This window comes from Pediococcus damnosus (genome assembly GCF_001437255.1).
Classification (GTDB): domain Bacteria; phylum Bacillota; class Bacilli; order Lactobacillales; family Lactobacillaceae; genus Pediococcus; species Pediococcus damnosus.
This window is the reverse complement of record NZ_JQBD01000005.1, coordinates 1-53,412: the sequence shown is the minus strand read 5'-3', so window position 1 is coordinate 53,412 and position 53,412 is coordinate 1. Positions and strand designations below refer to the sequence as shown.

At 37.1% G+C, this 53,412-nt stretch carries 50 protein-coding genes; 2 read left to right on the top strand and 48 right to left on the bottom strand.

Features of this window, described 5'->3' with window-relative positions; translation table 11 throughout:
- Positions 1 to 5: 5 nt before the first annotated feature.
- The 14 genes from dprA to IV84_RS01290 all read right to left on the bottom strand — a co-directional run bounded on the left by dprA (position 6) and on the right by IV84_RS01290 (position 15,991).
- Positions 6 to 884, bottom strand: coding sequence for a DNA-processing protein DprA (dprA, locus tag IV84_RS01360; protein ID WP_056986003.1), 879 nt, complete (start codon positions 882 to 884; stop codon positions 6 to 8).
- A 39-nt stretch (positions 885 to 923) separates the two neighbouring features.
- Positions 924 to 1,694 (bottom strand): ribonuclease HII, encoded by a 771-nt coding sequence (locus tag IV84_RS01355; protein WP_046871124.1) that lies wholly within the window; start codon positions 1,692 to 1,694, stop codon positions 924 to 926.
- Positions 1,672 to 2,541: a ribosome biogenesis GTPase YlqF gene (ylqF, locus tag IV84_RS01350; RefSeq protein WP_046871123.1), complete on the bottom strand. Its 870-nt coding sequence runs from the start codon at positions 2,539 to 2,541 to the stop codon at positions 1,672 to 1,674. Before ylqF ends, IV84_RS01355 begins: the two co-directional genes overlap by 23 nt.
- 415 nt (positions 2,542 to 2,956) lie before the next feature.
- Positions 2,957 to 3,598, bottom strand: coding sequence for an FMN-dependent NADH-azoreductase (locus tag IV84_RS01345; RefSeq protein ID WP_056986002.1), 642 nt, complete (start codon positions 3,596 to 3,598; stop codon positions 2,957 to 2,959).
- A 741-nt stretch (positions 3,599 to 4,339) separates the two neighbouring features.
- Positions 4,340 to 6,751, bottom strand: a complete 2,412-nt coding sequence (gene ppsA / locus IV84_RS01335; RefSeq protein ID WP_046871120.1) for a phosphoenolpyruvate synthase — start codon at positions 6,749 to 6,751, stop codon at positions 4,340 to 4,342.
- A 353-nt stretch (positions 6,752 to 7,104) separates the two neighbouring features.
- Positions 7,105 to 8,535 (bottom strand): S41 family peptidase, encoded by a 1,431-nt coding sequence (locus tag IV84_RS01330; protein WP_056986001.1) that lies wholly within the window; start codon positions 8,533 to 8,535, stop codon positions 7,105 to 7,107.
- Positions 8,536 to 8,546: 11 nt separating this feature from the next.
- Positions 8,547 to 8,777: a YozE family protein gene (locus IV84_RS01325; RefSeq protein ID WP_056986000.1), complete on the bottom strand. Its 231-nt coding sequence runs from the start codon at positions 8,775 to 8,777 to the stop codon at positions 8,547 to 8,549.
- Positions 8,778 to 8,787: 10 nt separating this feature from the next.
- Entirely contained in the window at positions 8,788 to 9,393 is a 606-nt protein-coding gene (locus IV84_RS01320) for a YpmS family protein (protein ID WP_046871117.1), read from the bottom strand.
- Between the two features lie 5 nt (positions 9,394 to 9,398).
- A complete protein-coding gene (locus tag IV84_RS01315) occupies positions 9,399 to 10,337 on the bottom strand; it encodes an SGNH/GDSL hydrolase family protein (protein ID WP_046871116.1) in 939 nt (312 codons plus the stop codon).
- A 104-nt stretch (positions 10,338 to 10,441) separates the two neighbouring features.
- Positions 10,442 to 11,287, bottom strand: coding sequence for a DegV family protein (locus IV84_RS01310; RefSeq protein WP_056985999.1), 846 nt, complete (start codon positions 11,285 to 11,287; stop codon positions 10,442 to 10,444).
- 69 nt (positions 11,288 to 11,356) lie between these two features.
- Positions 11,357 to 11,872 carry a dihydrofolate reductase gene (locus tag IV84_RS01305; RefSeq protein WP_046871114.1) on the bottom strand — a complete coding sequence of 172 codons (516 nt, stop codon included), beginning with the start codon at positions 11,870 to 11,872 and terminating at the stop codon, positions 11,357 to 11,359.
- Positions 11,873 to 11,890: 18 nt separating this feature from the next.
- The gene (locus tag IV84_RS01300; protein WP_046871113.1) at positions 11,891 to 12,841 is read right to left on the bottom strand and encodes a thymidylate synthase; all 951 of its coding nucleotides are present in this window, start codon (positions 12,839 to 12,841) and stop codon (positions 11,891 to 11,893) included.
- Positions 12,842 to 12,859: 18 nt separating this feature from the next.
- Positions 12,860 to 14,761, bottom strand: coding sequence for an ABC-F family ATP-binding cassette domain-containing protein (locus IV84_RS01295; RefSeq protein WP_046871112.1), 1,902 nt, complete (start codon positions 14,759 to 14,761; stop codon positions 12,860 to 12,862).
- 6 nt (positions 14,762 to 14,767) lie between these two features.
- Complete coding sequence (locus IV84_RS01290; protein ID WP_046871111.1) at positions 14,768 to 15,991, bottom strand: CCA tRNA nucleotidyltransferase; 1,224 nt, start codon at positions 15,989 to 15,991, stop codon at positions 14,768 to 14,770.
- Positions 15,992 to 16,135: 144 nt separating this feature from the next.
- On the opposite strand from IV84_RS01290, the gene IV84_RS01285 reads away from it, so the two are divergent.
- Positions 16,136 to 17,011, top strand: coding sequence for a YitT family protein (locus tag IV84_RS01285; protein WP_046871138.1), 876 nt, complete (start codon positions 16,136 to 16,138; stop codon positions 17,009 to 17,011).
- 79 nt (positions 17,012 to 17,090) lie between these two features.
- Here IV84_RS01285 and IV84_RS01280 read toward each other — a convergent pair whose 3' ends face one another.
- The 20 genes from IV84_RS01280 to dnaE form a co-directional block, all read right to left on the bottom strand.
- Positions 17,091 to 17,567 carry a nucleoside 2-deoxyribosyltransferase gene (locus IV84_RS01280; protein WP_046871110.1) on the bottom strand — a complete coding sequence of 159 codons (477 nt, stop codon included), beginning with the start codon at positions 17,565 to 17,567 and terminating at the stop codon, positions 17,091 to 17,093.
- Positions 17,568 to 17,584: 17 nt separating this feature from the next.
- Positions 17,585 to 18,004 carry a hypothetical protein gene (locus tag IV84_RS01275; protein WP_046871109.1) on the bottom strand — a complete coding sequence of 140 codons (420 nt, stop codon included), beginning with the start codon at positions 18,002 to 18,004 and terminating at the stop codon, positions 17,585 to 17,587.
- 70 nt (positions 18,005 to 18,074) lie between these two features.
- Positions 18,075 to 19,343 carry a tetratricopeptide repeat protein gene (locus IV84_RS01270; protein WP_056985998.1) on the bottom strand — a complete coding sequence of 423 codons (1,269 nt, stop codon included), beginning with the start codon at positions 19,341 to 19,343 and terminating at the stop codon, positions 18,075 to 18,077.
- 110 nt (positions 19,344 to 19,453) lie between these two features.
- Positions 19,454 to 19,729 (bottom strand): HU family DNA-binding protein, encoded by a 276-nt coding sequence (locus IV84_RS01265; protein WP_046871107.1) that lies wholly within the window; start codon positions 19,727 to 19,729, stop codon positions 19,454 to 19,456.
- A gap of 208 nt (positions 19,730 to 19,937) precedes the next feature.
- Positions 19,938 to 21,248: a ribosome biogenesis GTPase Der gene (gene der / locus IV84_RS01260; RefSeq protein WP_046871106.1), complete on the bottom strand. Its 1,311-nt coding sequence runs from the start codon at positions 21,246 to 21,248 to the stop codon at positions 19,938 to 19,940.
- Positions 21,249 to 21,320: 72 nt separating this feature from the next.
- Positions 21,321 to 22,580 carry a 30S ribosomal protein S1 gene (gene rpsA / locus IV84_RS01255; protein ID WP_046871105.1) on the bottom strand — a complete coding sequence of 420 codons (1,260 nt, stop codon included), beginning with the start codon at positions 22,578 to 22,580 and terminating at the stop codon, positions 21,321 to 21,323.
- 83 nt (positions 22,581 to 22,663) lie between these two features.
- Positions 22,664 to 23,341 (bottom strand): (d)CMP kinase, encoded by a 678-nt coding sequence (cmk, locus tag IV84_RS01250; protein WP_046871104.1) that lies wholly within the window; start codon positions 23,339 to 23,341, stop codon positions 22,664 to 22,666.
- A 22-nt stretch (positions 23,342 to 23,363) separates the two neighbouring features.
- Positions 23,364 to 24,008, bottom strand: coding sequence for a LysM peptidoglycan-binding domain-containing protein (locus IV84_RS01245; protein WP_046871103.1), 645 nt, complete (start codon positions 24,006 to 24,008; stop codon positions 23,364 to 23,366).
- Between the two features lie 58 nt (positions 24,009 to 24,066).
- Positions 24,067 to 25,533, bottom strand: a complete 1,467-nt coding sequence (locus IV84_RS01240) for a RecQ family ATP-dependent DNA helicase (RefSeq protein WP_046871102.1) — start codon at positions 25,531 to 25,533, stop codon at positions 24,067 to 24,069.
- Positions 25,530 to 26,588 (bottom strand): helix-turn-helix domain-containing protein, encoded by a 1,059-nt coding sequence (locus tag IV84_RS01235; RefSeq protein WP_046871101.1) that lies wholly within the window; start codon positions 26,586 to 26,588, stop codon positions 25,530 to 25,532. The genes IV84_RS01240 and IV84_RS01235 overlap by 4 nt, the downstream gene beginning before the upstream one ends.
- Before the next feature lie 5 nt (positions 26,589 to 26,593).
- Entirely contained in the window at positions 26,594 to 27,310 is a 717-nt protein-coding gene (locus IV84_RS01230) for a pseudouridine synthase (RefSeq protein ID WP_046871100.1), read from the bottom strand.
- Complete coding sequence (gene scpB, locus IV84_RS01225) at positions 27,300 to 27,899, bottom strand: SMC-Scp complex subunit ScpB (protein ID WP_046871137.1); 600 nt, start codon at positions 27,897 to 27,899, stop codon at positions 27,300 to 27,302. Before scpB ends, IV84_RS01230 begins: the two co-directional genes overlap by 11 nt.
- The gene (locus tag IV84_RS01220) at positions 27,892 to 28,656 is read right to left on the bottom strand and encodes a segregation and condensation protein A (RefSeq protein ID WP_046871099.1); all 765 of its coding nucleotides are present in this window, start codon (positions 28,654 to 28,656) and stop codon (positions 27,892 to 27,894) included. Before IV84_RS01220 ends, scpB begins: the two co-directional genes overlap by 8 nt.
- Complete coding sequence (locus IV84_RS01215; RefSeq protein ID WP_046871098.1) at positions 28,646 to 29,017, bottom strand: hypothetical protein; 372 nt, start codon at positions 29,015 to 29,017, stop codon at positions 28,646 to 28,648. The genes IV84_RS01220 and IV84_RS01215 overlap by 11 nt, the downstream gene beginning before the upstream one ends.
- A gap of 92 nt (positions 29,018 to 29,109) precedes the next feature.
- Entirely contained in the window at positions 29,110 to 29,997 is an 888-nt protein-coding gene (gene xerD / locus IV84_RS01210; RefSeq protein ID WP_046871097.1) for a site-specific tyrosine recombinase XerD, read from the bottom strand.
- Between the two features lie 12 nt (positions 29,998 to 30,009).
- Positions 30,010 to 30,876: a CvfB family protein gene (locus IV84_RS01205; protein ID WP_046871096.1), complete on the bottom strand. Its 867-nt coding sequence runs from the start codon at positions 30,874 to 30,876 to the stop codon at positions 30,010 to 30,012.
- A gap of 19 nt (positions 30,877 to 30,895) precedes the next feature.
- Positions 30,896 to 31,351 (bottom strand): DUF441 domain-containing protein, encoded by a 456-nt coding sequence (locus IV84_RS01200; RefSeq protein WP_046871095.1) that lies wholly within the window; start codon positions 31,349 to 31,351, stop codon positions 30,896 to 30,898.
- Between the two features lie 96 nt (positions 31,352 to 31,447).
- Positions 31,448 to 33,211: a pyruvate kinase gene (gene pyk, locus IV84_RS01195; RefSeq protein ID WP_056985997.1), complete on the bottom strand. Its 1,764-nt coding sequence runs from the start codon at positions 33,209 to 33,211 to the stop codon at positions 31,448 to 31,450.
- 80 nt (positions 33,212 to 33,291) lie between these two features.
- Complete coding sequence (gene pfkA, locus IV84_RS01190) at positions 33,292 to 34,263, bottom strand: 6-phosphofructokinase (RefSeq protein WP_046871093.1); 972 nt, start codon at positions 34,261 to 34,263, stop codon at positions 33,292 to 33,294.
- 110 nt (positions 34,264 to 34,373) lie between these two features.
- Complete coding sequence (dnaE, locus tag IV84_RS01185; protein ID WP_056985996.1) at positions 34,374 to 37,733, bottom strand: DNA polymerase III subunit alpha; 3,360 nt, start codon at positions 37,731 to 37,733, stop codon at positions 34,374 to 34,376.
- 135 nt (positions 37,734 to 37,868) lie between these two features.
- Between dnaE and IV84_RS01180 the strand changes: the two genes are divergently transcribed.
- On the top strand, positions 37,869 to 38,051 hold the full coding sequence (locus IV84_RS01180; RefSeq protein ID WP_046871091.1) for a YjzD family protein: 183 nt from the start codon (positions 37,869 to 37,871) through the stop codon (positions 38,049 to 38,051).
- Between the two features lie 52 nt (positions 38,052 to 38,103).
- On the opposite strand, the gene clpB is transcribed toward IV84_RS01180, so the two are convergent.
- The 14 genes from clpB to rpsU all read right to left on the bottom strand — a co-directional run bounded on the left by clpB (position 38,104) and on the right by rpsU (position 53,270).
- Positions 38,104 to 40,719, bottom strand: a complete 2,616-nt coding sequence (gene clpB, locus IV84_RS01175; protein WP_046871090.1) for an ATP-dependent chaperone ClpB — start codon at positions 40,717 to 40,719, stop codon at positions 38,104 to 38,106.
- 32 nt (positions 40,720 to 40,751) lie between these two features.
- Positions 40,752 to 41,558: a Nif3-like dinuclear metal center hexameric protein gene (locus tag IV84_RS01170; protein WP_100078137.1), complete on the bottom strand. Its 807-nt coding sequence runs from the start codon at positions 41,556 to 41,558 to the stop codon at positions 40,752 to 40,754.
- On the bottom strand, positions 41,548 to 42,252 hold the full coding sequence (locus tag IV84_RS01165) for a tRNA (adenine(22)-N(1))-methyltransferase (protein ID WP_046871088.1): 705 nt from the start codon (positions 42,250 to 42,252) through the stop codon (positions 41,548 to 41,550). The genes IV84_RS01170 and IV84_RS01165 overlap by 11 nt, the downstream gene beginning before the upstream one ends.
- Positions 42,253 to 42,382: 130 nt before the next feature.
- Positions 42,383 to 43,660, bottom strand: coding sequence for an RNA polymerase sigma factor RpoD (gene rpoD, locus IV84_RS01160; protein ID WP_081036062.1), 1,278 nt, complete (start codon positions 43,658 to 43,660; stop codon positions 42,383 to 42,385).
- A 23-nt stretch (positions 43,661 to 43,683) separates the two neighbouring features.
- Positions 43,684 to 45,510 carry a DNA primase gene (gene dnaG / locus IV84_RS01155; protein WP_046871087.1) on the bottom strand — a complete coding sequence of 609 codons (1,827 nt, stop codon included), beginning with the start codon at positions 45,508 to 45,510 and terminating at the stop codon, positions 43,684 to 43,686.
- Positions 45,511 to 45,703: 193 nt separating this feature from the next.
- Positions 45,704 to 47,782: a glycine--tRNA ligase subunit beta gene (gene glyS, locus IV84_RS01150; protein ID WP_056985995.1), complete on the bottom strand. Its 2,079-nt coding sequence runs from the start codon at positions 47,780 to 47,782 to the stop codon at positions 45,704 to 45,706.
- Complete coding sequence (gene glyQ, locus IV84_RS01145; RefSeq protein WP_046871085.1) at positions 47,782 to 48,690, bottom strand: glycine--tRNA ligase subunit alpha; 909 nt, start codon at positions 48,688 to 48,690, stop codon at positions 47,782 to 47,784. Before glyQ ends, glyS begins: the two co-directional genes overlap by 1 nt.
- Before the next feature lie 279 nt (positions 48,691 to 48,969).
- Positions 48,970 to 49,728, bottom strand: a complete 759-nt coding sequence (gene recO / locus IV84_RS01140) for a DNA repair protein RecO (protein WP_046871084.1) — start codon at positions 49,726 to 49,728, stop codon at positions 48,970 to 48,972.
- A 12-nt stretch (positions 49,729 to 49,740) separates the two neighbouring features.
- Positions 49,741 to 50,649 (bottom strand): GTPase Era, encoded by a 909-nt coding sequence (gene era, locus IV84_RS01135; RefSeq protein WP_056985994.1) that lies wholly within the window; start codon positions 50,647 to 50,649, stop codon positions 49,741 to 49,743.
- A 15-nt stretch (positions 50,650 to 50,664) separates the two neighbouring features.
- The gene (locus tag IV84_RS01130) at positions 50,665 to 51,063 is read right to left on the bottom strand and encodes a diacylglycerol kinase family protein (RefSeq protein ID WP_046871135.1); all 399 of its coding nucleotides are present in this window, start codon (positions 51,061 to 51,063) and stop codon (positions 50,665 to 50,667) included.
- A complete protein-coding gene (gene ybeY, locus IV84_RS01125) occupies positions 51,047 to 51,523 on the bottom strand; it encodes an rRNA maturation RNase YbeY (protein ID WP_046871083.1) in 477 nt (158 codons plus the stop codon). Before ybeY ends, IV84_RS01130 begins: the two co-directional genes overlap by 17 nt.
- A gap of 14 nt (positions 51,524 to 51,537) precedes the next feature.
- Complete coding sequence (locus tag IV84_RS01120; RefSeq protein WP_046871082.1) at positions 51,538 to 52,506, bottom strand: PhoH family protein; 969 nt, start codon at positions 52,504 to 52,506, stop codon at positions 51,538 to 51,540.
- Between the two features lie 57 nt (positions 52,507 to 52,563).
- Positions 52,564 to 53,010, bottom strand: a complete 447-nt coding sequence (locus tag IV84_RS01115) for a GatB/YqeY domain-containing protein (protein WP_046871081.1) — start codon at positions 53,008 to 53,010, stop codon at positions 52,564 to 52,566.
- A 74-nt stretch (positions 53,011 to 53,084) separates the two neighbouring features.
- The gene (gene rpsU / locus IV84_RS01110) at positions 53,085 to 53,270 is read right to left on the bottom strand and encodes a 30S ribosomal protein S21 (protein ID WP_056985993.1); all 186 of its coding nucleotides are present in this window, start codon (positions 53,268 to 53,270) and stop codon (positions 53,085 to 53,087) included.
- Positions 53,271 to 53,412: the final 142 nt, after the last annotated feature.

The following is a 53,412-nucleotide window of genomic DNA, read 5'->3' as shown; positions in this document are numbered from 1 at the left end:
ACCATCTAGGAAAACCTTACACTAACTTCTTCTATTATATGTTGGGAATTGAGGACCGGTTTTGCACCGGCTGCAATTAATTCATTACAGCCAACGGAAAGAATATCGTCAATTCTCCCGGGAATTGCAATGACATTCCGATTATTCTGGAGGGCTAAATTTGCCGTAATCAAGCTACCACTATGTTGTTTGGCCTGAACCACACAGAGGGTTTCGCAAAGACCAGCAATGATTCGATTTCGTTCAACAAAATGATAGCGTTGAGGTCCAGCATCTAAAGGATATTCACTTAAAATCAATTGATGAATGGCCATATATTTCTGCAATGCTTCATTTTGTTTGGGATAATAGCGATTTAAACCAGTGCCGATTACACCAATTGTATACCCTCCGCGACGTAACGTTGATTTGTGCGCCATTGTATCAATACCAGCGGCTAGTCCACTAATAACGGCGATGTTTTGAGTAACGACGGTCGGCATTAAAGCGGTTAGACTTGATTCGCCGTATTGATTTGCCAGTCGTGCTCCGACCATACCTAATAAGGGTAAACGTAAAAACGCCAATTCTCCCTCGTAAAAAAGAATAATTGGCGGCAAATAACTTTCTTTTAATTGAATCGGATACTCAGGGTCACAAATAGCAAGAATTTTTGTTTGGTGCCAATGCCGAGTGACATTTATTCGCAGCTTTTCCGAACTGAAATCTGCTAGAAACTGCTTTCGATTTTGAGTACTCACAAATTTGATCAATTGATCTGGTTTTAAGACACAGGTTTGTTCCTTAGGATAATTGTGTTGCCACCATTTCCAGAATTTGGTTTCTCCATGACAACCAATCCCCTTACACAAGTGTAATTTTAATAGAAATTCTTTTATTTGCATATTTTTCACCTCAAAGGAAGATACGCAAATAAATTAAATTTATACGTACCGATTAACTGGTGCAAAAGATAATCGATGAATGGGTGTAACGCCTAGAGTTTTTAATCCTTGTAAGTGTTTAGCAGTTCCATAACCGACATTCTGGCTAAAATCATAGCCTGGATAAAGTTGGTCGTATAAGGTCATTAAATGGTCACGATATACTTTTGCTACAATACTAGCTGCTGCAATACTAGCACTTTTGGAATCACCCTTAAACATGCGTTGTTTCGGAATATTTACCGGAATGTCAACCGCATCAACTAACAATTGTTGAGGATGGACTACTAAATGAAGAACCGCATACTTCATAGCTTGTCGGGTTGCTTGTAAAATATTGAGTTGGTCGATTGTTGTCGGACCAGCCATTCCGATGGAAACAGAAATTGCTTGTTCAAGGATTAAAGGATACAACTTTTCCCGTGTTTGTTTTGATAATTGTTTTGAATCATTGACCTCAATTAAATTAAAATTATGAGGCAAAATAACGGCTGCAGTTACCACTGGACCTGCTAAACAACCTCTGCCAACCTCATCAATTCCGGCCACTAAATTGAATCCCTTTTGCCAGGCTGCTCTTTCCAAGGTTAGTCGGTGTTGAAACTGATCAACTAAGATTTGATGATTTAATAACCTTTTTTTATTTTGACTCAACAGATGCTGAACACCTGAGCGAGGGTCTGCCTGATATTGTTTGAAAATGGGATCTGTTGTTTCAGTGACGTTGGCCAATTGTAACTGAATTTCTTTAATTGTTGCCCTTTTTCCCATCATTGAATTCCTCTACTTGATCTAATGTGAAGCGCCCCAGTTTGCCTTTTCGCGCGTCTAACATAATTCGATTACTTGCGCGATCATAATCATCACCCATTCCTAAGAACTTTGTGATTTTTAACAGTAGGTCAGCGGTAGAAATTTTGAGATCGGCATCGCTGAGTTTATATCGATCCCTTAACATTGGCCAGTATGATTTCTTGAAGATTTCGAGCCCCATTAAGGCGACATCATCACTTGCAAATAAGCTTTCTTTAATCGCACCAGTAAACGCCAATCGCTGCCCTACCATTTGATCCTCAAATTTGGGCCATAAAATTCCAGGCGTATCTAGCAGTGCCAAGCCATTTTTAGATTTCAACCACTGCTGATTTTTTGTAACCCCTGGGCGGTCGGCCGTTTTAGCAATTTTTTTATTAACTAGGTGGTTTAACAGCGTTGATTTTCCAACGTTGGGAATTCCCACACAAACTGCTCGAATGGTTTGATGCTGTAAGCCGCGATCGGTTTGATTTTTTAAACGAGTAGCAAGAATTTCTGAAGATTGTTTTTGCACATCTCGTTCGATTGTTCTTGCCCGTGAATCTACAGCAATCGCGGGCTGACCCTGACTTTGATAAAATTCCAGCCATTGTTTAGTGACAATGGGATCGGCCAAATCACTTTTAGTTAAAATTAATAGATGTGGTTTTTGCTGAATAACATCTTTAATCATGGGGTTCCTAGAAGATTCGGGGATGCGTGCATCGACCAGTTCAAACACAATATCTACTAAATGTAGCTTTTCTTGAATTTCACGAATTGCTTTGGCCATGTGACCTGGATACCATTGTATGGTTGCCATATTGTGTAACTCCTCTCATAGCAAAGGCTTAAAATCCCTTGTTTTATGAATTTTCTTAATGATACCACTTTGATGCTATGTGTCGCGAATGGTACTTGTCATTGCCTAATCGGCAGCATCATTAGAATGTTTCCTGCACTTGAATCAAAAAATTTACTTTCTAAACTTTTCCACCTATTTTTCAGGCATTATCGCTTTTAAATGAAGAACAAATATCGAAAAAGCTTGAATAATGTAATAAAGAACCTAAAAAACGTAGCGGCCGGGAAACACCAATTTATAGATGAGTACGACTTAAGTCTATGAGTATAAAAGAGCACCTAAAGTAGCAACTATTCGCTAACCTTAGGCGATTTTGAATATATAAATTGGAAATCTGGTTTTAATAACTATCCAAAACGATCACATTTTTAATTTAAAACGTTGATCCTAATTGATCAGCTTTAGCAAATGCAGCTTGTTGAAGCTTAGGCGTATTTTCTGGTTCGTTATCCATACCTTCCACAAACAAAGATTGATAATCAGTCACACCCATGATAGCAAGATTCATTTTCAGGTATGCATTACCCATGTTCATTTGACGCAGATCAGGGTGGCCCGGTTCATTGGCATAAAAACCACCTGCTGATTGTAGATGCAAGGCCTTCTTGCCATGTAATAGTCCCTCAGGTGTTCCATCTGATAAATAATGGAAAGTGATCGGTACTTGCATGAGAACATCTATATAGGACTTCATTTCTGCTGGTATAAAGTAGTTAAACATAGGATTAACAAAGACATACTTATCACTGGTAACGAATTCATCGAGCCAAGCTTGACGACCAGTAGCAAAAGTTTTTTCCTCGGCAGTTAATGGTTGTTTTGAACGTGATTTTTGATAAATTGATAGGGCAACTTCGTTAAATGGAAACCCAACTTGTGAAGATAGATCTTTTTGAATGATCGTATCGGCTGGATTTGCCTGCCGGTATGCGGTTAAGAAATGTTTAGCTAAAGTTAAACTGTTGGAAAATTGTTTGGTTTTTGGATGTGCTGTAATAACTAGAACTTTGCTCATAATTATTGACCTTTCTTGAAATCCTTTTTTGACAATTGCACGTAATACTTACTAAAGTACCAGCGCTTTTTGTATGTGGATTAGTAGGCCAGTTTAATGTTCTGTGCGGCACCGATAGTCATATCTTGCATCCCTGCGGCTTGATGCCAATGCTCGGTAGATTACCAAAATCAGTCGTTGTGCTACCAGGATCGACTGAATTGATCGTAATTTCAGTTTGTCGCGTGCATGATCACATACATCGTCTAAAACACGTTGTCCTTTTATAAAACCAATGTTTTTATGGGCTCTGTCGATTAAAGTAACTACTAGCCTTAGTGTTGTCATCAGGTTTGCCCCCCTAGTTCCACAGTTAAACCAAGTATGGTTTTTATCTAACTATTTTTCAAGATCCCAAATTATTATATAACGTATTTTCAGCCGCTACCTATTTAGTGGTTCAATAAATATTATTAATCGTATCACCAATTTGTGCGATACTTGTGGCACTGAAAACTGGTTAGATGAAAGCTTTAAATCTTTACTATCAGGTTTTATAGTTAACAATCCTTCATTTTATAGTTGTATTTTATATGTGTCAATTATTAATAAGGAGACGTCGTTTTCAAAAAAATCCCAAAAAAGAGAATCAATTAGCAACAATTGATTCTCAACGGTGTTTATTCCATATTTGTAGCAATCTAAATTAACAACCTTCAGTAAGTTTGTTTTGACCAGTTATTCAAGGCACAAACTATGATTTTACCAATCATAATCCGTTTGGTCGTGTAGTCCACGCCCAGTTGCCTTATCAAGCATAATTCGCTGTTCAAAGTGAGCTACGTTACGTTTTGTTTCCTTAACCATATCAGGATTAACCGAAACGTAATCAATACCGCTTTGAATCAAGAAGTTTGTAAATTCTGGATACTCGGAAGGTGTCTGACCACAGATTGACACCGTCTTACCATCTTTGTGAGCGGTGACAATTAGGTGCCGAATTGCGCGTTTAACGGCAAGGTTGCGTTCATCAAAGAGATTAGCTACCTTATCATTGTTGCGATCACATCCTAAAAGCAGCATTGTTAAGTCATTTGATCCAATTGAATAACCATCAATGAATTGATTAAACTGATCGGCCAGAATGATGTTTGACGGAATTTCTGCCATCATATAAATTTTAAAATCTGCATTACGGGTCAAGCCCTCATTACGCATAATGTCCGTTACTTTTTGCGCTTCCTCGACTGTTCGTACAAACGGAATCATCACATTCAAATTCTTCAAACCAAATTCATTTCGTACTTTTTTAACCGCCGCTAGTTCTAGCTTGAAAGCGCCAATATACTTAGGATCATAGTAGCGAGAAGCCCCTCGCCAACCGAGTAAATCTGCGGATTCGTGTGGTTCATACTTTTCGCCACCCTTTAGCTTTCGATACTCACTCGACTTAAAGTCCGAAAGTCGTAGGACAACTGGCCGGGGTGCCATTGCTCGTACAACCTTGGCAATCCCATCTGCAAGCATGTTAACCACTTTTTCTGGATGGCCTTGGTCAATTAAATAGAGGGGGTGTTCATGAATATATGATGTCCAAAGAAATTCCTCACGCATTAGGCCAATCCCGTCTGCTGGTAGTGAGGCATACTTATCGGCTAATTCAGGATCACCGAGATTCATCATGACACCAGTTGCTGTTGGTGCAAAGGTTTCAGCTGCCACAACTTGGCCGGCCGCAGAAGTTGTCTGATTGGTCTTTTTGAGCAGGCCTGCCACTTTGCCCTGATAAACGACCCCGTTTTTAGCGTCAACGGTTACGACATCACCAGTTTTAAGTGCATCCGTGGCAGCCATATTCTTACTCTCAGTTCCAACAATACAAGGAATCTGCATTTCGCGAGAAACAATCGCCGCGTGGCAAGTCATCCCGCCGTTATTAGTGATAATTGCTGCTGCCTTTTTCATAGCAGGAACCCAATCTGGCGAGGTCATGAGCGTTACTAAAACTTCCCCTTGTTTGAATTTGTCAATATCTGACGGGTCATCGATAACATGAACCACGCCACTTGCTAAACCAGGACTAGCTGGCAAGCCACGAACGATAATCTTTGCATCCGCCTCGTCAACCACATTCTTATCGGCGACGGCATCACCTGTGGCATTATTCTTTTCTTTTTTACGTTGTGACCACACTGTTTCCGGTCGTGCTTGGACAATCCATAGCCGATTTGTATTTGCGTCCAAAGCGTATTCCATGTCCATGTACCCACCGTAATGGCGTTCAATTTCTTTAGCATAACCAGCCAATTCAATTACCTGGCTATCAGTCAGTGCAGGTTGCTCTTGTAACTTCGCAGGGACTGCTTGTTCTTTGGTTCCACCATTAGGAACCCGGACCAATTCTACGGACTGTTTAATAATATTTTTTTCGACGATCTTCATTGATTGTTTGTCGATTACAAAGTGGTCCGGAGTTACCTTACCCAAAACAATGTACTCGCCTAACCCAAATATGGCATCAATTACGATCTTAGATGCGTCCCCGTTTGCAACGTTAACAGAAAACATGATGCCTGATGCTTTTGAAGAAATCATCATCTGAACGGCTGCCGAAAGAGCTACTTTTTCATGTGGAAAATGTTGCTTATGTCGGTAATATGTTGCCCGATCTGTAAAAAGTGAAGAATAACATTGTTGAACCCGATTAACAACATCTGCGGCACCTTTAATATTCAAGTACGATTCTTGTTGGCCAGCAAATGAGGCGTTTGGCAAATCCTCAGCAGTTGCAGAAGAGCGAACAGCAACAAAGGGATCATCTTGGTCCATTTGTTTGGCCAATTCAGCGTAAGCCGTTTTGATATCCTGTGCTAAATCGTTTGGCATGGTAGCTGAAACGATCAGATTACGAATTTGTTCACAAATTGAATGCAATTCATCTGAATCCTCATAGTCCTTGATACTCTCAAGCAAGGTGTTGACTTTATCGTTTAGGCCCGTTTGGTGCATAAAGTATCGATATGCGCGTGCGGTCGTTGCAAAACCATAGGGTACTGGCACATCCATCTCAGAAGTCATTTCTCCTAAAGACGAAGATTTTCCACCTACTAAGTTGACATCTTCACGGTGCAATTCCTTAAACCATAAAACATTTGCTGTATCGCGACTACTCATGATATTACCTCCTTGTAATAATCAATCACTTGAATTTTTTTCCTCATCAACAAACAAATCGTTTTTTTGAAAGCGATTACATTAACCGACCTAAGTATAGTTCACATTTGCACAAAGTGGAAGCAATAGCACTGGTCTTTCGCGGATTAGATGCTTATTTTAGTTGAGATTAACGGATAATTTTTGATCCAGTTATGGACACTTTAATTCTAAGAAAAAGTTTTTAAAATTTATTTACAAATGGTACTAAACTTATTTTATGATTAAGTCTGATTTCAATATAAAAAGCCCTCATAGGCAGAAGGCTTTTTATCTGTATCCGATATTTCTATGTGTATCATAAATGAACTTTTTTATTTCTTATTCAAAACATTTTCTGCCTTTTTCAAAGCATTATCATTCTTAGCAATTTGTGATTGAATTTTAGTTTCAATGTTCAAAATAGTTTTTGAATCAGCTGTACCAGTAACGGTGAGCTTGTTTTTTTGTTGGTAAGCTTCAACCGCCGTTTGAGTTGTTTTACCAAAGTAGCCATTTGTTTTACCTTCGAAATAGCCTAAGGCCTTTAATTCCTTCTGTAAAGTTTTGACTTGAGTTGAAACGTCCTCAATTTTGTAGGTTTTATCAGTATTTATTAATTGTAAGTAAGCATATTTTGGATAGTCGGCTTTATAAGTGGGTGTAAGTCCCTTCTTATTAATCCAACTACCATTTGGAGTTAGCCATTTAGCAATTGTTATTTTCATTTCGCTTTTATCCTTAAAATCACTAACCGTTTGGACAGTACCTTTACCATAAGATTGAGTACCAATTAGTGGCGCATTTGCAGATTGATGTAATGCACCGGCAAAGATTTCAGCAGCACTTGCGCTCCCACCATTCATTAATACAGCCACTGGTTTAGTAACTTTATAGCCACCATCATATTTTTTGCCAGCTTTGTAAACTTGTTGTTGTCCAGTTTTAGCTTGGACACGCATGATAACTTTTCCGTTCTTAAGGAACATTGAAGACATTTTTAATGCTTGATCCATTAAACCACCTGGGTTATCACGGACATCTAAAACATATGATTTGACGCCCTTTTTATCTAAGTTTTTTAAGGCCGTTTTTAACTCTGATGCCGTTCGTTCTGAAACTGATGTAATTTGGATATAACCAATTTTTTTGTTAATTACGCGGGAATTCACGGTGTTAACAGGTATCTTCTCACGCGTTAAAGTTTGCTTGAAATCTTTATTATTTCGCTTGAGTGTCAATGTTACTTTGGTACCAATTTTTCCACGCATTAAACTAACGGCTTCAGTCACGGACTTCCCAGCAATCGATTTGTCATTAACGGCGATAATCAGATCTCCGGGTTGTAATCCTGCTTTTTTTGCCGGGGTTCCCTTTATTGGTGAAATAATTTTAATGTATTGTCCAGATTTTTGAACCTCAGCTCCGATTCCCGAAAAACTAGATGAAATCTGATTATTTAGGCTGGTCGCATCTGTTTTATCTAGATATTCAGAAAAAGGATCATTAAGGGAAGAAATCATTCCTTTGATTGCACCGTTAGTTACCTTTTGTGCACTAACTGGTTTGTAGTAATTGTCCTCAATGGTTGAGTAAACGGCTTGAATTTTTTGCATTGATGCCGTTGTCGACTGTGCCTGAGAAATAACGGCTCGTGTTTGTACATATGCCACACCATAGGCAAGTCCACCACCCACTAACAGAGCAATAATAATAGACCAAATTAAGGTTGTCCGTTTAACTGTTTTTGGTTGCTTCTTATCCATTTTCAATCTCCTTAGTGCGCGTTTGAATCTAAATATTTCTGCCAGGTTTCATCAAAAATAGTCATTGAAGACAAATAATTACCGTTTAGTTCCAGATATTTGGAAAGTTCGTCAAAATTTGTCGACTGTTTTGGAAAGGCCTGATCATAAAAGGCGTTATTAGCAAATTCCGAGATTGGATCGTAACTTTCCGGATTGCGTTGCGTCATTAAAAACTGATAAAACGTTTTACTTACACTCATAATTAACCCTCTAGTTTGATTGTTTTGGAATATTAATTAAAAAAATAAATTTATCGTTTTTAATATCTAGTTTTTTGGCCTTGAAATAAACACCATTAGCTGTTTTTATGTTCTGTAAATTTAATGTAATAACCTTATCCTTGATGGAAATCCATTTGGGAAGGTTGTAATTGGAATTAATGTAATCCAGAACTAATTTTGGAGAAATGCTCAATGCCCCGACGGCAAGATGTTTTGCAGTTAAAACAATGTTGCCAGATGATTGTACTTTGGGTGTGAACGATAATGCATAATTTACATTACTTCCAAGTACTTTGACTTTGCCAATTAAAAGGACCTGTTTGTTAACTTTTAGCTGGTAAGAGAAGTCCTTGTTCGATTGGTATGGTTTTAAATAAGCTGCCATCAAGGCATTTAGTTGTTCTTTATTAAGCTTTACATCAACTGAGCTTGCCTTTGTCGTCGTGATTTGACTTTGTGTGTCTGGAACGGGTGTGTTGGCAATCCGCATCCTAAAGAAGATGCCAAAAGCGATGACGATGGCAAGTAAAGCAATAAAAGCCCATTTCCATAAATTGAGTCCTTTTTTCTTAGGTAATTCTGTTCTATTTTTCATATTTGTCATTCCTCATAAAGCCATTGATCATGCGTGTGCAAACTACGCAATAAAAGACGAGTCATTTGATCGTAACCAGTTGGATTGGGGTGAAAATGATCACTACTAGAAATATAAATATTTTTTTCTTTAGTATTTTCTAGATTCTTTTCAACTTTACTGATTTGCATATCATCAATCGATTTTGCAGTAGAACTTTGTTTGAGCTCGCTAAGTGATTTAGCACTTTGGTATTGGCCTCGCGAAAGTAATTTATTAACCGAAATGAAGTAAGCTGATTTAGTTTGTGAAACTGCCGCTTGAGTTGTCTCATCAAAGTTAGTGATAGCTTTGTTGATTTGGGTGATATTTGGAAAATACACGAAAAATGGATTGTAGATTCCAACGACATAAATAGGAGCATTTGAATTATATTTGCGAACCTGTTTTAACAAGTCTTGAACGTGTGTAGCATACTTGATGTTTAGTTTTTCTAATGAAAGTGTAAATTCACCTGAAGAAGCAGTTGAATATTTTTGAAGGGCTTGAAAAAGATCATTTCCACCGACTGTTATGGTGATCGCGTCAGAATTCTTAATAGATTTTTGTAACTTTGAATCTTGTTTGACCCGTTTTAAGATTTGATCACTACGTTCGCCAGAAACACCATAATTGGCAACCTTAGTTTTGACGTTATAGTTACTTTTGATTTTCTTTTGAAGACGTTTTGTATAACCACCTTCATTTTTACTGTCCCCGACTCCTTGAGTGAGAGAATCCCCAAGAGCAGTAATACGGATGTGTTTCTTTTTTGTTTTTGTGGCTTTATGAACAATGTGAGTTGTTTTTGAGGATTGGTCAGGCGTTGAATGGGTCGGAAAATAGTAATTTAACCCGAGAACAACTAAAGCAATAATAACAACAAACACAATTAGCATAATCACCCAATCAGTAATTTTTTTCATTAAATTCTTTTTTAGACTCCTAACTAAGGTTCTTTAGATATAAACGCGGGGCAAAAGGTAGGCTTATCACCACTACCAATTGTCCCGCTAAGTTTGGTAACTTTTTAATCACCAGTATAGTACATTAAAGCAAATGCCCCGGGGCCACCATGTGTCGCAATAATTGGAACTGTTTCGCGTACCAGGATTTTAATGTCTGGAAACATTTCTTGAATTTTTTCCTTAATTGGCAAAACAGTTTGGAGAGCACCTACATGAGAAATCCCAATTGCTTTAATATTTGAAGTTTTAGCCATTTTTTTATAAACTTCATCGAAAAATTTATTAATGGTTTTCATGCCACGACCCTTGGCAACCACTTTAAGTTCACCTTGAGTTACCTGTAGAACAATTCTAATATTTAAAAAACCACTAATCATCCCGGTCATGTGGCTGATGCGGCCACCCTTAACTAAATTATCAAGTGTCATGACACCCATATACAATTTTGTATGATCACGAATATTAACGGCAGCTTTAAGAATCTCATCGCGAGATTTTCCAGCCTGGGCTAATTTGGCAGCCTCAATAACTTGAAAAGCCAAAGCTCGATCAGTTGTCTGACTGTCTACTACAGTAACATCTGTCTTGGAAAGCTGGGCAGCTTGTTCTGCCGCGTGAACTGTTCCACTGATGGCCTCAAGCATATCAAAACAAATAACTTGGCTACCATCTTCTCCAAGTTTATCAAAGGTTTCGACAAACTTACCAATTGGTGGTTGGCTGGTTTTGGGGAGCGCCTTTGAATGTTGCATTTTATTTAAAAACTCTTCATTTGAGATTGTTTCACGTTCGACATAAATTGTATCGTCAATCATGACCGTTAAAGGTACGATGGTGATGTTATAATCTTGAACTTCCTGATCGGTTACTCCACAAGAAGAATCGGTCACAATTTTCACTTTTGCCATTAAAAATCACACTTTCTACACAGATATATATTTATCAATTGATTATAACAGAGTACTCTCATATTTTCATTAGTCGTTGGATACCCTTGCGGTATTTTTTCGTTCATAAACTTCAAAACGGTGTGGAATTGGTTTTTTCTTAGGACCACTTCCAGTTAGTGTCTCAACTAAACGCCATTTGGAATAATCAATGGCAATCATTTTTGTATCACCTGCAAAGCAATCGTCAATTCGAGTTCGATATAATTTTTCTGCATAGGGATAAAGCTGTCGGTAAATCTCTTTACCACCAATGATAAATATTAATCGCGAGTCAGAACTAAAGTCTGCCAAGAATTTTTCTACAGAATGATACACTTTGAGATTATCCGTCTCTTTTAAACTGGTTTGGCGGGTTAAAACAATGTTTAGTCGATTAGGCAAAGGTTTTGCACCGAAAGACTCAAAAGTTTTTCGTCCCATCACAACCGGATGATTAGTTGTAAGTTGTTTAAAATAACTTGTATCGTCTGGAATGTGCCAAGGTAGTTGATTATGAGAACCGATGACACCGTTTTTGGATTCAGCCCAAATAAAAGCTAGCATTGTTTATCAACTCCATGTTTAAACGGCCACTGGGGCCTTAATTGCTGGATAAGGGTTGTACCCTTCCAGATGAATATCTTTTACATCGTAATCGAAAATGCTTTTGGCCTGACTATCAATAATTAATTTTGGCGCAGGTCTTGGTGATCGTGACAGTTGAGTTTTGACTTGTTCAACATGGTTAGCATAGATATGGGCATCACCAAGTGTATGAATAAACTCACCAGGTTCTAAACCAGTTTCTTTAGCAATTAGGCAAGTTAATAAAGCATAACTAGCAATATTAAATGGAACTCCGAGGAAAATATCCCCACTACGTTGATACAGCTGACAACTAAGTTTGCCATCAACAACATAAAATTGAAACATTGTGTGACAAGGTGGCAAAGCCATTGATGGAATATCCTCAGGGTTCCACGCCGAAACAATCATCCGCCGAGAATCAGGATTAGTTTTAATTGTGTGAATCACTTCACTAATTTGATCGATTGTTCCGCCAGTGGAGGTTTTCCAAGCACGCCATTGGCTACCGTATACATTACCTAAATCACCAAACTCTTTAGCGAATGTATCATCGTTTAGGATTTTGTCATCAAAAATCTTCTTTTGTTCATGATACTGATCGGCAAAGCTTTGATCTTTTAAAGAACGACGGCCAAAGTCGGTCATATCAGGACCTGTGTATTGATTACTTTCAATCCATTTTTTAAACGCCCATTCGTCCCAAATATGGTTATGGTGTTCCAATAAATAACGAATATTGGTATCCCCATGTAAAAACCACATAAGTTCACTTTTAATTAGGCCAAAAGGAACGCGTTTAGTTGTTAATATTGGGAATCCCTCTGCCAAATTAAAACGCATTTGATAACCAAAAATACTATAGGTACCTGTTCCTGTTCGATCATCTTTGTAGTTACCATTTTCCAAAACGTACTTTTCTAAATTTAGATAGGCTTGTTCTAACATTGTGATTTCTCCTTGGATTTAATCCGTTGTGTATTGGCTCAGATATTCCCAGCGGGTCATTTTCTTATCAATTTGAGCATCCAGATCATCAATTTCTTTTTGAAGATCGGCTAATTTACCATAATCGTCTGCAGTAGCATTCATTTGTGATTGACAATCCTTTTTTTGATTCTCTAATTTATCAATATCTGCTTCAATTGTTTGCCATTCCAGCTGCTCCGCATAGGTTAACTTAGTTTTTTCTTTTTGGTCATCAGTTGAATTTTTCGATGAAGTAGGTTCAGGAGGTTGAACCTGCTTTTCAGATACCTGTTGGGTTTCATTAATTTGATGAAGATAATTTGTAAAACGTCCAGAAAAATGAGCTATTTTGTCATGGCCCTCAAATATTAATAAATGGTCTGCCACTTTATCTAAGAAATAACGATCATGAGAAACCGTAATAACTGTGCCTTGAAAATTAGCTAAATAATCTTCTAAAACGGTAAGTGTCCCAATATCAAGATCGTTTGTAGGCTCATCAAGTAACAAAACATTTGGCTGCTGCATTAAAATTTTTAATAAATACAGACGGCGTTTTTCACCGCCAGAAAGTTTTCGAATTAATGTTCCATGCATTGCGCGGGGGAAAAGAAATTGTTCCAACAAGTTCGTCACACTAATCCGTTCGCCATTTGCATTTAACACCCCCGCCCCAACTTCGCTAAGATAATTAATTATGCGTTTATCTTCAGGAATTGGTTCAATCTTTTGTGTATAATAGCCTAACTTAACAGTTTCTCCAATATCAATTGTGCCAGAATCTAGTGGGATGCGCCCGGCAATGACGTTAAGTAATGTCGATTTTCCAGTCCCGTTATTTCCAGTAATTCCGACACGTTCGTCTGCTTGGATAAGATCAGTAAATTTATCCAAAATTAGGTGTGAGCCTAACCGAAGTGAAGCATCTTTCAAGGAAATTACTTTCTTGCCTAATCGCTGCTGACCTAGTTGAACTGCAATGTTATCGGTGTTTTTAGCAGGTGCATTTACAGAATCACTTAAAGTATCAAACCGGTTAATCCGTGCCTGTTGCTTGGTACCCCTTCCCTGAGGTCCCCGCCGCATCCACGCAAGCTCTTGTTTATAGAGTTGGTGTTGTTTTTGTGATTGGGATGCTGCTTGTTCTTCTTGAACAGCTTTTTCGGCTACATAAGCTTGGTAATTACCGGGATACTGGTATAACTTACCAAATGAAAGCTCCCAAATTTGATTGGCTACTTGATCAAGGAAATACCGATCATGGGTGACGATTAAAAGTGCACCCTTGTAAGCAGCTAAATATTTTTCTAACCAAGCAATAGAATCAAAATCAAGATGATTAGTAGGCTCGTCTAACATTAACAAATCTGGAGCCTGAATTAAGGTTTGGGCAAGATCTACTCGCTTTTGTTGACCCCCAGATAATGTACCAATTTTTTGACTAAGATCTGTAATGTGTAATTGAGTCAAAATTGTTTTAACATCACTTTCAGCAGTCCAAGCATCGTCTTGATTCATACGTTGCTCGGCCAATTCAAATTGGCGTTGATTATCAGCGCTCTCAGGATTTGCAGAATATTTTTCCAAAGTTTCTTCATAAAAACGAATTGTTTTGAAAACGGTCTGTGAGCCGGCAAATACAGCATCCATAATGGTCATGTTATCGTCCAATGTAGGTGTTTGTCTTAAATAACCAACCGTGTAATTCTTTGGTGTCTCAATTTCACCACTGTCTTGCGGATCAATATTTGCGAGCACATTTAAGAGACTCGTTTTTCCAGTCCCATTTGTTCCAATTAGCCCAATTCGATCATGGGCATTGATCAAGAAATTAATGTGATCAAATAGTGTTTTTGTGCCGTACGTTTCTGTTAAATTTTCAGCTTTTAAAGTTTGCATGCATAATCAGCTTTCTAAATTTGAAGAGGTATATTTTTTTGCTTTCAGGAGTAATTCTGATTGATTGTTTTTAAACTGACCAGTGAGAACCCCATCAAGCAGATAACTAATGATGCGGCCCATTTGTGGACCGGGTGTCGTGATGTTAGCCGTTAATAGGTCGTGGCCGTTCACGTTAAGCTCATGCGTAGATTTAATGGGTAGTTCGTTGTAACGAGCCAAAAGAGTTGAGGTATCAATTTTACTATTCATCGCAAGTAAAACATTTATTACACTCTGAAGTACCTTTTTGCCAGTCCGAAATAATAATTTTTCGGAGACACTGTTTTTGGAAATGGCATTTAATAACTGAATGCCACTTTCCACTTCAGCAATTAACTCGTTAGAGGTTTTCCAAGCACGTAAAAATGAACGACTTTGCTCACGAGAAAGTTCAAGTGTATGACAAATTAACAGCCAAACTTGAGTTTCTGTAGTTAAACGAAACTTTGGATTGAGATTTAGTAACTGGCTAAGCGGTTTTAATTTGCCCTCAAACTGTGGGCAATAAGCATAGAGCCCTGTTTCAAGAAAGTACTTTACACCTTTAGTAGTGGCCTGTCCCATCATCATTTTTTCGAATTCAACTAAAATTCTTTCTACGGCAATTTTTTTTAATAATGGTGCGTTATGCTTAATGGCTGCTTCTGTCTTCTCTTCAATAACGAAATCAAGCTTACTGGCAAAACGAACGGCCCGCATCATCCGTAGTGCATCTTCATGAAAGCGTTCTTCAGGGATGCCAACTGCTTTTAAAATATGATTTTGCAAATCTTGTAATCCAGAAAAAAGATCAACAACAGTTCCATCCTCTTTGAGAGCCAGAGCATTTACTGTAAAGTCTCGTCGTTTTAAATCTTCTTCCAAGGAACGAACGAACGTTACTTTGTCTGGTCTGCGAAAATCTTGGTAGCCACTTTCTGTTCTAAATGTGGTAACCTCATATTTTTGCTGATGATCAAGAACCATTACGGTACCGTGTTTAATTCCGGTATCAATCGTTTTTTTAAAGAGATCTTTAACTTCAGAAGGAAAAGCACTAGTGGCAATATCCACATCATGAATATGGTCTTTTAAAATTGTGTCGCGGACGCTGCCACCAACAAAATATGCTTCGTAACCCGCCCCTTCAATTGTTTGAAGAATGGGACGTGCAGTAATAAACTCTTGGGGTAATTTTTTAATTTGCATACACAACTCGCCAACCTAAACTTTTAATAATTTTAATTTTAAACTTACGCTTAATCTTAACAGAATATGGCCATTTTTAAAAATAGATGCGATTGGTTAGATCAACGAATATGTTATGATATTGAGGTAAAGCAGGTGAAAAATATGGTAAAAAAAGAGTCAATGCGGTTCAAAGATTTATTTATGATTTTTCTTGGTTGTTGTTTATATGGCCTTGGTTTAGCAGCAATTAATATTCCTAATCATTTGGCAGAAGGTGGTGCCACAGGAATTACACTGATTTTTCGGGCATTATTTCATATTGATCCCGCCTATTCAACCATTTTAATTAATATTCCGTTACTAGCAATTGGGTACCGTTTTTTAGGGAAACGAGCGCTGTACTACACCATTTTTGGGACATTGATGTTATCAATGTGGCTGTGGATCTGGCAACGGGTGCCGATCAATATTGATATTGGTCATGATATGTTTATTGCTGGAATTTTGGCCGGTTTAGCGGGTGGATTCGGAAGTGGCCTCGTCTACCGTTTTGGCGGAACAACCGGTGGAACTGATGTGATTGCGCGGATTATTGAACAAAAGCGTGGTATACCAATGGGACAAACCCTATTTGTTTTAGATGCGGTTGTTTTGACGATTTCTCTTTGCTATATCGATATTCGTCAAATGATGTATACATTGCTTGCAGCATTTGTTTTTTCAAAAATTGTGACGTTTACTCAGGTTGGTTCTTATGCAGAGCGTGGAATTCTAGTTATTAGTGATAATTATCAATTAATTGCAGATCAATTAATGGAAAGTTTGCAGCGTGGTGCCAGTTTTGTTCATGTTCAAGGAGCTTATTCAAAAGATGAAAAGAAAATGGTGTTTTGTGTTTTGTCGCCCAATGAGCTAAGCGAGGCCAAAAGAATTGTGAATCAACTAGATCCGCATGCTTTTATTTCGATCATTGATGTTCATGAAGTGATTGGCGAAGGATTTACTTATGATTCGCCAACTGGTAAGAAAGTTAGTTAGAAAGTAAAAAAATATACGAAATCTTTCAAAGCATTTGGGGGTGCCCCTCAATTTACTGAAAGATTTCGTATATTTTTTGTCAAAAGACTTTAACATCACTAAAAACAGTTGGTAAGTCATTAAAATTGTAAGTTGCAAGTTGCTTAATTTCAGACTGGCCATTAAAAAACGCTGTATAGCTTCTAGAAAGCATCAAGTTTAATTCTTGATCATGCTCGAATTGCACCATGATTACAGGAATATTTGCCTCAAAGGCTGCACCAATTTCAAAAATTGTGCCACTATCCGGTTGATTAATGCCATCTGTATCTTTTTTATAATCTAAAATAGCAACGACTGCATCAGCACGATGTACTTGGCGCATGTCACTTCCAAAAACACCAGTTTGCCACCGAAAGGAACCAAATTCTTCACTTTCCATTTGATGGTCCATTGGTATGAAAATTTCATCTGCATTCAGTGTTGGATTACTTGCTAAAAGCTTTTGAACTGTTTGAATATGTTCCTTTTGAGCGGGACTAAAAAAAGGTGCTGCTAGGTAAATTTGATTACTCATTTTTTGCTCCTATAAAATTAATTTTCGTGCCAAACGAATTTATTTGCAGTTGTCATTTCAAAACCGTTTTGTTGTAAAAAGGTGCCCAATTGGCGACTCTTTGTTTCACAGCTGAGATTACCACTACTCTGGTTTTTAACTATATCTAATAGCTCATTAGATATGCCAAGTCCTTTTTTTACAGGATCTACTAGCAGTTCAATTAGTTGATGGTCGTTAAAAATAGTAACACCATAGATGACTCGTTCGTTAAAACTAGTTACAATGCGCATTTCATATTTTTTGGCTAACACATTTTTAAAATGGTTAACCTGGTCATCAAAATTGTCGGTCCCCAAATTTCCGAATGTGCGTTGCGAAACTTTGCGCATAACAGTAACTGTTTTTTTGGCAAATTTTGGTGAATAAGCTTTTATTTTATATTGTTCAGTAGACATCCTTTTTCCCTCAATACAATTTATAAATTTAATTAACAGATTCTATCTTAGCACAAAACACTTCTAAAGCTCAAAACCCATTTTCTTCATAATCTTCCAACATTAGGTTAAATTCCTGATCATCTGGAACGAGTTTTAAATATGCTTTTAAAGCTTTAACGGTCCAATCATCTGAACCAACCTGTCGGAAAAAGTAAACGGCGGCATGCAAAAAGTCAGCATTATTTGTGAAAAACGGAAAAGCATTTTGATATGCTGTTTGTGCCTCTTTGAAATTTTCAAGATGTTCTTCAGAAACCGCAGTATTCCAATAAATTTGAGGATCCAAATCGTTTTCTTGAATATAAGGCTGCAGTAAATCTTTATTATCCTGATAACGCTGTTGCTGAATGTATAAGTTGCTAAGTTCGACAACTGCATGCATTTGTTCAGGATTAATTTTAATTGCTTTTTTCAAGTAGTGTTCGGCTTCATCAAACTTCTGTAATTGCGTAGCTAAACGAGCAGCCTGAACAAAGAGATCCTCGTTATATTCATCATAACTAAGGCCTTCTTGAATTGTCTTATAGGCGGCGTCCAAATCACCATTATTTTCCTGTGCTTCTGCCAGAACCGGATATAACGATACATAATCCTGATTAGTATCACGAAGCTGCATCAGCATATCAATGGCACTTGAATAGTTTTTAAGTTGTAAATAAACAAATCCCTGCTGGAATAGAATATCAGGTGTTTTGTCAGAATCCTTAATTTGTTCGAAATAAGCCATACTTGTTTCAAATTTACCCATACCTGCATAGGCTGTTGCTAGTCGAGCAACTAAATTCACTGAGGATAAATTTAAAATACCACGTTTGATTAAAGTTAAATAATAAGCCGTCGCTTTTTTGTAGTTTTGCATCATGTTATAAAACTCTGCAAGAGCAAATAAAACGACCTGTTCGTCAGGAGCTATTTTTTCGGCCTCTAACAGCTTTTGTTCACTAACCTCGTAAAGCTCTTCAGTCTGGTAAAGATCGGCAGAAACAAGCAAAGATTGCAGATAAGCATCCGAATCTGGCTTGACTTGAGAAAGTTGTTGCAATGCATCGTTGGTATTTCCTTGTCCGATTTCGATATCTGCAATATTTACACGTAAAGTATCTTCATCAGGATATTTTTTTAACAGATTCTCGTAAATGCGTTTCGCTTTTCCATCAAAGCCAAGTCCATATAGTTCCTCAGCTAAACTATTTAAAGTATCGTCATCATCTTTTCGCAAAGCCCATCCATATAAACGGTTGCCTTCCTTAATATCACCGCTCTCAAACTTTTTTAAAACTTGTTCCGAATAGCTCATGATATCCACCTTTCAACATAAAATTTGTATCTTCATATTATGCGTTTTTATTAAAAAAATCCAACATAACTTACGCTATGCTGGATTTCTAAATAAAAATGTTTGAAAGATTATTTAACAGCATCTTTCAATGCTTTTCCTGGCTTAAATGCAGGAACTTTGCTAGCAGGAATTTGAATTTCCTTACCAGTTTGAGGGTTACGGCCCTTACGAGCAGCACGTTGACGTACTTCGAAGTTACCAAAACCGATCAATTGTACCTTTTCACCTTTAGCTAAAGTGGATTGAACTGAACCGAAGACAGCGTCAACAGCTGCAGCAGCATCCTTTTTAGTTAAACCAGTTTTTGATGCAACATCATCTACTAATTGAGCTTTGTTTGCCATTATGAATTCACCTCCTAGGTAAAATTAAGTTGATGATCAATCATCAACCTGTCATTTTTGAGTGGTCCAAAAATGACGAAACAATAACCCTGAACGGTATTATTTCAATTTCAAAGATATCACAGGAAAGCTGATATGACAAGGCTTTTAGTGCGATTCATCAAAATAAGCAGCCATTTTAACTAAAAAATAGAAAGATCATTAAAAATTACTTACGACGACGTTCAATTAAATGAATAGGAGTTCCAGAAAAATCAAAAGCTTCACGGATTCGATTTTCTAAGAAACGTTCATATGAAAAATGCATCATATCTGGGTCATTTACAAAAATGACGAATGTTGGAGGCTCTGTACTTACCTGTGTGCCATAGTAAACGCGCAGACGCTTACCATTATCGCTAGGCGTTGGATTGATTGCAATGGCATCCATTAACACATCATTAAGAGTTGATGATTGAACACGACGACGATGGTTCTTATCAACACGTTCAATGAGTTCAGGTAATTGTGAAAGTCGTTGATTAGTAACGGCCGAAACAAAGATAATTGGCGCATAACTAAGATAGGCAAACTGCTCGCGAATTCCCATTTCGAATTCATGAAGTGTGTGATTATCCTTTTTTAAAGTATCCCACTTATTCACAACGATAATAATTCCACGACCAGCCTCATGCGCATATCCGGCAATTCGTTTATCTTGCTCACGAATACCCTCTTCAGCATTTAAAACGACGAGAACCACATTACTGTTATCAATAGCCTTCATTGCCCGCATAACACTATATCTTTCGGTATTTTCGTAAACTTTTCCCTTTTTACGCATACCTGCTGTATCGACCATGGTGAATTTATGTCCTTCAGGCGTTGTAAACTTAGTATCAATCGCATCACGGGTTGTTCCAGCAATATCGGATACAATTACTCGATTTTCCCCCAGAATTGCATTTACAAGCGAAGATTTACCAACATTTGGACGACCAATTAAACTGAATCGAATTGAATCATCTTTTTCTTCTTTTACCTCATCCGGGAATTCCTTTACAATTGCATCTAATAAATCACCTAAACCAAGGCCATGACTACCAGAGATTGGGTAAGGATCGCCAAATCCAAGACTATAAAAATCATAAATTTGTTGACGAAGTTCAGCATTATCGGTCTTATTAACGGCTAAGATAACTGGCTTATTTGCTTTGTATAGAATTCGAGCCACTTTTTCATCAGCATCAGTTATTCCTTCTTTAGCACTTACTAAAAATACAATAACATCAGCTTCGTCAATTGCAATTTCAGCTTGATCCTGAATTTGATTAACAAATGGTTCATCACTGATATCAATACCACCAGTATCGATTACACTAAACTCATGACCAACCCATTCACTATGGGCGTATATTCGATCACGAGTAACACCGGGAGTATCTTCAACAATCGAAATTCGATCGCCAACAACCCGGTTAAAAATTGTTGATTTTCCCACATTGGGACGGCCAACAATGGCAACAACTGGATTTGCCATAGTAGAACCTCACTTTCTAGTTTATAAAAAAGGCTGTGAAATAATCACAGCCTCAGTAATTGTTATTTTAAATTACTTTTTGTCATTATCAGCTTGGCTATCTTTAAGTGCTTTGCCAACTAAATCACCTAATGTAAATCCTGTACTTTCCTCAGGAGCATTGTTACGGTAGTTATTTGCTGCCGGACGTTTGCTTCGAGAATTGTTGTTATTATTATTAGAGTTATGTTTTGGTTCAGACTTAGGAGCTTCTTCTAAAGCCTTGATTGAAAGTGCCAAACGATGTGCATCTGGATGAACTTCCAAAACTTTGACCTTAATTTTATCTCCGGTCTTCAAAACATCACTAGGATCGTCAATATGTTCATGAGAAATTTGAGAAATATGAACTAAACCTTCAACACCTGGGAATACTTCAACAAAAGCACCAAAGTCAGTTAAACGTCTAACAGTACCTTCAATAACAGAACCTGCTGGAGCTTTTTCTTCAATATCGTCCCAAGGTCCAGGCAATGTTTGTTTCAATGACAATGAAATACGGCCACGTTCTTCATCAATTGAAAGAACCTTAACGTTGATTTTTTGACCAACCTTTAACTTATCTGAAGGCTTGTTAACATGCTCATAAGCGATTTCAGAAACATGAACCAATCCATCAACACCACCAAGGTCAACAAAAGCACCAAAGTTTGTTAAGCGAGCTACAGTTCCCTCAACGATGTCTCCTGCTTTTAGATGCTCCATTAATTCCTTACGTTTAGCAGCATTTTCTGCTTGAACAATTGCTTTATGTGACAAGATTAAGCGGTTTTCAGCTGGATCAACTTCAACAATCTTTAACTTTAAAGTTTGACCTTTATAAACGCTTAGATCTTCAACATAACGATCTTCAATCATTGATGCAGGAATAAATCCACGAACACCAGCATCAACGACTAAGCCACCTTTAACAACTTGGGTAACAGGTGCTTCAATCTCTTCACCAGCATCGGCTTTCTTCTGAATATCGTCCCAAACTTTGCGAGCTTCGATACGTTTGTGAGAAAGTAAGTAACTGCCACCCTCTTTGTCATTTCCAATTTTAGAAATAACAACAAGATCTAACTTGTCACCAACTTTAACAGCATCATTAATATCATCGATATGAGCAGTTGAGAGCTCACGCAATGGAACAACACCTTCAACACCAGTACCTTCAATACCTACAATAGCTTGTTTATCATCGTCAATGTCTAATACTTCTCCAGTAACGACATCACCAACTTTTACATCTTCTACACTGTTAAGTGCATTTAATAAATCATTATTTTGACCTGATTCGTTTTCACTCATTACGAATTTCCTCCTTAAGAACACTATACTAATCTATCATAGCTGAAATTAACAATAAAAGCTAGTTAAATAAATTAGAATTCTCATTTTATTTTTAAATTAATAATTTTAGTAATCTCTTTAACAACTTGTTCAATGGTCATTGAAGTCGTATCAACTTCGATTGCATCACCTGCTTTTGTTAAGGGTGATGTTTTTCTGGTTGAATCTTTTCGATCACGAGTTTCAATCTCGTCTTTCAGCTGTGACAATGGTGTATTGATTCCCTTAGCGATGTTTTCCTTATATCGTCGTTCGGCGCGTTCATCAACACTAGCGATTAAAAATATTTTAACTTGAGCATTGGGCAAAACTGCAGTTCCAATATCACGCCCATCCATCACAATGCTACTTTTAGCCGCTATCTCTCGTTGGCGCTCAACTAATTCTGTGCGGATGCTAGGCAAACTAGCTACTGTTGAAACAGAATTAGTAATTTTTGGTTGTCTGATATCTTCAGTTACTTCTGAATCATTTACAAAAACATGCTGAACTGGTTCGCCAGGTTTAAAGGATATCTTTGTTTGTTTTAGCATTGTTAAAATTTTTGATTCGTCAGTGAGTGCAATTTTATTGTGCATGGCTTGCAATGTAACTGCACGGTACATTGCACCTGTATCACAATAAATATAACCGAATGAAGTTGCTACTAATTTGGCAACAGTACTTTTTCCAGCAGATGCTGGTCCATCGATTGCAACCTGGATATTCTGCTTTTCCATGTATAAAACGACCCCTTATTAGTTATTTTACCCGCAAACGTTGGCCGGGTTCCAATTCAGAACTACTTGTTAATCCATTGAGTTCCATTAGCTTTTGTTGTGAAATACCATTATTAACTGCAATTCTGTACAATCCCTCTCCAGCAGGAACTGTGACATATTTCTTTTCTGTATTGCTTGAGCTACTGGAACTTGAGCTACTAGAACTTGAACTGCTGGAACTTGAGCTGGAAGAACTTGAACTGGTTGAGGACTTCGCAGCTTTGGAATTAGATGCAGCTATTGAACTACTTTTAGCGGTTTGGCTAGAAGCACTTTGCGCTTTTGATTTACTTTCACTAACAGAGTCAGCCACTTTTTTTAAGGCTTTTTCGGCAGATGCATCAGCAATCTTTTTGCTAGAAGCATTTGCCTTTTTTTTGGAGGAGGCAATTTGAGCATCGGTTTGTGGCCGGTTAAAATTATTTTGATTATGTTTATAGACCACAATTGGTGAAATAAACAATAAAACAATTACAATTCCAACGAATGTGATAATTAGTTTGGTATATCGATGCGACTTTCTGTTTGCACTTCTTGACGGTTTATCCGTCGTAAATTGATCTGTATCAGTTTCTTGGTTCTTCCTATTCTTATTTTCAGAATCATTGTTATTATTTTGACTCATTTTCATTCCTCCTAGAAAACTACCAGAACAATTGTAACATATTGACTAAATTGCGTGGTTATTTTTTGGATGAAAATAATTGTTCTAGGCGCATTTGCCATGGAACTAATTGTTTTTTTACATCTGACACATCTTGTTTGTTAGGGACTGTATCTAAATGAAGTTGTTTAATTTTTTCTAACGCTTGATCAGTTGCACAACAATTTTGTGAATGTTCATTAAATTGTTCATCAAAATAAGCAAGTAATTTTGTCCGTAAACAATCGGTTTCGTTAATGTAATCTAGCATACTTACCAGACTAGTTTGTTTTGCCAATTGACGCGTTTGAAAAATTTGAGTAACGTCCTCTGATGTTTTCCTTTGATCATGGTAATAGGTAAGTAATTGCCTTTGATCATCATCAAACGAAGCACGACTCTCTGGTTGATGAAAAAATGTTTGAATATTGGCAGCACTTGGTAGTCCCATTAAGTTTAGGGTACTTGGGATATACTCATCACCCGGAGCGTAAAGTAAAATAGCGATACTGGCCCTTTGATCACGTCCAGCTCTTCCAATTTCTTGGAGATAATTTTCTAGGTTCCCTGGCATGTGGTAATGAATTACAAAACGAACGTTGTCTTTATCGATCCCCATACCAAAGGCACTGGTCGCACATATTAGTTCAATATTTCCATGCATAAATTGTTGTTGAATCCGATATCGATCTTGTAAATCGATATCGGCATGGTATGCAGCCGTTGTTCGTCCAGTCTTCTGTGCAATTAATTCAGAAATTTGATTGGCAATTTTTTTGCTAGAAAAATAAATAATTCCAGATCCTTTGAGAACTGAGATTAAATCCAATAATTTCTCGTTTTTTTCTGTTAATGACGCGCAGTGTTCAACGTCTAGAAAAATATTTGGACGATCAACGGAATGAACAACTTGTATGACATCTGATACTGCAAATCCCATTTTTTCGATAATATCTTTTCTGACAGCTGGTTTGGCTGTTGCCGTAAGCATCAAAGTAGTCGGTGATCCTATGTGGCGAACGAGATCTTTTAGTTTTAAATAAGCTGGGCGAAAATCAGGCCCCCACTGTGATAGACAATGTGCTTCGTCTATGACAAATAAACCACAATTAATTTGGTCTAGCTCTAATCTAACATCTGGTTGGTCCGCCATTTCTGGAGAAACATATATAAAACGATAATTACGTAAATGTTTTAAGGCAAACTGGCGTTGATTGTGATCTAATTTCGAAGTTAGGCCAATCACGCGCTTTTCCCCTAGGCGATTTAAACGAGCAACTTGATCATCAATTAAAGAAATTAACGGTGAAATTACAATGATCGGCCGATTAATTAAGTACCCAAATAGCTGATAAATTAAGGATTTACCAGTGCCTGTTGGCAGAACGGCTAGCACATTTTTTCGGTTACAAAGTCGTTGAATGATTTCTAATTGACCTGATTTAAATTCTGAAAAGCCAAATTTTGTTTGAAGTGTTTTGTAAATTTGATCATTATGAATTTTCATTTTTGGGTTCGATCCTCCCGAATTTGTAATAAGCGAAATTCAAAAAAAGAAAATTCCGGGACTAACTCATTAACAACTGAAAATTGCCATTGTAAGACAGGATTATTCTGTAAATAGTTATGTAGATTTGTTGGAAGTGGTGCCGATAAAAAAGATTGAAATGGGAAATCTTTGATCAAAATGGCGGCTTCTAGTAAATGCTCTCTTACAGTATTAACTTTAATGTGGCGTTTTTGAGCAATTTTTTCGATTGAAAAATTATTCAAAAACAACTGATATGTTACTTCACTACTCATTGAAAGTGGCGAATCAGCAAGCCAAGGGGTAACTAAGTTTTGACACAAAGGGTGAGTTTGGGAGTTATCGTCAGATGCCCACCAAATGAATTCAGTCATAAGCGCGAGATCTATTATTTTCCACTCAAATGAATTAAGCGATAAATCAGTTTTTATCTGGTGATCTGTCAGGCCAAAGCTGTTGTGGCCCACAAAACTAGCTACAAATGCATCCGCGCTTTTATTATCAAGAGTTTTCAAAAACTCAGATAATTCCTGCTGAAATTTATTAGGTAATTCTGGTGATTTGTTCTGACGAAACCAGCGTTTGCAAAAGTTCATGACTCGTCCAGAGTACTGCAAGGGATAATAACGGTTGTTTTTGAATGCAAATTCAGAAATAATTTGAACAGTTAAGTTCAAACAATCTTTAATGGTTTCAATATTAGTATATAAGCCAATTCCTTTAAATTGGAACTGAAAGTTTTTTGAGAGATTAGTTTCCTTACGTAACTTTCCAGTATCTGTAAGACGTACTTCTTTATCTTGGACTTCAATAAAACCATCTTGTTTGAATTTTTTTTGAAAATGATCAAAATTTTCATTATTTAATTTAGGAAACAAATCAAAAAAAGGCAGAAGACCGTATTGCATTCCCCAAAAAAGATTGGAAACGGTTCTTCTCCCTATTAAATTGTTGAGGATAACTTTTGGTCGTCGCCATTCAGAACGTGAATAAAATTGTAGTAAAAAATCTGAAAAATCAAAGTCTTTATTCATAGTATTTACCGCTTTAGTAAACGCGTAACTTCATTTAACTTTAAAGAACGCCATTCACCTGACTGCAGGCCATCTAAAGTTAAGAAACCATATTTTTCTCGTTTGAGTTTGATGACCGGATGACTAATTTTATCAAACATTTTTTTAACCTGATGATTACGACCTTCATGAATTGTAATTTCAACGACAGCTGTTTTTTTATTTAAATCTGTACTGATGACCTTTGTTTTGGCCGGTGCAGTTACTTTTTTATCAATTCGAACGCCATGACGTAATTTTTCCATTTGATCATTCGTAGGAATTCCTTCAACTTTTGCAACATAAGTTTTTTCAAATTTATATTTAGGATGGGTTAATTTATTAGCTAATTGTCCATCGTTAGTCATTAGTAAAATGCCAGACGTATCATAATCTAGTCGTCCAACTGGATAAATTCGTTGCTGAACATCAGGAAAATAACTCATGACGGTCTTACGCTTTTTTTCATCCTTAACACTCGAAATGACCCCTCGAGGTTTATAGAATAAAAGATAGACCAACTTTTCTCTTTGAAGAGGAATTCCATTGACTTCGATGTGATCATCATTATCAACTTTTGTTCCCAATGTTTTGATCTGCTTACCATTAACAGTCACATTTCCAGCAGTAATTAATGTTTCTGATTTTCTTCGTGACGCAACCCCAGCTTCTGCCATAACTTTTTGTAAACGTTCACTTGCCATTTTTGTCGTCCTCGTTTTCATGTAGTTTTTCATTGAATTGTTTTAAATAAAGATCCTTTGTATCAGATGAATTATCAGGCTGAATGTTTGGTAGAGCTGGTAATTGATCAATTGCGTTTAGACCAAAATAGTCTAAAAAGTAATCAGTTGTAGCATAAAGAATGGGTCTTCCAGGTTCATCAAGGCGGCCGGCTTCTTTAATTAAGTTTCTGATTGTTAATTTTTGAAGAATTGTCCCACTTTGAACGCCCCTGATATCGTCAATTTCAAGTCTCGTGATTGGTTGTTTATAGGCAACAATTGCAAGGACTTCCAAAGAAGCTGGCGAAAGTTTTGTTAATTGAGGTGCATCAAAATAATTTTTTATAACATCGGACGTTTCAGGCTTGGTGGCTAGTCGAAAGTTATTTCCAAAATGAAGTAATGTTAATGCTGAATCAGAGTCCTCTTTATATTTTTTAGCTAATTTTTCGAGCATAGTAGAAACTGCAGGACGCATAAATCCAGTCATTTCAGAAAGGTCACTTAAGCTAAGTCCGTCTTCACCGCTCACAAATAAAAGAGCTTCAATTTTTTCAATATTACTGATCATTTGCCTTATCACCCGGATTAAATAATTTAATGGTACCTAATTGCGTGGGTTGCTGAAAACTAATTTGTTGCTTTTTGACTAATTCTAGCATTGCCATAAAAGTAACCACCAAATTTGTAGAACTAACGTGATTTTCAAATAAGGAATCAAAGGTTATGCCTTGCGGATGTTTAATTAAGCTGTTTTTAATCATGTGAATTCGTTCCGTAACGGAAATTGAATCTTCAGCGATAGTTCTGTGAATTGGTTGAGACTGTTCATGCTTAATTAAAACATGTTCAAATGCTTGTTTAAGAGCCTGCACGGTTAATCCTGGTGCAAGATGGGCCAGCTGCATACCTTCAGGAACAGAAGCTTCTTCTCTTGTAAAGTAATGGTGGCGCTTGTCTTCCCTTGTGTGTAGTTCTTTGGCCGCTTGTTGGTATTTTTGATACTCTACAAGCTGAGAAACCAAATCTTGACGAGGATCTTCTTCTTCATCAATGTCATCATCGGTACTAGGTTCATTAGGTAAAAGTAGTTTACTTTTAATCCGCATTAAAGTAGCCGCCATAATTAAATATTCACCCGCAATATCTAATTTAAGTTGTTGATTTACATGCAAATATGCTAAATATTGCGCTGTGATTTCGGAAATCTGAATATCATAAATATCCATTTTAGCCTGTTTGATAAGGTGTAATAACAAGTCTAGTGGCCCTTCAAAATCGTTAATTTTTACATTTGGTAATTGTTCAGGAAAATCATTCTCCATGTTGATCAAACTTTCTTTTTTCCCATCGCGCTAATGCCGGAGAGGTTTCTAAAGTGCCCATCATTTGCAAATCAGGATAATAATTAGTTAAGGAATTGAAAATATCTTGTTCATTGCCTTCTGTTTGTTGTTGTGGAATAAAGGCTAAGTGATGGATCATTAAGTATTGGTCTTGTTTCTCTACACCAACTAATCCAATGAAATCACCGGCTTCGTTTTTTTGAAGATATAAGTTACGATCGTCACTCGAAGCGTACCAATCTAGTTCTTTGTTAATTCGATCGATATCTTTTAAATCTGGAATAAATGAAAGCAATCCCATAGCAATTTTTTGAAAAGAATCTCTATATTTTACTAACAAGTTGAACTCAGCCTCCTAAGGGTCTGTTTCAATTCAAATTTATAAACATTACTAACAACTTTACCATATTTTAAGGATTGCCACAATTTTGTCTAAGCTCTGGGGTGGTATTTGTTATAAACCTCAGTCAGATGCTTTTTTGTAACATGAGTGTATATTTGCGTTGTTGAAATATCAGAATGCCCCAATAATTCTTGCACAGTTCGTAAGTCTGCACCGTTTTCTAATAACGTAGTTGCAAATGAGTGCCGAAGCGTATGTGGAGTAACATTTTTTGTAATTCCAGCTTTTTTTACGATTGCTTTTAGGTTTTTCCAGATTCCCTGCCGCGTCAATTGTTTACCATGATTATTTAGAAATACGAAAGGACAATCTTGGCCTCGCAATAATTGTTTACGAGCGCCTGACAAGTAGACAGTTAGCCAATGAATGGCGACATCGCCAATAGGCATAATTCGTTGTTTATCTCCTTTTCCAATTGTTGAAATAAGCCCCATTTCCAAACGAAGATCATCCAATTTTAAATTGACTGTTTCGCTGACTCGTAAGCCAGTGGCATACATAACTTCTAGTAAAGTTCTGTCTCTAATTCCAAGAGGCTTATTTGTATCGGGGACTCTTAAAATAGCCTCAATTTCTTTGCTGCTGAGAACCTGAGGTAAGTGATGGGCAGATTTAGGCGTATCTATTTTTAGCATTGGATCTGCTGTTATTTTATTTTGCATTAACAAATAATGAAAAAACTGACGAAGACTAGTTACCGCGTGAATAATTGAGTTTCGTGATTTTTGTTGTTCATCACAGTATTTTAAATAATTCAAAATTGTATAGCGATCAATTTTATTGAATTCAGTAATTTTTTGAGTCTTTAAGAAATCAAAAAATTCAGTTAACTCCTGCCGATAGGAAAAGATTGTATTTTTAGCAAGCCCTTGTTCAACAACCAGAGCATGTAAATAATCTTGAAGATCATTATTCATTATTGTTCAACTCTACTCTTCAGTTTTTAGTTTTAATTCTGTTTTTGTCTCAGTTATGACTCCGGCTTTCAATAAATGACCGACCGCACGCTTAAACTGGCCCTTACTAATGCCAAATTCGGTCTTAATTGCTGCTGGGTCGCTTTTGTCGGTAAATGGCAACGAATGATCCTCGTTATGTTGTAACAATGCCAGCAACATGGCAGCATCGTCTCCAATCGCTTCATAACTACGCGGTTTTAGGGAAAGGTTTAATGTTCCATCAGGATGAATGCCAATCACTCGGGCAGAGACTTCTTCACCCAAGCGGGGTTCTTGTTCACGCTCATCAGGATGAACGAAGCCAAGATAGTAATCACTTGTAATGACAAGTGTCCCTACTAATTTTAGTCGATACACTGTTGCTTTTAGATTTTGGTTTTTCATGGTTTTAGGTGCAGGCTGAGAAATTTCTTGGAATGTCGTTTCATCAGCCAAATTAGCCCATAACCGATTTTTGTTATCCAAACTGAGACTGACCATTAATCGATCACCCTTTTGTGGCCAAAGGCTTTTGATCGTTGGCAACTCATCTAACGACACAACAATATCCTTGTTAGGTAAACCAATGTTGACAAAAACGCCAAGGTCACGGCGGCTTTGAACAACAGTTCCGAATCCCATACGACCAATTTGAATTTTTGGAATCTTTGAAGTGATTTGTAATTTATGATCCTCATTTTCATAAGCGAATCCTTTAAAATGTCCCCCAATGTGTAAAGGCTCAACTTGTTCTGCTTTGTCTAACTGAAAAACAGAACCAGAATTTTGTAAGAAATAATATTTTTCATTTTCATCAGTCATTTTAGTATCAATAACGCGTCCTAATAAATTGTTCATGTTTAACTCCTCAAATATGTTAAATTTTTATGTTTAGTAATTGAATAATGCAAAACGCAATCCCGGAAGCAATAATCGGACCAGCTGCAATTCCTTTTAATAAAACGACCCCGAGAATTGTTCCGAATACAAGCGCAACCGTTACCTCGGGTGAAACGGCAAGAAATCCGACACCACGTGCGGAAAGAATTGACACTAATATACCACAAAAGACGGCAATCCAGCCAACTGGCGATTTAAAGGAATTTAATAGATCTTGGAAACTAATCTTCCCAGTTGCAATTGGAATTAAAATAGCAACGGAAATAATCGTTACGCCCCAATTAATCCCCTGTTTTTCTACTAACTGGAAAAGTTTATCTGTATTTGGGATTGCTTTGATTATAAGAACAACGGCTGTTGCAACGATAAGGGATTGGTTCTTACCCCAAATTGCAATTAATAAAATGCCAATTAAAAATAGCCAGCTTTCCATTTAGATTATCCTTTCGTTGATGTGCTATGTATTAAAAAGACCGCTGTCTAAAAACAGCGGTCTTTCCAGTAAAGAAACTACTTTTATAAATAAACCTTAGATAGCGTTTGAAGCACCATGATAGATAACTCCACGACGTGAATCAACAGTAATTAATTCATCATCTGAAAGGATTGATGTTGCATTTTGTACCCCAACAATAACAGGAATTCCCATTGAGATACCAACAACAGCAGCATGAGAAGTTAAACCACCATTTTCAACTACAAGTGCGCTAGATTTTTCAATTGCAGGTAAGTAATCTTTGTCAGTTGTCTTTGTAACAAGGATACCGCCTTCAACAGCTTTATCATTAGCTTCTTTTGCAGAAGTTGCAATGACTGCTTTACCAATAACTGTTTCATCGCCAACACCTTGACCAGTTGCTAACTTAGAACCAATTAATTGTAATTTCATCATATTAGTTGTTCCACGTTCGCCAACTGGAACACCAGCAGTGATAAGGATTAAGTCGCCTTCTTTGGCAAAGCCTAAGTCAACAGCTTTGTTAGCAGCTAAATCAAACATATCATCTGTTGTTGCTGGTTTGTCAGCTACGATTGGATGAACGCCCCATTCAACTGTTAATCCACGACGAGTACGTTCGTCAAATGTAATTGCTAAAATGTCAGCATTTGGACGGTACTTAGAAATCATCTTTGCAGTATAGCCAGATTCTGTGGCAGCAACAATTGTTTTAACACCTAAGTTCTTTGCAGCACGTGCAACAGCGGCACCAATTGTTTCTGTAACATCACTTTGGTCAAACTTGTTGATCTGTAAGTTACCATCTTCAGCCATAGCATTTTCAGCTTTTTCGTTGATTTTAGCCATTGTTGAAACAGCTTCAACAGGATAAGCACCATTAGCACTTTCACCAGAAAGCATTGTAGCATCTGTTCCATCCCAAACGGCATTAGCAACATCAGATGCTTCAGCACGTGTTGGACGTGGGTTTTCAATCATTGAATCTAACATTTGAGTAGCTGTAATAACAGGCATACCAAGTGCATTACATTTCTTAATTAATGATTTTTGAACCAAAGGAACATTTTCTGCTGGAATTTCAACACCCATGTCTCCACGAGCAACCATAATTCCATCAGCAACCTTCAAGATTTCATCAGCATTGTCAATACCTTCTTGTGATTCGATCTTAGGGAAGATTTGAACATCTGTCATATTCTCTTCTTCTAAAAGTTGACGAATATCAAGAACATCTTGAGGTTTACGAACAAAACTTGCAGCAATAAAGTTGATATTCATGTTTTCACAACCAAAACGAATATCACTTGAGTCTTTTTCAGTAATCCCAGGAAGGTTGATTGAAACGCCAGGTGCATTAGTTCCCTTACGAGAGCCAAGAACACCATTGTTCATTGCATGAACAACTAATTCTTTGTTTGCTTCATCTTTTTCATCAACTTTAAAATCAAGTAAACCATCATCAAACAATACATGGCCACCGACATGAACATCATCATATAAACCAGCATAAGTAACAGCAATCTTGTCTTTAGTTGTATCTAATGAATCATCCATTGAGATGCGTGCTTTGTCGCCAGTATGATATTCTTGATTGCCATCTTTTTGAACTGTTGTCCGGATTTCTGCACCCTTTGTATCCAATAAGATACCAACAGTTTTACCAGTGATTTTTTCTGCTTCCATAACTTTGTTATAGCGGTCTAAATGCTCTTCATGATCACCATGTGAAAAGTTGAAACGGAAAATATTTGCACCAGCCTCAATTAATTTAACAATCGTATCTACTGATGTACTTGCAGGACCAAGTGTTGAAACAATCTTGGTTTTCTTCATAACTATATCTCTCCCTTGATTAGTTTATAAAAAGACTTTAACGTCGTTTTTACCTATATTTATAAAACGTACTACTAAAATTATTTAAACGATAAATCGTTGTTTAATTCGAACAAAGATGAATCTGGTTTATGTTTTGAATTAAACAAATCGGTAATGTCATGTGCTTGAATTTTGTTATCAAGGATTCCAACGGCTAAACCGCCTTTGCCCTCAAGTAACAAGTCAACTGCATAAGCTCCCATTTTGCTTGCAAGAACTCGATCACGAGCAGTTGGACGGCCACCACGTTGAACATGACCTAAAACAACTGCACGAGCATCAAAATCACCATATTTCTTCAATTCTTCAAGGAATGCTGGTGCAGCATCAGAGTTTGCATCGCCTTCAGCAATAACTACGATACCGTAATCTTTACCATCTACGCGATTCTTCTTAAGCTTTTCAGCAATTTCCTTAACGTCAGTGTCATAACCTGGAGCAACAATTGCATCCGCTCCAGTGGCAACACCAGCCCAAAGAGCAATATCAGCAGCTTCACGTCCCATGACTTGGACAGCGAAGACACGTTGATGACTTTTGGCTGTATCACGAATTTTATCGATTGCTTCAACAGCCGTGTTTAAAGCTGTATCAAAACCAATTGTGAAATCTGTGTAAGGAATATCATTATCAATAGTCCCTGGCAGACCAATCGTGTTATAACCATGTTCAGTTAAACGAAGCGCTCCGTGATAAGAGCCATCGCCACCTATAACAACTAAAGCGTCAATACCGAACTTCTTTAGTTGCTCAATTCCCTTTAATTGTCCTTCTACTTGGGCGAATTCGGGATAACGAGCTGAGTACAACATTGTACCGCCTTCGTCAATCGAATCGTCCAAATCAGTGGCAGAGAATTTATGAATATCACCAGCAACTAATCCGGCGAAACCATAATTAATTCCATATGCTTCCAAGCCATTACTAAGTGCCTTTCGCGCAACTGCACGGATAGCAGCGTTCATTGCTGGCGCATCACCACCACTGGTCAAAATACCAATGCGTTTCATTTCTTCACCTCAAGCAAAAAATTATTTAAATATCTTAACTTCATTACTGATTTTAACACTTTTGAAATTGAATGTCTCCAATCTTGATAAAAAACATCCGGAACAAATCCCTAGATATCGGTACTTTTGATTGATTGCAAAACGACATTCTCTTTACCCAACAAGCTTGTAAGCGCTGAATTAGTTTTTTCAGAATTTGAAGCCCAAAACCGTTTTTCCAACAAAACCTTTTTATCGTTAAATGGATAAAAAAGTAACACAGGAACTGGACCCGGATTGGTTTGCAGAATTGTTCTTAATTGTTGCTCTTTAGTTGTGATGTCGTCGGATTCATTAAAACGTAAAACCCAGCGTTGTTTAGGTTGTTTTATCGATAACTGGCTGGCAAGTTGAATGTGATTAGCAACAACTTGTAACCCATTACGCTCATCAACTTTTCCTTGAATAAGCAGAACTTTTCCCTTTTTAAGCATGTCGGTTGCTTGCTGATATTGCTCAGGGAAAACTGTAATGTCAATTTCTCCTGTCAAATCACTACCGGTTATAAAAGCCATTTGAGTACCACGTTTTGTGCGAATAACGCGCATTTTAGTCATATAAATTAAACAAGTTACGGATTGATTAACTGCCAAATCAATAATATTTGTAATTTTGAACTTTGTTCGCAACTGATTATATTGTTCAACTGGATGACCAGAAAGATAAGCACCTAAAATTTCGTTTTCTTTTTGAAGTTTTTCTTCCAAAGATAAATCAGGCTTTCTTACAATCTTTGGAGTTAATTTTTCAAACAAACTCATACTACTACCACTTAAAGCTACACCGTTTAGCAAATCTGGTAGGACTTGTAATAATTCGGCTCGGTTATATCCAAAAGAATCAAACGCTCCTGCATAAATCAAGGATTCCATTAAATCCTGTTTTAACCATTTGGTCGGAATTCGTTGCAAAAATGCCTGTAAATCTTTGAAAGGACCATTTTGTTTGCGTTCTTGAAGGACATCAGTGATGAAATCACGTCGTGCTCCCTTTATACAGGCTAAGCCAAAAATAATTTGACCATCTTTTAGAATAAAGTAAGCCTGACTCAGGTTAACATTAGGTGCAAGAACTTTTACGCCGTGTTGTCTAGCTTCCATCAAATAACGTTTAATTTGGCTTGGATTATTAATAACTGAATTGAGTAAGGCCGCAAAAAAAGCAGCTGGATAATGTGCTTTCAAAAAAGCCAATTCAAATGCTAACTTAGAATAAGCAACCGCATGTGATTTATTAAAACCATAATTAGCAAATTTCTCAATATAATCATAAACCTGAATGGCGGTATCTTTTGAGTATCCTTTATGACTTGCTCCTGAAATAAACTTGGTTTTCATATCATCAATAACTGTTCGTTTCTTTTTGCTCATGGCTCGCCGTAACAGATCGGCTTCCCCAAGTGAAAATCCACCCATTACGGAGGCTACTTGCATAACTTGTTCTTGGTACACAAGAATTCCGTATGTGCCCTTTAAAATTGGTTCTAAACTGGGATCTAGATGCTGAACTGGTTCAAGTCCCTTTTTTCGTTTAATAAATGTTTCAATATTTTCCATTGGACCTGGACGGTATAGTGCATCCACGGCAGCAACTAATTCAAAAGTTTCTGGATGTAATTGCTGTAAAACATTACGAATTCCGCTAGACTCAAACTGGAAAACACCAGTTGTGTCCGCATTTTGAAAAAGAGTTAATGTTTTAGGATCATCCAACTTTACATCTGAAATTTTAAAATCAGGCTTACCATTTTTTTGAATAATTTTAATGGCATTTGCCATAATGCTTAAATTTCGCAAACCCAAGAAATCCATTTTTAGAAGACCAAGCGCTTCAACCGTATCTTTTGGATATTGGGTGAGTAATAATTCATCACTACCAGATTGTAATGGAACAACGTCGCTTAAGTTTTGGGCACTTAAAACAACTCCGGCAGCATGGGTTGAATAATGACGTGGAAGCCCCTCAATTTGTTGGGCAATTTCAAATAATAATTTGTTTTTTGAACTATCAGCAATCCAGTTTTGCAATTTCTGTGATTCTTTTACGGCTTCTTTTAATGTAATTTTCAAAACATTTGGAACTAGTTTACTCAAATCATTAATTTCATAAGGTGCCATGCCAAAAACCCGGCCCACATCACGTAATGCCTGTTTAGCAGCCAGCGTTCCGAAAGTAATGATTTGTGAAACATGATTATGACCATACTTATCGTGCACATATTTCAGGATTTCATCCCGTTTGTTATCGGGAATATCAAGATCAATATCCGGCATTTGTGAACGCTCAGGATTTAGAAAACGTTCAAATAATAAATCATACTGGAGAGGATCAACATCTGTAATCTGCAGAGTATAAGCCACAAGTGATCCAGCCGCTGAGCCTCTTCCGGGTCCAGTCGTAATTTCATGATGATGAGCAAAATCCATTACATCCCAAACAATCAAGAAATAATCGTCAAAGCCCATCTGATCAATAACTGATAATTCATGACCTAATCGTTTCTGATAGCTTGCTTTATCAACATTTTGATTTTTCAAACGTTTTTCTAACCCTTTTTGAGTTAATTGGGTTAAATAGGCTTTGGAGTCTAAACCATCAGGAACTGTGAATGCAGGTAATTCAGGCTTTTTAAAGTTTAGAGTCACATTACATTGGTCAGCCACAGCCACGGTCATTTCCATTGCGGAAGTTAAATTGTTTTCTTTGTAGATGGCCTCGTAATCTTTTTCTGGACGTAGCCAGTTATCACCCTGATAATTTTCAAACTGTTCAGGATTTCTGATTGTCTCACCTTTATCGATATCCCTAAGAACCTGCGTGGCAAAATGATCGGTAGAATTTAAATAATTAACCTCGGGCACAACCACTGCACTTGCATGGGTAGTTTGGGCGATTTGTTGAAGGGTATTTTGTAAAACAGTCGATTGCTGAGCATTAACGCCGACTAAAACGCTATTTTCATCGGTTTGAGCCTGAATTTGTTTGATTAATTGTTGAGCAGCTGACGGATCACCGCGCTCGACTAGGGTGACGAGTTCTGAACCTTTTGCAGGGAAAATAACGATTAAATTAGTTAAAAATTCAGCGATTTGTTTATAGTACAGATTAGTATCGGTTGGTTGCGTATTTTTAATTGTACTAATTTTCATCAGATGGCGATAACCAGTTTGATCTTTAGCCAATAATAAAATTGGAAAATGGTTGTCAGAATCGATGCTCCCAAACAAATCCAGTTTCAATCCTAAAATTGGTTTAATGCCTTCTTTTTTGCAAGCATTATAGAAATCAACTAAGCCGTACATAATATTATTATCTGTTAGAGCCAGCGCTTCAAATCCGCGCTTTTTGGCCTCTTTGGCAAGCTCAGTAATTCTGGTTGTACTTTGTAACAAACTAAAACTGCTCATTACTTGTAAAGGTACAAAAGCCATGGTGTCACCTCCTATCGACTGACTTGTTAGTTTCATTATACAAAAGAATCGCCTATAATGAACTAGTTAACTTCTAAGCTAGTTGATTTTTATGAAAATTGTGCTAAAATATTTTTGATTGTGAGGTGTCCTGATATGATGAAACAAATAGTTATTATTTTTTGGGCGTTTATTTTTGGAGAAGTAATTGGAGCCATTGGTGGTGCCCTTGAAGTTATGACCTATAAGCCATTAACAATTGGCATTGTAGCGGCACTTACAGCATTAATTACCTCTAATGGAATTAGCTTATTATCTAAAAGCGATTCTGTGAAGTAAATTTGAATTTTAACAAAAAAGCGAAGACACTATGTTGTCTTCGCTTTTTGTTTTAATTATTTTTAGCTTCAGGAAGCGGATTAGTTTGAAAAACTAATTTTTCATCTTTAAGATCAATTTTTACTAACGTATGTGGCTTAATATGATTAGCAATAATTTCTCTAGCTAATGGTGTTTCTACTTCATTTGAGATGAACCGACGTAATGGACGAGCACCATATGCTGGATCATACCCTTGACGTGCGATCCACTTTTCTGCAGAATCAGAAATTTCAATCTGAATTTCTTGGACTGCCAATCGATCAGAAAGTTGAGCAATCAGCTTACCGACAATTTTCTCAATATCTTGCAAATTAAGGGGCGCAAATAAAATGATATCGTCAATTCGATTTAAAAATTCTGGTTTAAATTTTGTTTGAGTAAGTTTTAAGACGGCCTGCTTGGTTTGTTCAGAAATTTTTCCTTGGTCGTCAACGCCATGTAACAAGATGTCAGAACCTAAGTTAGATGTCATAATCAGAATGGTGTTTTTAAAATCAACCGTGTGTCCTTGACTATCTGTTAAACGGCCATCATCCAGCACTTGAAGTAAAATGTTAAAAACGTCCGGATGTGCCTTTTCAATTTCATCAAATAACACAATTGTATAAGGATTTCGCCGAACGGCTTCAGTTAACTGACCACCTTCTTCATAGCCAACGTAACCAGGAGCTGCCCCCACTAATCTAGAAACTGACTCTTTTTCCATATATTCTGACATATCAATTCTGACCATGTGTTTTTCGGAATCAAATAAGTTTTCAGCTAAAGCTTTAGCTAGTTCCGTTTTACCGACTCCGGTTGGTCCAAGAAACATAAATGAGCCAAGTGGTCGATTCGGATCTTGCAAGCCTGCTCGTGAACGAAGAACGGCATCTGAAACAGCATCGACGGCCTCGTTTTGGCCAATAACCCGTTTATGCAAGCTTTCAGATAAATGTAATAATTTTTCACGTTCCCCTTTGACTAATTTGTTAACGGGAATTCCAGTCATTTTGCTTACAACGGTTGCAATTTCAGACTCAGTTACGGACTGTTCTACTAGCCAGCCACCAGACTCTTTTTCTTCCTTTTTCTGAAGGTCAGTTAATTCAGCCTCTAGCTTTGGGATTGTGCCATGTTGTAATTTTGCAGCCTGCTCTAAATTATAATTATTTTCGGCTTCTTCTAATTTATGCTTAGCTTGCTCAAGTTCAGTTCGTTTGTTATTAACAACTTGAATTGATTGTTTCTCGGATTCCCAACGTTTTTGAAGCTTATTCTTTTTTTCACGCGTATTGGCAAGCTCAGATTTTAATTCGACTAACCTTTTTTTAGAGGCACTGTCAGTTTCATTTTTTAGAGCTGTCTCTTCAACTTCCATTCGCATTAACTGCCGACTTGTTTGATCCAGTTCTGTTGGACTAGAATTCATTTCAACCCGAATTGAGGCCGAAGCTTCGTCGATAAGATCAATTGCCTTGTCAGGTAGATAGCGATCTGTAATGTAACGATCAGACAATTTTGCAGCCGCCACAATTGCATTATCATGAATTTTAACGCCGTGATGAATTTCGAAACTTTCTTTTAAACCTCGCAAAATACTAATAGTATCTTCGATAGATGGTTCCTTGACCAGCACCCGTTGGAATCTACGCTCGAGAGCCTTGTCTTTTTCCATGTATTCTCGATATTCATCAAGGGTCGTTGCACCAATTAAATGTAACTCACCACGGGCAAGCATTGGTTTTAATAAATTGCCAGCATCCATACTACCTTCTGTTTTTCCAGCCCCAACAATATTATGAATTTCGTCAATGAATAAAATAATTTTTCCATCAGCTTTTTTAACGGCTTTTAAAACACCCTTTAAGCGTTCCTCAAATTCACCACGATACTTAGCACCTGCAATCAAAGATCCCATGTCTAAGGAGAAAATTGTCTTTCCCTTTAGATTATCTGGAACATCCTTTCTAGCAATTCGTTGTGCAAGTCCTTCTACAATGGCTGTTTTACCAACTCCAGGTTCACCAATTAAGACGGGGTTATTCTTGGTTTTTCTTGATAGGATTCGCATTACATCCAAGATCTCCTCATCACGACCAATAATCGGATCTTGATGGCCATCATGGACTTCCTTAACCATATCCACACCATATTTTTCTAGCGCTTTATATTGAGTTTCTTGATCTTTTGAAGTCACTTTTTCTCCCCCTCTCATTTTTTCGATTGCTTTAGTTAACTTTTGGGTAGTAGCTCCCTTTTTCTTCAAAAAGCTCGTTAATGGATCATCAATTTCCAATAAGGCTAAAACAACTACTTCTGTCGAAATGTAATCGTCACCCATCTTCTTTTTTAAGCTATCTGCTTTTTGAAATAAGTTAAACAAAGCGGCACTTAGGTTTTGCCCATATTGAATGTTTTCACCTTCAACAATTGATACGGCGTCCAATTCGTCATCGATCTCTTGTTGAAGCTGTTGATTATTTACACCAAGCTCAGTAAACAAACTACCAGCCATTTGATCTGGTTGACTTAAAAATTTGAAGAGCTCTGGGATTCCAATTTCTTGGTGTTTTCGATTAACAGCAACTTTTTGAGCTTCTGCAACTGCCTCTTGTACTGCATTAGTTAGATTATCTGGATTCATTATTTTTCCCCCATTCTTATTAATAATGTTCCTTAAATAAAGGTAAAAGGATTTGTGTCCACTTTTGATTCGTAAATTTGAATTTGATTTTCAGTCATGAGTTTCCATGATCGAAAAAGGCTAGCTAATTTAGGAATGCAAATTTTTTCGATATTATGGCCTGGATCAACCGTTGATAGTCCTGCTGCTAACATATCGTGCCCAGTATGGTAATAGACATCACCGGTAACATAGACTTCCGCACCCTTTTTTAAAGCTTGATTGAAATATTTACCACCATCTCCGCCCAAGACTGCAACCCGTGAGATTTTTTTTTGCGGATTTTGGGTAACGACACGTAGGCCTTGCAATTCAAATTTATGCTTAATTAACGCTGCAAAGTCCATGACACTCAACGGTCGATCAAGATAACCAATGCGTCCCATGCCAAATTGATGATGCTTTTGATCTACGTAACCGTCTAGTAAACGTTCCGTACGTTGAAGACCAATTTTTTCTGCTAACCAATCATTCATGCCTTTATCAGCAGCATCTAAATTAGAATGGGCTGCATAAACAGTAATATTATGTTTGATAATTTCCGCATACATCTTATTTTGCGGAACTGATAAGTCTAAACTATGCGCCGGATGAAACATTACCGGATGATGGGCAAAAATTAAATTACAATTTTGATCAATCGCCTCTGAAACAACTTCTGGTCGAACGTCTAAGGTAACTAAAACTTTAGAAAGCTCTGTGTCTAAATCACCAATTTGTAATCCCACAGGATCTCCGGGCTCTGCTAATTCCTGAGGAACTAGTTTTTCAAATTTATCAATAAATGTTCTAATCTTCAAAATCTAAAACCTCCTTAATCAAGTCAGCCTTATGTTTTAACTTGCTAATTCGTTTTTTCGGAATTACTTGGGCCTGTTTCATTTGCGCAATTGCGTTTTTAATGCGTTGTAACTCGGCCAGCCATTTTTCTTGAAAAATAGCATTTGGTAGGATTTGTAACAACTTAGGTCCAAAAAGAAGTTCTTTTTCGGAATAGGTCGGTGCTGGCTTATTTTCTGCCACAATAATTTCATAAATATGGTGATCTTCTTTGAGAATTCTTTCAGCTGTGATTCGATAGTTGTTTTGCATTAACCATTTTCGAACCCCATTTTCTCCAACGTTTGGTTGCAAAATCAGATTTGAAACACCTTGCAATTTATTTTTTCCACGTTCTAGGATTTGACTAATCAAGGTTCCTCCCATTCCCGCAATACTGATTGTATTGATTTGGTCTTCTGCTGTGACCACATCAAGGCCATTACCTAAACGAGAGGAAACTAAGTTTTTTACATCTTGCTGCAAGATTTCGTGCGTGGCATTTTCATGCGGTCCTTTGGCCACTTCACCGGCGATTGCAAATTGAATTTGTTCGTTTCTTGCTAAGAAAACAGGAAGATAAGCATGATCCGACCCAATATCTGCGATTCTGGAATTTGGTTTAACAAAACTGGCAACTGTTTGAAGCCGATCTGAAAGTTTATTTGCGTTCATTAAAATAGTCCTTTTTAATTTTTCTTTATTATATCATGTGAGCCAATTTTGCCGAAAATATCTGAATATAAAAAAGAATCCAAAGCAAAGTACATACCTTTGCTGTGAATCCTCAATTATAGAAAAAATATTATTCTAAGAAGTCTTTAAGTTGTTTAGAACGAGAAGGATGACGTAATTTTCTTAGAGCTTTTGCTTCAATCTGTCGGATTCTTTCACGAGTAACACCAAATACTTTACCAACTTCTTCAAGTGTCCGGGTTCGTCCATCATCAAGTCCGAAGCGAAGACGAAGAACATTTTCCTCACGATCAGTTAGTGTGTCTAAAACGCCCTCTAATTGTTCTTTTAGAAGCTCATACGCAGCGTGATCTGCAGGACTAGTAGCATCTTGGTCTTCGATAAAATCACCCAAATGAGAGTCATCTTCTTCACCAATTGGTGTTTCCAATGAAACTGGTTCTTGAGCAATTTTTAGAATTTCACGGACTTTTTCCGTTGGCATATCCATTTCAGCTCCAATTTCTTCAGGAGTTGGTTCACGACCAAGATCTTGAAGTAATTGACGTTGAATTCTAATTAGCTTATTAATTGTTTCGACCATATGGACAGGAATTCGAATTGTTCGAGCTTGATCAGCAATTGCACGTGTAATTGCTTGACGAATCCACCAAGTTGCATAAGTTGAAAATTTGAATCCCTTTCGGTAATCAAACTTTTCAACGGCCTTCATCAAGCCCATATTACCTTCTTGAATTAAATCTAAGAATTGCATACCACGACCAACATAACGTTTGGCAATGGAAACAACTAAACGCAAATTGGCTTCAGCTAGTTCCTGTTTTGCGGACTCATCACCTTTTTCAATTCGAAGAGCAAGTTCAACTTCCTGTTTTGCAGTTAATAAAGAAACTCGACCAATCTCTTTCAAATACATCCGAACTGGATCATTAATTTTGACGCTAGCAGGAGCCTTTGTATCGTCTAATTCTTTTTTACTAATTTTCTGAGCCTTTAAAGCATGAGCACTGGGGTTTCCTTTTTCATCAACAACACTAATGCCAGCATCCTCAACTTTTTGAATTAGATCATCAATTTGACGTTCATCCAACTTGAAAGGAATTGAAATTTTATCTGCCAATTCATCAAATTTAATTTGTTTGCTTGGTTTATTAGCTTTGATAAGTGCATTGACTTCTTTTTTATAAGCAGCCGTATTAAATACACTTGTTGCACTGCTTTTAGCAGCTACTTTTTTCTTAGCCGTTGCTCTTTTCCTGGTTGTTGGCTTTTTTGCAGCTGTTTTCTTCACAGCTTTTTTAGGTGCTACTTTCTTTGTTGCCTTTGTTGTCTTCTTCGTTGTTGCTTTTTTTGCTACTACTTTTTTTGTGGTTTCTTTGTCTGCCATAGTTAAGCCCCTCCATAAACGCGTTATGCGTCTTGACGCTGTCGATATAAATCAATTAATTCGATGGCCAATTTTTGCTGTAATTCAGTATTTCCCATTCTTTTAGCTTCATTTAACGATTTTGTTTTCGTTTTGATTTGTTGACTAAGAGGTGCTTCGGCCATAATAACTTTTATATAGTCGTCAACAGCTTGATCAACATTCTCTTCATCTAGGTCTTGAAGATCTAGTTCTGCAATGACATCCTGTAGTTCACTATCATGAACAAAATCCATGAATGCAGCCGAATCATAACTATTATGGTTCTCAAAAAATCCCGCTGCCAACATATAAATTGTTTGATATTTTTCATGAACAAAATGGAAATCTGGTAAACCAGCAATTTTGAGCCAAACATTGTGATCATAAAGCAAGTAATTTAGTAAACGAGCTTCTGCAGTTTCTACTTTATCTAATTTTACTTGTTGTCGATGATATTCGTGCTTAACTGTCGAAACAGTTTTTACTGGTTGTTGATGATGATTAACAACGCTTTGCTGGGAACGTACCTGTCGCAATTGTTGATTTAAATCCTGTGCTTGCACACCAAATTCTTTGGCCAATTGATTAAGGTATAAATCTTGTTCTACACTCGAATTTAGCTTGGCAATTTCCTTTAAGGCCTGTTCAATATAAGCTAATTGATCTGCCTCATTATTCAAATTGTAATTACGTTTTAAATAGTCTAGTTTAAATGCAGTAGGTGTTAATCGAGCAGAATGAACGATTTCATTAAATTGTTTTGTTCCATGTTGACGAACATACTCATCAGGATCTAATTTGTCCGGAATTTCAATAACACTTAATTTTAATTGGCTGTTTGCTCCAAAAGCATCTAGGGCACGACTAATTGCTGCTTGTCCGGGATCATCACCATCATAACAAATATCTAATTGGGAGGTTGTCCGCTGTAACAAATAAATTTGTTCATTTGTAAAACTCGTTCCCATAGATGCAATGCCATTAGTCACTCCGGATTGATAAGCTGCAATAACATCCATAAATCCTTCAAATAAAATTGCCCGTTTTTCGTGTCGAATTGCTGATCTTGCAACATCAAAATTATAGAGGACATTGCTTTTGCTAAAAATTTTAGTCTCGGGACTATTAATATATTTAGCCTGAGAATCTTCCTTATTTAGAATTCTTCCTGAGAAAGCAATGACATGTCCTTGTGGATTTTTGATGGCATACATAACCCGACCACGAAAACGATCCCGTAATTTACCTTCCTGATCTTCTATAAAAAGGCCTGACTGGCGTAAACGTTGATAATCTATCTTTTTTTCCTCAAAAAATTCTTTTAGAAGCTGCTCTCCAGGAGCAAATCCTAATTGAAATTTTGTGATAATATCATCTGTTAGCCCTCGATTATGAAGATATGTGAGAGCCCTTTGTCCCATTTCAGTATTTAACAAGACGTGCGTATATAGCGCTGCAGCTTGATCGTACAATTTGATCAACTGGCTTTGTTCACTATTTTCACTAGTTCCTTGTTTTGTTTCAGAGAATTCAGCTGGAATCTCAATATTTGCTAAATCCGCGACTTGATGGATAGCGGCCGGAAACTCAATATTGTTAATCTCCATCAAAAATTTAAAAACGTTCCCACCACGTCCACAACTAAAACAGTGAAAAATCTGCTTTGATTCTGAAACTGAAAATGAGGCCGTTTTTTCTTCATGGAAAGGACACAGTCCAAAAAAATTCTTTCCTTGTTTTTTTAATTGCACATATTGTCCGACCACGTCAACAATGTTCACTGAGGTACGAATTTGATCAATTAGATCTTCTGGAATCGTTTTTGCCAAATTCATTTGCCTCCTATTAAGTGCACACTAACCCACGATATCGATACACATTAAATAATAACGCCCTGTTCTACAAAAAGCAATTAAAATGCTTACCTCAACAGACAATTAAAAAATAACCTTCATTCGAATGCTTTATTGCAATCGACAATGAAGATTATTTAAACCGCTGAGCCAATATTTGGCTAGTTTATTATTTTACGATCAACTCTTTCAGATTTCCAATTGAGAAAATCATTTTTGCTAGTACAGATAATTGAATCAAACGATTGTCACGTACTTTTTTATCGTCAACCATAATCATGGTTTGATCAAAATAATTATCAATCAGTGGTCGAAGCGATTGTAATGCCTGAAAATTTTCATTAATCGTGTGATTTGCGGCCGACTTACGAATTGTTTCCACTGCATCGTAAAGATTTTGTTCGGAGTCATTTTCAAATAGCTTAGGATCTATAAGTGAATCGTCAGCTTCCAGGTCTGTTTTCTCAGCGATTCGGAGAACCCGGGTTAAAGCCTCAATGTTTTCCTTGAAGTTTTTATCGTCTTTGTGAGACTCCAAAACTTTAGCTGCATCCAACATATCTAAAATATCTGAATCTGTTCCTTTAGTAACGGCTTCAACAATATCATAACGGGCGTTGTTTTGGCTAAACCACTGACGAACACGGTCCTTTATAAATTCAAGCACGGCGTTTTCATTTTGTTTGAAATCTAAGTTGAAGGTTGCCTGATGATCATGGAGATCCTTCAAGAACTTATCTTGTAACTCTTGAATTGGAAAATGCCATTTTTGATCACGTGTAATTCTAACTATCCCAAGTGCCTGTCTTCTTAATGCATAAGGATCGTTTGAACCAGTTGGAATAAGATCTACGGCAAAGAAGCTACCAATGTCATCAAATTTATCTGCCAATGCCAAAACGGCCCCTACTCTCGTTTTGGGAAGATCACCGTCTGCGCTGGTTGGCATATAATGCTCACGAATTGCAGTTGCAACAGCAGGATTTTCATTAGCTAACAAAGCATATTTTTCGCCCATAACCCCTTGCAATTCAGGAAATTCTCCAACCATCCCTGTTACAAGGTCAAACTTATAAATTTGGCTAGCTCGGTTTAAATCTGCTAATTCCGATGAGTTTAAACCAATAAATTTGCCCAGTTCTTGAGAAATGACTTGAACACGTTCCATTTTTTCATACATTGAACCAATCTTGTCATGGAAACTAACATCCTTAAGTTTCTCGACATAGTAATCAATACTATGCTTTTGATCTTCGTGGTAGAAAAAGGCGGCATCTTCTAAACGGGCAGTCAAAACTTTTTCGTTACCCTTTACAACATTATCTAAATGCTCACGATTCCCGTTACGAACTGAAATGAAGTTTGGCAATAATTTGCCTGCTTGATCACGAACATAGAAAAATCGTTGATGATCACGCATTGAAGTAATCAAAACTTCTTCTGGAATTTCCAGATACTTTTTATCGAAATGGCCCGCAAATGCAGTTGGATATTCAACTAAATTATTAACTTCTTCTAATAAAGTTTGGTCTAATTGAATCTTCCAATTTTGATCTGTTGCAATCTTCTTAATTTGATCGGTAATGCGGTGTTTACGTTTTTTTGCATCAACAACAACAAAAACTGTATTTAATTGTTTTTCATAGTCCGTTGCATTTGCAATTGTAACCAGCTTTCCCAAAGCGCGATGGCCCTGGGAAACATTTCCTGCCTGAACATCCAAAATACTAAAAGGAATTACCTGATCATCTAATACAGAGACAATCCAACGAATAGGACGAATGTATTTGAAACTATAATCCGCCCACTTCATCATTGTTGGAAAAGTCATCTTTTCAATAACGTTTTTCATATCAGGGAGTACATCTGCAATTGCTTGACCAGTTGTCTTTTTAGTCACATAAACGTACTCAGTTCCCTTTAACTCTTTAAAAGTAATGTCACCTGGAGTGACTCCTTGACCACGGGAAAAGCCAATGGCCGCCTTGGTCCAATTACCATCTTTATCTAAGGCAATTTTTTTAGCAGGACCCTTAACTTCTTTTTCGACATCTTCTTGACGATCTGCTAATCCTTCAACAAGAATCGCCAAGCGACGCGGTGTAGAGAATTTTGTGATTTTTTCAAAAGATATCCGATTGTCAGTCAAAAAATCATTAACACGTTTTTGGAGTTGATCAATACTTGGTGTAACGACATGAGCTGGGATTTCTTCCAAACCAATTTCTAATAAATAAGAATGTGTCATTATTTTGTAACCTCCTTTTTACGATTTTTATCTTTTAAAAGTGGGAAACCAAGCTCTTTACGTTCCTCAACAAAGGCTTTTGCCACGTCTTTCGCCATATTTCGAATCCGCGCCAAATAACCTGCTCGTTCAGTTACTGAAACTGCACCTCGAGCATCTAATAAATTAAATGTATGGCTGCATTTTAAAATATAATCGTAAGCTGGATGAACCAAACCATTTTTGATTTGGGCTTTAGCTTCTTTTTCATAATCATCAAAAAGTTCTAATAGCATCTGTTGATTGCTTTCTTCAAAAGAATACTTAGAATTTTCATATTCCGGCTCTTTGAAGATTTCACCGTATTTAACTCCGTGACCCCATTCCAAATCAAACACTGAATCCACATTTTGAATATATGACGCCAATCGTTCTAGTCCATATGTAACTTCACTGGTAACTGGAGAAACTTCCAAACCACCAACCTGTTGGAAGTAAGTAAACTGTGTAATTTCCATACCATCAAGCCATACTTCCCAACCAACACCGGCACAGCCCATTGATGGGTTTTCCCAGTTATCTTCCACAAAACGGATATCATGTTCTAATGGCTCAATTCCTAAAGCTTTTAAACTTCCCAAATAGAGTTCTTGAATATTTTCTGGAGATGGTTTCATGACAACCTGAAACTGGTGATGTTGATAAAGTCGATTAGGATTTTTCCCATAACGACCGTCAGCTGGTCGACGGGAAGGCTCTACATAAGCCGCGTTCCACGGTTCAGGTCCAATTGCTCTTAAGAATGTGTATGGACTCATTGTCCCAGCACCTTTTTCAGTATCATATGCTTCCATTAACATACAGCCTTGTTCAGACCAGTAATGCTGTAACGTTAGAATGATGTCTTGTACAGCCAATTTCTTTACCATTATGTGTCTCCTTGTATATTATATTCTGAACACAAAAAAAACCTACGCAGACAAATATCTACGTAGGGACGAATTACTCGCGGTTCCACCCTACTTCTGGCTAAAAGCCAGCAGCTCAATTTGCAAACTCCGAAACGCCAATTTTTAAACAGATTACTTAGTTTCATCAACCCCAAGCTTTCTATAAGTCCATTCAAAAATTCTTTTCATCACAGTTCAGTATTAAATTCTCTTTTATCGTAATTTAAATAATCATTAAAGTCAATATTCAAATGCTACTCAATTCCATGTAGGCATGGTATCAATGAAGTGTTTACTTTTTAGCTTTAAGCCCACCTCATCTTCATAAATCATATCAATGATTGCCTTTAGCTTAGCCTTGGTCTCGGCATGAACATGAATAGATTGAACATTTTGTAAACGAACGGAACTCAATTGTTGTAGGTAGTAAATAGTTCGCCGATCAAGATGAGATCGTTTAGGATCAAGATGCCAATGGTTCTGACACAAAACACCACCTGATGATTCCGAGTAATCAAGTGGTAAGTCATCACGATGACAAACGATGCATTGCTGCCATTCTTGTTGAACCCCAAAAGTTGGTAGTAGTTGCAGTTCAAAAATGTGAGCAATAATTTGTGGATCAAATCCGGCATTAATTTTCGATAGAGCTGCTGAAGCCATATCAAACCAAATCGGGATAGCTAGTCCATCATCAAAGGCAGAATCAATTAAATTTAGAATATACGTAATATAAGCATTACGTCCAATATCTTCATTGATTTTGTCAAATTGAGTTAGAGACTTTTCAGCATTCAAATAACAGAGTCCCTTTTCTCGGATCAAACCAACATATACACCCTTAGTGAACGGCAAAATTGCAGCGGCCAGTTTAAAACCACGTTTCCGGGCACCCCGAATATAAAACATCTTTTTGCCAAACTGGCGCGTAAAGATTTTAACTAATTGATCACGCTCGCGATAGTTCCTACGAAACATAATGATGCCGTCAAATTGCGCAGTTGTTTGTGTTGCCATGACAATTACCTATCAATTATCTTTCCGATAGCCATAAGATTGCAATAGTGATTGCTTATCACGCCAACCTTCAGAAACTTTTACCCAAAGTTCAAGATAAACTTGGTCACCAAGCAACCGTTCAATATCTTCTCTTGCTAAAGTCCCAATCTTTTTAAGCATTTGACCACCATGACCAATGATGATGCCCTTTTGAGTGGGACGGTCAACGATGATCGTAGCCTGAATATGGATCTTACGCTTGTCCTGACGTTTTAAAGAATCAATAACAACAGCAACAGAATGAGGGACTTCTTGCCGAGTCAACATTAAAATCTTTTCGCGAATGAGTTCAGCCACAATAAACCGTTCTGGATGATCGGTTACCTGATCATCTGGGTAATATTTAGGCCCCTCAGGAAGTTGCTCTGATAAGGTATCCATGAACTCTGAAACATTATTTCCTTGGGTAGCGGAGATTGGAACAACTTCTTTCCAATCCAAGGCATCCTTATAAGTATCCATGATCTGAAGCATCTTATTAGGATTAATCAAATCAATTTTATTAATAATCAAATAAACCGGTTTTTTAACTTGTTTTAAGTGTTCAATAATAAAGTTATCACCAGCACCCCGTTCTTCATTGGCAGCGACCATAAACATAATTGCGTCAACTTCGTTTAGCGTTGATAAAGAAGATTGAACCATGTAGTCACCAAGTTTGTTATGTGATTTATGAATACCTGGTGTATCGATAAAAATAATTTGTTCCTTATCTGTTGTATAAATACCACGAATTTTGTTTCTCGTTGTTTGTGGAACATTACTCATGATGGCAATCTTTTGTCCAATCACATAATTCATAAACGTTGATTTTCCTACATTAGGTCGCCCAACGATAGCTACGAACCCTGATCGAAACTTGTTACTTGAATTTTCCAAGCTATTTCTCCTATTCTAATGGAAAATGAGATTCCAAATTTTGGGCATAAAGATACATACGCCAATAAACGCTGAAAAAAGAGCACAAATTAAAACAGCTCCGGCAGCCATGTCCTTTATATGCTTCCCTAGTTCACTATAGTTTTTTTCGGTAATTAAATCTACTAGATTCTCAGCAATTGTATTAAAAGTTTCTGTAATCAGCACGGCACCTATACAGGCTATAATCCAGTACCACTCCAACCTAGAGATTTGAAGCACGGCAGCTACAATGATTGCCAAAACGGCTAAAAAAATGTGAATTCGCATATTTCTTTCTTGTTTAAAGATACGAACTACGCCAGACCAAGCATGCAGAAGAGATTGTAGAAAAGTATGATTTTTTTCGGTTTGCTTTTTATCTTTTAAGGCCATAAGCGTTTAGAATTTCTTTCTGAAGCGGGAACATCACTTCTTGATCTTTGGTTTCCATATGGTCGTAACCATTTAAATGTAAAAAACCATGGACACATAAGAAGCCTAATTCTCTTTGGTAAGAATGACCAAGATACTCGGCCTGTTCTTTTACCTTATCAACAGAAATCATCAAATCTCCAATATTAGGGGCAATCTCTTCTGCTAACTCATCATCCATAATGATTGGATCTGAATCTTCATCATCCTCAATCGCAAAACTAATAACATCTGTAGCCCGATCAACTTTACGATAAGTTTTATTAATGCCATGAATCTCATCATTATGCATCAAAGTTACTGACATTTCTGTGTTTTCTGCCAGCTTAAGGTAATCACCAGCAAAATTTAAAACATTTTGAACAAGTTCAATATTAGCCTTTGATTCTTCATTGGTATGATCATAAATCTGAATGTCCATAATTCTACTCCAACTTAATTTGATTTATGCCTTTCATAGGCATTTATGATTTCTGCAACAACTGGATGGCGAACTACATCCTCAGCACTGAAAGTGACAAACTCAATATGACGGACGTCTTGTAAGATACGCTGTGCCTCGACAAGCCCACTACGTACACCATGCGGCAAATCAATCTGAGTTGCATCGCCATTTACAATCATTTTTGAACCAAAACCTAAACGAGTCAAAAACATTTTCATTTGGGCACTGGTCGTATTCTGAGCCTCATCTAAAATTACAAAAGCACTATCTAATGTTCGTCCACGCATGTAAGCTAGTGGGGCAACTTCGATAACGCCACGATCCATTAACCGAGTCGTGTGTTCGGCCCCAATTATTTGATACAAGGCATCATAAATCGGACGTAAATACGGATCAACTTTTTCTTTTAGATCTCCAGGCAAAAAACCTAGACTTTCTCCAGCTTCCACGGCAGGGCGCGTTAGGATTAGTTTATCAACTTCACCGCGTTTTAATGACGCAATTGCCATAACCACTGCCAAGTAGGTTTTTCCAGTTCCGGCGGGCCCAATTCCAAAGGTTACGTCATTTCGTTTAACGGATTCAACATACTGACGCTGCCCATAGTTTTTTACACGAACAGCCTTTCCCTTATTATCCTTAATCAGGGTTTCTTTATACAAATCCTGGAAATAATCTAGAGTGCCTTTATCCGCCATTTTCATCGCACTCACCACATCAGCACTGTTAAGCTGAATACCTTGCTTAACTAATGATAAAAGGCTCTTAAAAACGTTAATAGTGCGATTAACGGCATCTGGTTCACCCGTGATGGTAATTTTCTCACCGAAGGGATGAATTGATACATTCATTCCTTCTTCAAGAATTTGTACAAACCGATCTTGATTACCTAAAAGTGATAGTTCATCACTTTGTTTAGCTAACCGAAATTCTTTTTCAATTGTTTTTTGTTCAGCCAAGTCGCATAGTCTCCTTCTCAACTTCATGCTTTCGCAAAATATTATTTTTATAGCGGATTACTTATTAAGTTGACTTTTAACTGCCTGATTAACTAATTTTCCGTCAGCTTTACCTTTAACTTTTGGCATAACGGCACCCATAACTTTACCGAAATCTGCACCACTTGTTGCGCCAGTTTCTGAAATTGTATCAGCAACAATTTTTTCGATTTCATTTTTAGTTAATTGTTGAGGAAGATATTTTTCAACAATCTTGATTTCAGCCTCAGTTGATTTAACTAAGTCATCACGATTGCCTTTTGCAAATTCCTCTGCAGATTCTTTTCGTTGCTTGTATTCACGAGTAATGACAGCTTGTGCTTCTTCATCACTGAGTTCATGATTAACTTTAACCTTTTCGTTCATTAAAGCAGCCTTAAGCATCCTAATAACACTCAAAGTATCTTTATCACGTGCCTTCATAGCAATTTTCATGTCTTCTGAAATTGTGTCTACTAAACTCATTAATTTTCTCCTTATTGAAGTTGAAGTTTTTTGTACAAAAAAAGCTCCTGATTTTTCTCAGGAGCGCTAAAAATTTAGAAGTGCTTCTTGTTCTTACGTTTTCTAGCAGCTTCTGATTTTAACTTCTTTTTAACACTTGGCTTTTCGTAGAATTCCCGTTTACGATATTCTTGTAAAGTACCTGATTTAGAAACTGTACGTTTAAAGCGGCGAAGAGCGTCATCAAGTGACTCGTTTTTACGAACGACTGTTTTTGCCATTTTGAATCCCTCCCTCCGAGCTCTAAAGTAACAAGTAAGTTTACTAAATGTAAATCTACTGTTCTTTATTATTATACATAACATAGAATTTTACGTCAATACATCAACCACTGTGTATGTGTCAAGTTTTCCTAGGTGCCTT

Excerpts from the sequence above, each read along its gene's own strand:
- dprA (WP_056986003.1), bottom strand. The coding sequence starts at position 884 with ATGCAAATAAAAGAATTTCTATTAAAATTACACTTGTGTAAGGGGATT.
- IV84_RS01355 (WP_046871124.1), bottom strand. The coding sequence starts at position 1,694 with ATGGGAAAAAGGGCAACAATTAAAGAAATTCAGTTACAATTGGCCAAC.
- ylqF (WP_046871123.1), bottom strand. The coding sequence starts at position 2,541 with ATGGCAACCATACAATGGTATCCAGGTCACATGGCCAAAGCAATTCGT.
- IV84_RS01345 (WP_056986002.1), bottom strand. The coding sequence starts at position 3,598 with ATGAGCAAAGTTCTAGTTATTACAGCACATCCAAAAACCAAACAATTT.
- ppsA (WP_046871120.1), bottom strand. The coding sequence starts at position 6,751 with ATGAGTAGTCGCGATACAGCAAATGTTTTATGGTTTAAGGAATTGCAC.
- IV84_RS01330 (WP_056986001.1), bottom strand. The coding sequence starts at position 8,535 with ATGGATAAGAAGCAACCAAAAACAGTTAAACGGACAACCTTAATTTGG.
- IV84_RS01325 (WP_056986000.1), bottom strand. The coding sequence starts at position 8,777 with ATGAGTGTAAGTAAAACGTTTTATCAGTTTTTAATGACGCAACGCAAT.
- IV84_RS01320 (WP_046871117.1), bottom strand. The coding sequence starts at position 9,393 with ATGAAAAATAGAACAGAATTACCTAAGAAAAAAGGACTCAATTTATGG.
- IV84_RS01315 (WP_046871116.1), bottom strand. The coding sequence starts at position 10,337 with ATGAAAAAAATTACTGATTGGGTGATTATGCTAATTGTGTTTGTTGTT.
- IV84_RS01310 (WP_056985999.1), bottom strand. The coding sequence starts at position 11,287 with ATGGCAAAAGTGAAAATTGTGACCGATTCTTCTTGTGGAGTAACCGAT.
- IV84_RS01305 (WP_046871114.1), bottom strand. The coding sequence starts at position 11,872 with ATGCTAGCTTTTATTTGGGCTGAATCCAAAAACGGTGTCATCGGTTCT.
- IV84_RS01300 (WP_046871113.1), bottom strand. The coding sequence starts at position 12,841 with ATGTTAGAACAAGCCTATCTAAATTTAGAAAAGTACGTTTTGGAAAAT.
- IV84_RS01295 (WP_046871112.1), bottom strand. The coding sequence starts at position 14,761 with ATGCAAACTTTAAAAGCTGAAAATTTAACAGAAACGTACGGCACAAAA.
- IV84_RS01290 (WP_046871111.1), bottom strand. The coding sequence starts at position 15,991 with ATGCAAATTAAAAAATTACCCCAAGAGTTTATTACTGCACGTCCCATT.
- IV84_RS01285 (WP_046871138.1), top strand. The coding sequence starts at position 16,136 with ATGGTAAAAAAAGAGTCAATGCGGTTCAAAGATTTATTTATGATTTTT.
- IV84_RS01280 (WP_046871110.1), bottom strand. The coding sequence starts at position 17,567 with ATGAGTAATCAAATTTACCTAGCAGCACCTTTTTTTAGTCCCGCTCAA.
- IV84_RS01275 (WP_046871109.1), bottom strand. The coding sequence starts at position 18,004 with ATGTCTACTGAACAATATAAAATAAAAGCTTATTCACCAAAATTTGCC.
- IV84_RS01270 (WP_056985998.1), bottom strand. The coding sequence starts at position 19,343 with ATGAGCTATTCGGAACAAGTTTTAAAAAAGTTTGAGAGCGGTGATATT.
- IV84_RS01265 (WP_046871107.1), bottom strand. The coding sequence starts at position 19,729 with ATGGCAAACAAAGCTCAATTAGTAGATGATGTTGCATCAAAAACTGGT.
- der (WP_046871106.1), bottom strand. The coding sequence starts at position 21,248 with ATGGCAAATCCAGTTGTTGCCATTGTTGGCCGTCCCAATGTGGGAAAA.
- rpsA (WP_046871105.1), bottom strand. The coding sequence starts at position 22,580 with ATGAGTGAAAACGAATCAGGTCAAAATAATGATTTATTAAATGCACTT.
- cmk (WP_046871104.1), bottom strand. The coding sequence starts at position 23,341 with ATGGAAAAGCAGAATATCCAGGTTGCAATCGATGGACCAGCATCTGCT.
- IV84_RS01245 (WP_046871103.1), bottom strand. The coding sequence starts at position 24,008 with ATGAGTCAAAATAATAACAATGATTCTGAAAATAAGAATAGGAAGAAC.
- IV84_RS01240 (WP_046871102.1), bottom strand. The coding sequence starts at position 25,533 with ATGAAAATTCATAATGATCAAATTTACAAAACACTTCAAACAAAATTT.
- IV84_RS01235 (WP_046871101.1), bottom strand. The coding sequence starts at position 26,588 with ATGAATAAAGACTTTGATTTTTCAGATTTTTTACTACAATTTTATTCA.
- IV84_RS01230 (WP_046871100.1), bottom strand. The coding sequence starts at position 27,310 with ATGGCAAGTGAACGTTTACAAAAAGTTATGGCAGAAGCTGGGGTTGCG.
- IV84_RS01220 (WP_046871099.1), bottom strand. The coding sequence starts at position 28,656 with ATGGAGAATGATTTTCCTGAACAATTACCAAATGTAAAAATTAACGAT.
- xerD (WP_046871097.1), bottom strand. The coding sequence starts at position 29,997 with ATGAATAATGATCTTCAAGATTATTTACATGCTCTGGTTGTTGAACAA.
- IV84_RS01205 (WP_046871096.1), bottom strand. The coding sequence starts at position 30,876 with ATGAACAATTTATTAGGACGCGTTATTGATACTAAAATGACTGATGAA.
- IV84_RS01200 (WP_046871095.1), bottom strand. The coding sequence starts at position 31,351 with ATGGAAAGCTGGCTATTTTTAATTGGCATTTTATTAATTGCAATTTGG.
- pyk (WP_056985997.1), bottom strand. The coding sequence starts at position 33,211 with ATGAAGAAAACCAAGATTGTTTCAACACTTGGTCCTGCAAGTACATCA.
- pfkA (WP_046871093.1), bottom strand. The coding sequence starts at position 34,263 with ATGAAACGCATTGGTATTTTGACCAGTGGTGGTGATGCGCCAGCAATG.
- dnaE (WP_056985996.1), bottom strand. The coding sequence starts at position 37,733 with ATGGCTTTTGTACCTTTACAAGTAATGAGCAGTTTTAGTTTGTTACAA.
- IV84_RS01180 (WP_046871091.1), top strand. The coding sequence starts at position 37,869 with ATGATGAAACAAATAGTTATTATTTTTTGGGCGTTTATTTTTGGAGAA.
- clpB (WP_046871090.1), bottom strand. The coding sequence starts at position 40,719 with ATGAATCCAGATAATCTAACTAATGCAGTACAAGAGGCAGTTGCAGAA.
- IV84_RS01165 (WP_046871088.1), bottom strand. The coding sequence starts at position 42,252 with ATGAACGCAAATAAACTTTCAGATCGGCTTCAAACAGTTGCCAGTTTT.
- rpoD (WP_081036062.1), bottom strand. The coding sequence starts at position 43,660 with ATGGCAGACAAAGAAACCACAAAAAAAGTAGTAGCAAAAAAAGCAACA.
- glyS (WP_056985995.1), bottom strand. The coding sequence starts at position 47,782 with ATGACACATTCTTATTTATTAGAAATTGGTTTGGAAGAAATCCCAGCT.
- glyQ (WP_046871085.1), bottom strand. The coding sequence starts at position 48,690 with ATGGTAAAGAAATTGGCTGTACAAGACATCATTCTAACGTTACAGCAT.
- recO (WP_046871084.1), bottom strand. The coding sequence starts at position 49,728 with ATGGCAACACAAACAACTGCGCAATTTGACGGCATCATTATGTTTCGT.
- IV84_RS01130 (WP_046871135.1), bottom strand. The coding sequence starts at position 51,063 with ATGGCCTTAAAAGATAAAAAGCAAACCGAAAAAAATCATACTTTTCTA.
- ybeY (WP_046871083.1), bottom strand. The coding sequence starts at position 51,523 with ATGGACATTCAGATTTATGATCATACCAATGAAGAATCAAAGGCTAAT.
- IV84_RS01115 (WP_046871081.1), bottom strand. The coding sequence starts at position 53,010 with ATGAGTTTAGTAGACACAATTTCAGAAGACATGAAAATTGCTATGAAG.
- rpsU (WP_056985993.1), bottom strand. The coding sequence starts at position 53,270 with ATGGCAAAAACAGTCGTTCGTAAAAACGAGTCACTTGATGACGCTCTT.